Source organism: Dermacoccus barathri, from assembly GCF_015070805.1.
In the GTDB taxonomy this organism is placed as follows: Bacteria; Actinomycetota; Actinomycetes; order Actinomycetales; family Dermatophilaceae; genus Dermacoccus; species Dermacoccus abyssi.
Genome location: NZ_JADCTK010000010.1, coordinates 1 through 57,671 on the forward strand (window position 1 = coordinate 1; position 57,671 = coordinate 57,671).

Consider the following 57,671-nt stretch of genomic DNA (forward strand, 5'->3'; position numbering starts at 1 on the left):
CCGAACGCCTTGGCCATCGCTGCTGGCTCGAAGGAGGAGCGGATGATCCCGAAGACCTGCGGGACCATGAACCCGCCTGCGAGTCCCTGGACTGCCCTGACGGCGATGAGCGCCTCTGCGCTCGGGGCGAGGGCACATGCGGCGGATGCGACGGCGAAGGCTGCCAGGGCTACCAGAAACACTCTGCGTCGTCCGTAGTCGTCACCGATGCGGCCACCGGTGATCAGGCCCGAGCCCAGCGCCAAGGTGTACGCGGCAAGCATCCACTGCAGCTGTGACGGTGACGCGTGCAGATCCGCTGCGATATGCGGGCCCGCGACCGTGACGATGGTGACGTCGAGCAGGTCCATGAACGAGGCGAACAGCACGACCAACAGCGCGAGCGATGCCGCCCGGCCACCGATCCGAGCAGCCGTAGCGGTGTCTTGAGGAGAAGTCATGGCCTCACCGTGCCGCCCGTTCAGGACACCGAATGACCGCAACTCGCGCCATGCTGGGGGCATGGCCGATACATCCGCCCGCATCCTGCGGCTGCTGTCCCTGCTCGACGCACGCGTCGACTGGCCTGGTGGCGAGCTCGCCGAACGGCTCGGGGTGTCGGCGCGGACCGTACGCCGCGACATCGACACGCTGCGCGAGCTCGGCTACCCCGTCGAGTCCGTGACCGGTCCCGGCGGTGGCTATCGGCTCGGCGCCGTCGGCAAGCTCCCGCCCCTGATGCTGGACGACGACCAGGCCATCGCCATCGCGCTGGCCTTGCAGACCGCACCGGCGACCGTGACCGGAATCGACGACGCCGTCGCCAGGGCGCTGACGACCTTGCGCCAGGTCATGCCCGCGCGGCTGCGCGTCGCCAGTGAGGGCTTCGAGATCACCGCATTGCGCAACTACTGGGAGTTCTCGGCGCCACCCATAGACGTCGCCACACTGCAGGCAGTCGGGTCCACGATCCGCACGAGCTCCTGTCTGCGGTTCGACTACGCCGACCCCGACGGGCGGGCCCCTGCGCCGGGTGACGCCGACTTCCGACCGCCCCTCGACGTCGAGCCCCACCACCTCGTCGTGTGGGCCGGCCGCTGGTACCTCGTCGCCCGCGACCGCAACCACGCCACCTGGGGCACCTACCGGGTCGACCGGATCCGACCCAAGAACCCCGCTGGCCGCCCCTTCACCCCCGCCCCTCTCGACCCCGAGGCCCTGAACCGGCTTGTCGTCCAGAACCCCGACCGGGGCGACACCCCCGGCCAGTGGCAGTGCGTCGGCACCGCGACGCTCGCGCTGCCCGCGGACGTCGTCGCCCGCTGGGCCCCCGGCGGGTCCGTTGTCGCACCCATTGACCGGCATTGCTGCCGCCTGACGATCGGAGGGTGGTCCTGGGCTGGAGTCGCTGGCCTCTTCATTACCTTCGACACGGACCTCGCGAATGTCGAGCCGTCCGAACTACGCGACGCCTTCGCGACCATCCGGCGACGCCTGGAACTTGCCTCGCCGGCGGGACTACGCCCACGACGCCAAGAATGACGGGCACATACCCGTCCCGAAGAGCCAGGATTCTCCGTACCCGCCGCCACGATGACGTCGCTGGCTGGCGCACAGCCGGTCAATCAACGTCTCCGGTCAGTACATCTAGACAGCGCAAGACCCGAGCACCACGGGCGTCCGTCCGGGTCTCGGGCCTACTTCCTCAGCCGTAGCGGCTGGGCACTTCGAAGTCTACTGCCCCGACCACCACATGGAAAGAGCGGGGACGAGTCCAGGGACTGCTGCACCACTCGGTGGCAGTGTTAGACGTCTAACGCGAGTGACCACGGCGAGCTTCACACCAGCGGGTGCCTGGGTACCTCACGCGCCCCGCGTGGAGTCCCGCTCCACGATGGCCGCGATCCCGTCGTAACGCCCATCGATGTGCGCCATGAGCGTCTCGAGTGCGACGTGTTCAGTGTCCGCGTAGATCGTGCCACGGTGGAACCAATACCGGATGTTGTTCGCGCTGCACACGAATGCCGGGAAGGGCGCCCGCGGACCGAACCGGCGTTCGAACTCCTGACTCGTGCACCGGCCTGAATCGCCCCGGGTCTGGTGGAGGCTCTGATCCCACGGGAGGATGTGGAGCGTGGCAGCACCGAGGAAGTACCCCGACGAGCTTCGGGAGCGGGCCACGAGGATGGCCGTGGAAGCGCGACTGGATCCCGCGACGAGGTCGGGAACGTTCCGCCGCGTGAGCGAGCAGCTCGGAATCCATCCCGAGACTCTCCGGAACTGGGTCCGGCAGGCCGAGATCGACGTGGGCCACCGGCCTGGGACGACGAGCAGCGATGCCGAGCGGCTCGCTGAGCTGGAGAAGGAAGTGCGCGAGTTGCGCCGGGCGAACTCGATGCTGAAGTCGGCCTCGGCTTTTTTCGCGGCGGAGCTCGACCGCCCACAGCGTTGATCGTTCAGTTCATCGACCGGCACAAGCACGAGCTCGGCGTCGAGCCGATCTGCCGCACGCTCACCGCAGCGGGCACCCAGATCGCGCCGAGCACCTACTACGCCTTCAAGACCCGCCCGCCCTCGAAGCGGGCGATCCGGGACGAGGAGCTGCTGGTCCAGATCCGGCGCGTTCACGCGAAGAACTTCGGGGTCTACGGCGCGAAGAAGCTCCACGCCCAGCTGCGTCGAGAAGGCATCTCGGTCGCGCGCTGCACCGTGGAACGGCTGATGAGAACCGACGGGCTGCGCGGGATAAGCAGGCAGAAAGGCCCGCGGACCACGCGCTCGGGCTACGGTCCGGACACTCGTCCTGACCTGGTCGAGCGCGACTTCACCGCGACTGCCCCGAACCAGCTCTGGGTCGCGGACATCACGTACTGCCGCACGTTCCCAGGCTGGGTCTACGCCGCGTTCGTCATCGATGTGTTCTCCCGCCGCGTGGTCGGCTGGCAGTTGTCGAAGTCACTGCGGACCGACCTCGCGCTGGACGCGCTGGAGATGGGCATCTGGACCCGCGAACACGCAGGCCACGACGTCTCCGGGCTCACGCACCACAGCGACAAGGGCGTCCAATACGTCGCCGTCCGCTACACCCAGCGCCTCGCGAAGCCGGCGCAGTCGCATCCGTCGGCTCGACCGGCGACTCCTATGACAACGCCCTGGCCGAGGCCTCAACTCGCTGTTCAAGGCCGAACTGGTGCGCAACCTCGGCCCGTGGACGGGCATCGACGAGCTCGAGATCGCGACCGCGGAATACATCAACTGGTTCAACCACCGACGGCTCCATGGCGAGATCGGCATGGTCCCGCCCGTCGAGCTCGAGAACATCTACCATCACGAACAGACCGTGCCGGCGACCGCCGACGCGGCACTTGCGAGCCTCTAACAAACCCGGGCCGATTCACGGTTTAGGCGAAGCCATGGTTGGCGTCGGCGAGCCCCTCCCCCAAGCGGGAGGTACCAACTCAGGAGGTCCAGATGCCTGTAGCCACACGACTGACAGCAGCATGTGCCCTTACCTTGGCGTTGGCCACCGGCTGCTCGTCTCAATCCGGCGACGAGCGCATAGTCAGCCAGCGGTTGCTCAAAGACTTGACAGGCCAGGGCGGCGGCGTTCCTTGGTGGGCTGCGGCCGACTTGAACAAGCTCGCAACGCCGAGCCAGCAAGTCCGCGAGGCGCTGAAGAACATGAACAGTGTCTATCGGGTGATCGAGGTCGACCAGGAGGGGGCATTGCTCGCCTTTTGGCGCGTTAACGCACCCGGGCCAGAGCCCTTCAATCGTAATAGGGTCGCGCTCGGCAGCACCTGTGTGCGCCTCCAGAAGACAAAGGGCGAACCGGCCGTCGTCGCAGCGGACTGCCCAGGCGAGCTGGCCGACAAAATGCCGTCGGCTGATATCGACGGATGGGGGCGGGACGCCGAGGCTGTAGGAGTCTGCGCGATGGTCGCCGCTCAAATATCGGACGAAGTGCGGTGGACACTTTTCTACAATGACGATGCAACAGCACCTCGCACACAAGTCCGCAACACAGACTCGATCATCGCCGCCATCAAGAAGGCAAATCAACTCTTTCTCGATGGTCCGACGTCAGCAAAGATCACTGTTGAGCGCGCTCAGAGGATCGGGTCGGCAGTCACGATCCACGTCCGGGTTGACGGTACGGCTATCGATGCCACCGACAATGCTCGAAACGTCACGGCGACCCGCCGATATCTCGTTCGCGCTGACGTCTCTATTCACTCGGCCAACGGTTATCAAAATTGGGTCAGCGAAGAGTAACTGCCACCCGAACGCGCCACTGGCACTCCACTCTTAACTTACTCGGAGAGTTGTTCATGAAATCCCTCGCCCAACGATTTATAGGAATTTCTCTGTGCTCAACTTCCGGAATATTCACCCTGGGCGCGTGTCACACTGCGCCACCCGGTTCTCCGCCAACCACTGCTCCCATGGCCACGTCCCATATCACCGCGTCCGCCTCTCCCTTACCCCGTGACAAGTCAACCCCGGCACGCACGCCAGCGTCCGCTACGCCCGGCTTCACACCCGAACTACGCTCGGCGTGGGCGAGAGCCTCACAGGATGCGCAGGCCGAGGGGATCACCCTGCGGATCACTTCCGGCTATCGCACTTTCAATCAGCAGCAGAGCCTGTGGCAGGAGGCCATCAAGAAATACGGGGATCCCGAGCGGGCTGCGGCTTGGGTTTTACCGCCTTCAAGATCACAGCATGTGCAAGGGATCGCCGTCGACGTCGATCACGCCACAGCTCAGTGGCTCAACATCCACGGGGCGCGTTACAAACTGTGCCAGTCCTACCTAAACGAGTGGTGGCACTTTGCCTACCGGAGCGACGCTGGAAGGACATGCCCCGTCCCGCAATCCAGCGCGCTAACCTCGTCAAACTCCAATTCCGCGCAAAGTCCTGAGCCTGCGAGCTCAGGCACGAAAAGTCGCCGCGAGTGACACGCTTCTACCCGGCTTCCCGCGCGGTCGTCTCGCCTGCCTGAGACGAGAGCTTTTTAGGTACCAGAATCCGGCTGCTACAGGCTGCGGGAGAACCCCACCTACAGACCTGCCCAATGCGACACAGACAGATCAGGCTATTCGCACGCCGGGCGCCGTAGGTGAGACACGGCCAGATGCGCAAGTTCTCCGATGGCTCGGTCAATGCGTGGTTGATGCACTTCGGGTCGCCATGCGCGCGTCATGATCGCCACTGCGACAGGGTGCTCGAACGGGTACTCAACCACCGCCATTTCGTGCCTCAAGTGCCCGAGGCTGCCTGTCTTCCCTGCCACCGAAACGTCGTCGTGTGGGAACCCTGAGCCGATGCGGTGACGCCAGGCCTGCTGCGCCATGGCTTCACGCATCAAGTGATAGGACGGAAGAGTCCACACGTGCGCCAGCAAAGCCGTGAGTGACCGCGCCGTGGCGGAGCCCGCAAGTGCCGGGTCGTACTCACTCGTTGCGACGTCACGATCAAAGGCGGCTAACTCGCTGAGGGCTGCGTCTGGCGAATCTGCACCGAATTCGTTCATGATCCGGGTCCAGCTGGCCATGCTGCCACGGCGCACGACAACCGCGCCCAAGGACCGCTCGCGCAGCCACTCATTCACCTGCTCAATGCCAACCACGTCCAAGAGCGCGTCCGCGCAAGTGTTATCAGAGACGTTGATGGCTAGTCTCGCGGCGTCACGCTGGGAAAGGACCACATCGTCGACCAGCGTGGCCACCCCTGTGGGCCCCGCGAATCGGTCGCGACCTGCGAGGTGGAGGCATTCACGTGGATCAACTGCTCCACTCGCAACGAGATCGCACCAGGCCGCGACCAAGGGGACCTTGTACAACGAGGCCATGGGCGTCGCCGCGTCGCTGGACAGACCTACACTCACGGGCTCAACTCCCCCGTCAAGCACTCGGGCGTGTAGGCGTAAGTCGATCCCCGCGTCGTCGGCGATGGCCTGCAGTCTGGCCGTGATGCCGTGCTCACTCATCGTTCCAACGATCCAACGCGGCGACGAGCGGTTTACAGTCCACGCCGACTCGCCTTCTCGCATCAAGCGGGATCAACACCCTGTACGTCACTGGGATCGCGAAGTCACTGCCAGGCGCTGTTGTTTGGGGACGGAGGTGCAATTCCGGAGTTACCGCTCGCCCCGTCGCAAGCCAGGCTCGTCGCGAGGCTTCGTCGTCCACCGCTAGGACCTCGCCGCAGAATCCTCGTCGGTGCAGGGCATCAATGAGTTGGTCGTGCGCCGGGGGGTGGTCATTGCGCGGGGGGAGAACGATGAGCGCCTCAGGGTCACGCAGGACTGAAGCCGGGAAGATCCAGTGTCCCAGTAGCAGGCGGGGATCAGCGTTGAGACCGTCCGTTGACCCCGGATGGCGCACGATTGCCATGTCGATTTCGCCTGTTCGAAGGCGATCGACCAAATCGACGCTATTGGCAAGAATCGGGTGAATCGGCATTTCTTCACTCAGCAGTGAGACCCACCCTTGGATGTGCGAGCCAAGGTCACGAGCAAAGCCGACTCGCGCAACGAGACGCGATTCCCAGGTTCGTCCAGCCAGCTCGAAATCAGCGGCGTCCTTGAGTAGCTGGCGCGCGTCTGGGAGGAGGTCCCTCCCCGCCTCGGTCAGGTTCACACTCCGAGCATTCCGGTCGAATAGGCGCACACCCAAGTGGCGTTCGAGCCGCTTGATCCCAGCCGACAAGGGTGGCTGAGCAATGCCGAGGCTGTCAGCGGCATGGCCAAAGTGTCGATGCTCGGCGACGGCCACGTAGAAGGCCACATGCCGCAGAATGTCCACGCCCCCAGGATACCAAAAGAGTATCAATAGAGCGCTTTGAGACTCTTTGACGAATCGTTCAGCCGTTCGCGAGGCTGTCTCTGAGAGGTCATCCTCCTCTTCCCACTGGCACGAAGGAGCACTGATGATCACGCGGCGCACTGTCTTGACAGCCTTGGCGGCTGGAGTCACAGCCACAGCCGCAACCGGTTGCCGCGGCGACTCCGCGGACTCCCCGGAGGGAGCAGGACGTCTCATCGCACGCAACCTGCAGGCGGGAACGCCAAGCAAGGGTCCCGTCACGGGGGCTGCCAGTGACAAAGCCTTCGCCCAGATCACCAAGGGCCTAGGGAAGCGCCCTTCCATTTCCCTCGTATCGATCAGCCGCTCTGCTAACCAGGGGGCGGAGATCGCACACCTTCGGTACACCTGGGACCTGGGCTCAGATGAGAAGTGGGAGTACGAAGTTGAGGCCCCGCTAGTCAAAGCAGGTGAGCGCTGGACGACCCAGTGGGCGCCGACTCTCGTCCACCCTGACCTGGCAGCTGACGATGAGCTTCGCCTCTCCACAGGTACCGGCAACCGAGGGGAAATTCTTGACCGTGACGGCCAAGCGTTGGTGACCGGTCGCCCTGTCGCCGTCATCGGGATTGATAAGGGAACTCTCGACGAAGCCCGCTTCGACTCTTCGGCGCGCGCACTCGCCAGCGCCCTCGGCTTGGCCCCGAATGCATACGCCAAGACCGTCGCCGCGTACGGCCCCAAGGCCTTCGTCGAGGCCATCACCCTTCGCAGTGACGACCTGACGGACGACAAGAAGCGGAAGGTGATGGCCGTTCCCGGAGCCCGTGTACTTGACGAACAACGCGACCTGGCACCCACGAAGGAATTTGCCCGCGCAGTTCTTGGCACCGTCGCCCCAGTAACCGCCGAACAGATCAAGGCCAGCAAGGGCCGCCTGAAAGCTGGAGACACGTCCGGCACCGGAGGACTCCAGGAGCAGTACGATACCCAGCTCCGAGGCCGCAGGGTCACAGCGATCCGCGCGATTCCGAACGGTAGCGACACGGGCAGCACGACACGTCTCTTGTACAAGACACGCGAGGTTGATGGCCGCGCCCTGCGCACCACTTTGAGCCTGAACCTGCAAACACGCGCCGAAGAGCTGCTCGCAGGACACAAGGACAAGCCCAGCGCTCTCGTCGCGATCCAACCTTCGACGGGGGAACTTCTGGCTGTCGCTTCTGGCCCAGGATCAAAGGGGTACGACACGGCGAGGATGGGGCGATACGCGCCTGGCTCCACGTTCAAGATCGTGAGTTCGCTCGCGTTGCTTCGTGCAGGCCAGACTGTCGATGGGATGGTCAACTGCACTCCCACGATTCAGGCGAACGGGCGCAGCTACCACAACTTCCCTGACTACCCCACCGACAAGCTCGGCGAGGTGCCATTCAAGACAGCACTGGCCAATTCGTGCAATACGGTCATGATTCGAGGAGCCGCGCAAGCCTCCGCCTCTGATCTTGCTGCCGCGGCGGAGAGTCTGGGGATGACACAACCTCTCGGCGGCTTGGGCTACTCAGGTGCAGTCCCGGCCGAGGACTCCGGGGCCGAGCATGACGCCAGCATGATCGGACAAGGACGACTCCTCGCATCGCCGCTGGGCATGGCTACGGTCATGGCATCAGTCGCTGCGAGCCATCGAGTAACCCCAGTGCTTGTGTCCCAAGACAAACCCAAGCCCCCAGCCCCCGCGAAACCGCTCACCGGCAGTGAGGCTCAAGCCCTACGCACGCTCACGGGCGCCGTGGTCACCGAAGGCGGCGGCCGTACACTTAAGGACATTGGCGGCCCGCCGGTGCTGGCCAAGACAGGCACGGCTGAATACGGCACCGCGAACCCACCCAGCGTTCACTCATGGATGGTCGCCGCCCAAGGCGACCTTGCGGTGGCCGTTCTTATTGAAGACGGCGGCTACGGAGCTGTCGCCTGCGGCCCTATTGTCCGAGACTTCCTACTCAGCGCTCGCTAAAAAGTACCTTCGCAACGGCAGAAACAGATTACGGCTTGCCTAAGCCGTGGACGCAGCCCTCGACACTCCCCGAAAGGGACCGCGGCGATCCTACACTTCTGTCCTGAAACCCAACTACTAGGTGTAACTGGGCATGACGTTGGTGACGGTGGTCTCCAGGCGTGAGGCTGGTGGTGGCCGTCTGCGGCGCTGTGGGGGCGATGGTAGTTGTAGTGGATCAGCCAGGTCGTGATCCGGTCGCGGCGTTGTTGCTCGGAGTCGTAGGCGGCGGCGTAGAGGACCTCGCGGGCGAGGGTCTGCTGGTATCGCTCTACCTTGCCGTTGTGCTTGGGTGTGTAGGGCTTGATCCGCTGATGCCTGGCCGCGAACGATTCGACCGCTCGGGTGAAACGGTTGCGCGGTAACACGATCCGTTGTCGGTCACGATCCTGGTGTACCGGGTGATGCCGTGGGCGGTGAAGAACGCGCGAGCCCGGAACAGGAACCCGATCGCGGTGAGCGCGGTCTCGTCATCGTGGGCCTCGGTATAGCTCAGCCGGGAGAACCCATCAACCGCGGAGTGCAGGTAGGTGTACCCCATCCGCGCTAATCCGAGGAGGGAGGCCAGCCGCTTCGCGGAGGTGACCCGTCGCCCCATGGCCCAGTAGGCCATCCCTTGTTGAACTCCGCGTCGAAGAAGTCGACCCAGCAACCCTCGTTGAACTCCGCGTCGAAGAAGTCGACCCGGCAACCCTCGTTGAACTCCGCGTCGGGGAAGCTGACCCGGCAACCCTCGTTGAACTTCGCGCGGGGGAAGCTGACCTGGCAATCCTTGTTGAACTTCGCGTCGAAGAAGTTGACCCGGCAATCCTTGTTGAACTTCGCGTCGAAGAAGCCGACCTGGCAACCCTTGTTGAACTCCGCGATGGGGAAGTTGACCTGGCAACCCTCGTTGAACTTCGCGTCGAAGAAGTTGACCCGGCAACCCTCGTTGAACTCCGCGCCCAAGAAGCCGACCTGGCAACCCTTCTTGAACTCCGCGCCGAAGAAGTTGACCTGGCAACCCTCGTTGAACTTCGCGTCGAAGAAGTTGACCCAGCAACCCTCGTTGAACTCCGCGCCGGAGAAGTCGACCAGGCAACCCTCGTTGAACTCCGCACTGTCGAACGAGTGAGATCCTGTGAAGTCCGCCTCGGTGAAGTCGAAGACCTTGTCCGACCATGAGGTGGCGGCATCAGCTTGCAGGTGTTGGGTGATGACCCGGGTGATTGTTTCGCGCACTCGGGTGTCGGCAACGGCGTCCTCGCTCGTGCTGGTGTGCCGCGGAGTGCGGATGTATGCGCAGAGCACGTCAATGCAGACTTGCGCCTCGCGGTGGTTGCCCATGGTGATCCAGTCGTCGGCTAGGGCGGCCATGGCGTAAACGCCGGCGAGACGGACGGGTGCCGCGTCGTCACCGAGCTGGGCGGCGATCGCGGTGTAACGGTCGCGCAGCCGGTCGATTTCTTCTCGCCCGGCTCGCTTTTGGTCCAGTGCGTAGGCGTCGGCCGTGATCTGCGCGGTTCGTGCGGTGAGCTCGACAGTCTTCTCGGTGGAGCGTTGGCGTCGGATGCCGACCACGATCGCGGCGGCTCCACCGACGAGCGCGGCGACGGGGACGGCGGTGCGGCTGAGTTCGTACAGTCCTGGATGGGTCTTCGCTGACCAAGGCCACAGTCGTGCCGGGTGGGTGTCGATCATTGCGAAGCCGTAGAAGGCCACGGCGAACACTGCCAGGACCAAGAGGATCGCCCCCGCGATTTGGGCCCAGAGACGATCTCGCAGCCGAACCTTCGCGCCGCTGGGCTCGGTGGCATCAGACATGACGGTCAGTCTGCCGGGTGAGTCGCGACTGTGAACCGCTGTTGCTGATCTTGGTGATGCGGGTCTCGGCAGGCGCGGAGAACAGGAACCACAAGCGACTCGCGGTGTAGCTCAGACGAAAGGCTTTGCACCATCGCAACGGTCCGGTAGCTCAACCCGCCGTTCATGCGCCCGCGAGAGGCAGCTGCGCCGACAGTCGCAAGTCATCCACCCCCGGGCGATCTTCAAATGCGTCGGCGAACCGAGCCACCTCGGCGAACCCGAGCCGAGGATCTGTGGTCCAATGGCCGTGGGCACACGCGGAACCACCTTCCCTTCTCGGAAAGTGAGTTCCTGTCATGAACGGTATTTCGTCTTCCTCGATCACGCCTCGTAGCGACGGGAGCGAGAATCGGCACTGGCGCCATGCTGCGAAGAAGGTCGTCGCGACTGGCGCGCTGGCTGCCAGCGCGCTCGGGGGGCTCGCAGTTGCGGGGACGTCGGTTGCAAGCAGCGCCGCCGCCTACCCGTCCTGCACTCCCTCGAGCCCGAATGCCTCGACGTATCCCTCGCTCTATCAGGGCCAGCGGCCTCGCAAGATGACCGCGGCCGAGGTCCGGCTCAATGGGCCGAACTGCGAGCACAAGGAACTGCGCGCCTCGGTGGCGAACTTGCAGCGCCACCTCGGCATTCGCGCTGACGGCGTCTTCGGCCCGCAGACCCGCGCGGCCGTCGTGCGCTTCCAGCGCGCGCACCACCTCGGCGTCGACGGTGTCGCCGGCCGGGCCACCTTCCGCGCGCTCCACATGTACTACGTGGACGCCTGAGCGAACGCGAAGGAGGGGTGGAGCCTCGTCGATGGTTCTGTCACTGCCCTCTCCTTCAGTCTCCGCGCGATCAACCGCGTCGGTTCGGCAGTCGTGCGGGTGCGGGCGGAAGGGTGCCGCGCCCTGTCGACGGCCGCGCCGAGGGCTTCGGCGATCCAGGTGCTATAGAACACGCTCGGATCGGTGGCTGGAGGCCCATCGCCACGCGCACGAACACCCTTCTCGTGAGCCGGGAGACAGCCGTCTACGGAAAAGGTGATCTGCGTCACAGTCACATTGCGCTGTGAGAGCCTGCGGACTATCGTCGTGCGTGTTGAGAGGGTCCGCCGAGCAGGAACTCGACAACCCGACGGACCCTCGACTAGGAAGTCGTCAGATTCCTAGGTGTTGACGCAGAAGGTCGCCCACAAGTGAGCCTTCTGCTAGCGCTACACCCTGCAGGAACTTCCAGACAAGAGCCTGGAGATGCCGCCGCATCTCTGGGCTCTTGCCCTGCTTGCAGGACTTCGCACCGACTGGTTGCTTCGATTTGATGTCCACATCCAGTCCTCCTTCCTCCTCGGGGGGATTCGCGCCCGCAGGCACCTATCCGAGGTTCTGGCTGTAGGCCAGGAGGAAGTCGTGAGCCAAATCTATTTTTTGCGGAACCCCCTTCGCAACCATGTCGGCAACGGGATGGCACTGCGGCCAGTGATGACGCGGAAAACTTGATGCAACACGTCCATCGGCGACACGCCGCAAGAAGCTGAGATTACAGGGTCTGCCAGCCCGGCTAGGGCCTAGCGCCGTGGGGCTATGAGAGCCGGTTAGGCAGGCGCGCCGGCGCTGACGGCAACTGTCCATGTCGTTCTCTTGCGCGTCTGACGGCGGCGTGAATGGCTTCGGCGATCCAGGTGCTCTCGGCGAGGAAGCGGTCTAGGTGTTCGTCGTCGCGTCGTGCGGCAGTGATGAAGTCGTGAGTTCCGTCTGCGACGGTCCAGTTGCGCATCTGGCCTCGCGTGGAGTGGATGACGCGCTCTCGCGCGAGAGCCGCGCGCTCCTGCGGCGAGCGGGCGGCGTGGCGGGCAATGGCGGCATGGACCCAGGCCGGGAACACCCCGTGCTCGTGGTCAGCTCGCCAGTCTGCGAGGTACGCCGACTTCGCGTCAGCAAACTCCTCGTCGTAGAAGTAAGCATTGACTCGCTCCCCCACGGACACCTCCCTCTGCCAGCCGATTGGTCCAGTTCGAGGGTATCGGAATTTGCCTTGTATCACCCTATTGACTTAACTCACTGCATCCACTTAACTAGCCGTACGCGGTCCTGATCGGCAGGGCCGACGACCTGAGGAAGTGGCCTCGATGAGCAAGCCCACGAGTGAGTTTTCCCAGTTCTGCGCTGACGAAGTGACGGCCCTGCGCCGCGCACAGCCGACCACCGCTGAGGGCGTCGTCGCCCTCGTGCGCGTCTTCGATCCGGCCGACGCCGGCTCTCGAGCCGACGCCGTCTATTCCGGCCCGGACCTGTTCGAGCAGATCAGCCCGGCCGGGTGGCAGATCGAGTGGCGCGAGGACGCGTGCTGGTTGGCCGTCCATCCCGAGACCGGTTCACGCCTGGGCCACTACGAAGGCCTGCTGTACGCCGAGCCCTCACTGGCCGCGACCGCGTGAGCCGCGTGCCATGCGAGACCTCTCCAGCGAAGGCCCCGTGACGGGGCAGCTGACCATGCTTGCCACCCCTCCCGAGAACGATCGAAAGAAGGACACCATGACCACGATCACCCGCACCCTCGACGGCCTGCACGCCCTGCGCGTGACTCGTGACCTGCTCGTCGACCGCGAAGCGCAACGCGCCGACGTCCTGGCCCGCGAGATGGCCGAGACGGAGACGACGAAGCGTTTCGTCGAGGTCGATGACATGCGCGCCACGATCAATGAGGACCGCGCCGAGGACCTCAATACCCTGCTCGACCTGATCAGCCCGTGCCCGGAGTGTGGCGCCGAGCTCGGGCAGCTGTGCGAGGCCTCCTGCCAAGAGCGCACGCACGAAGGCGCTCCGGTGTTGTCCGACCTCGACCTCGGGTGATTCCAGTGGAATCAACGGCGTGTGATCCCCGATTGTCGGCCCCTAATACATACATTTATTCGCAGTAGACGAAAGGTCAGATGATGGCTGAGAAGAAGACGGGTTTGGGCGGTGCGCCCCTGCAGCGCCGTGGGCCGAAGGCGCGCAAGAGCGCGTCGCTGGTGAGCGCGGTACGCACGCAGGACGAGTCGAGCGTGCTGTACCTGGCGTTGTCCGAGATCGCGGACAACCCGGAGAACCCCGAGGCGCGTGTCCAGGACGTGGCGGAGTTGGCCGACTCGATGCGCGAGGTGGGGCAGCTACAGCCTGGCCTCGTCGTCGACGCTGGCGAGTTCGTCGCGGAGTACCCGCAGCACGCCGAGGCCGTCGCCGGGCGGGCGTGGGTACTGCTGGCGGGGCACCGCCGTCGCGCGGCCGCGCAGGCCGCAGGCCTCGACACGTTCCAGGCCCTGCGACGTGGCGTTGCACGTCTCGACGAGACGGTGCTGCACGAGAACGTGCATCGCAAGGCGCTGACCGCAATTGAGGAAGCGCAGGCGTTCGGGCGGGTCATGGAGCGGCGCGGTCTGAGCCAGCGGGACATGGCGCGGCACGCGGGCGTCTCGCAGTCGCACGTCGCCAAGCGCCTCAAGCTGCTCAAGCTGCCCGAGAGCTTGCAGCAGGCCGTCAGTGAAGACGTGCTCGCCCCAGCGAAGGCTGTCGAGATGATGACCGACGAGAGTGAGGAGACACTCGCGGAGATCGGCGCGCAATGGGCCGATGTCGAGGCTCGGCCTGGGTGGGCGCACTCACCCGCCGACATCGTTCATGACGCACGGCAGACGGTTGCGCGTGCCCGACGCGTCGAGGCCGCACGGGCGAAGGCCGATGCTGAGGGTGTGGAGTTCCTCGAGGACCCGTCCGCGACGTTCGGACAGTTCAAGGTGTATGACCACCGGCTGCTCACAAAGAAGGATGTCGAGGCAGCCCGCGAGCGGGGCGACCTCGTGTACGCGCCCTCGACGTCGTGGGGCGAGAACGTCGAGCCGCTGGCATACCGTCGCAGCGTGCCCACCTCGCCGGACACGCCGGCGAGCGACGGGCAGGCGGAGCAGAGGGAGCGAGTGAAGGCGGACAAGGCCGCGACGAAGGCGCGGCGGGCGTTCCTCGCGGAGACCGTCACGCGCAAGCCGACGACGGCGGAGGTGACGCGGTTGCTGACGATGACCGCGTTGGCAGGGCAGTCGATGATGTCGCACGTGACGGGCCTGGCGCGGCAGTTAGCGCAGGGTGCGGGCATCGGCCCGGCGCCCGAGGAGAACTGGAAGTGGCGCGACGCGTTGGCCAACGTCGAGAAGGCTTCGACGCGTGAGCACCTCGCGTGGATCATCACCCTCGCGATCTGGGAAGACCGGATCAAGAACTCCCACAGCCTCTACCTGTCGACGGAAGACATCGCGTACCTCGAGCACCTCACCGAGCGCGGGTACGTGCTGAGCGATTTCGAGCAAGAAAAAGTGAATGATGCCCGCGCCCGCCTCCAGGAGGACGCGGCCAAGGACCAGGACAGCGAAGGGGAGCAGGCATGAAGGTCATCACCGTGGCGAACGCGGCAGGGTCGGCGGGTAAGACGACGACCGTGGTGAGCCTCGCGGCGCACCTGGCCGAGCGTGGGCGCCGGGTCGTGGTCGTCGACCTCGATGGGCAGGCGAACTCGACGCGCTGGCTTGGGGTGGACCCTGAGGAGATCGACGTGACGAGCGCGTCCGTGATGTTGCGCGACGCGAGCCTCGAGCAGGCCCTCGCCGAGACGAACACGCCGGGTGTGCGCCTCGTGCCGGCGACCGAGGGTGTGCACGCTCAGGCGATCCGGTTGCAGCAGGTCACCGGGCGCGAACTGCGTCTGGCCTCGGCGCTGCGCAAACTCGAAGACGCCGATGTCGTGCTCATCGACTGCCCCGGCACGATCGGGCTCATGACCGTCGCCGCGCTCGTCGCGTCGGATGCGGTCGTCACCGTGACCCAGCCGACGTCGAAGGAACTCGAGGGCATCAGCGCCCTCGAGGGGACGATCGCCGAGGTCGCGGAGGACTTCGACAAGGACCTCGAGCTAGGCGCGATCGTGCCGTGCATCGTGCCACCCGCCAGTTCAGGTGCCCTCTACGCCGACGCGATCGCGCAGCTGCGCGAGGCCTACGGCGATCTCGTCACCCCGAACGTGCGGCGCTCCGTTAAGGCTGCGGGTGCATACAGCCACCGCGAGCCGCTGCCGGTGTTCGCGCCGCGTGAGGGCGTCACCCGTGACTACGCCGCGGTGCTCGACGCACTCGTGGAGCGGGGGGTGATCCCCGCGTGAAGGAACCGTTCAGCACCCAGATACCCGGGTCGCTGCGTGCGCGTGCCCGGGCGACGGTCAAAGGCATGAAGACCGTTGACCCGTCCTACAGCCTGTCGCAACTCGTCACGGACGCCGTGCGCGCGCATGTCGCGCACTTGGAACAGCAGCACCACCAGGGGCACCCGTGGCCCACGGTGGCGCACCTCGACGTCGGGCGTCGACCGCTCGATGACGACGAGTGATTCCACTGGAATCACCCACTTACACCCGCGTGAAACCGCGAATCGTCGCGGTCGCGCACAGTCACCAGTCCAAGGAAGGGGATGACAAGCATGAATGACGCTCGTAGGCCGATGTGGGGTCGATGCCGTTGGCATGGTGGTCGCAACCTGCTTTTCTCTGGGAAGGACGACTCATGGCTGCGCGACGGCGGGGGACCCCCGACCAGCAGATGGCTTTCGACATCTTCGGAATGGGAGAGAACGAGCGCGATGAACAACTACGGGCAGACAGTGCAGCAGCACTGGAAGACGTGGCTACCGAGCCGGTACGCGCAGATCGAGGACCCGACGACATTCTTCGCGAGCGTGGGGGAGCAGATCGAGGACCAGGTGACGCAGAGCGCGGCGGCGATGGAGTCCGAGCAGGCGGCGAGCTTGGCGCAGATGGACTACCTGGCGCGGGTGGGGCGGTTGAACGCGATCGACAAGAGCGCGCGGGAGATCGCGCTATCGGAGTGGCTCCTGGAGCCGGAGAGCGACCCGAGCGAGGTGGAGATGTCCCCGGAGGACGCGATGCCGTTCATGGACGAGATGGGGATGCCCGTCGACCGGACGCACCCGTTGTGGGAGATGTCGGCCGAGGATCACCCCTCGACGGTCGAGGAGTTCAAAGCGGCCCGCAAGGCGTGGATCGCGCAGGAGCTGAGCAAGCAGCAGCCCCGGTAGAGCCCGCTGATTATGCGGGGGAGCAGGACGACCTTGCCAGCCTCCTGAGGGACTCGGTTGATGTCCCCGATTCCAGTGGAATCACCCCGGTGCGTGCGGCCGTGCCTGCGGGGGCCCGTCGACGCGTGGAGACCAACCTCGCGGCGCTGCGGCTCGCTCTGGAATTGCAGGCTGACGAGCGCGATGCCACCGCTGACGAACGTCAGGTGCTCGCGGGGTGGACCTCGTGGGGTGCTGTGCCTCAGGTTTTTGACGCGCGCGATGAGCGCTTCCAGTCCGAGCGGGAGCAGCTGCGCGAGCTGCTGACGCAGCAGGAGTACAACGCGGCTCGACGGACCATCCTCAACGCTCACTACACGGCGAACGACTACGTCGACCCCATGTGGGAAGCGATGCTGCAGATGGGCTTCACTGGCGGGCAGGTCCTCGAGCCGGGGTGCGGTTCGGGGCAGTTCCTCCAGGCCGCACCGGTGGGCGACTCCCGGCTGAGTGACGAGATCCGCCTTACCGGCGTCGAGCTCGATCCCGTCACAGCCCTGATCGCCCAACAGTTGAACCCCCAGGCCCGCGTACGCGCGGAGAGTTTCGCGGATAGCCCCTTCGCGGATGGGACGTTCGACGCGGTGATCGGCAACGTGCCTTTCGGGAAAACGGCCTTGCACGACCCGAAGCACAACGCCGACAAGCACTCCCTGCACAACCACTTCATCTTGAAGTCCCTCGCGCTGACCCGCCCTGGTGGCGTCGTCGCCGTGCTGACTTCACGCTGGACGCTGGACGCGCAGAGCGACGCGGCGCGGCGAGCCATGTTCGAGCAGGCTGACCTGATCGGCGCGGTGAGGTTGCCGACCGGCGCCCATCGCCAGCTGGCGGGCACGGAGGCTGTGACCGACCTCGTCATGCTGCGACGTCGCGGCCCGGACGAGACTCCCGGGGACGATTCGTGGGTTCACACCACGACCATCGACCTCCCCGACCGTGATGGCCTCACCGTGCCCACCGTGGTCAATCAGTGGTGGGAAGACCACCCGAACGCCGTGCTGGGGCAGATGCGGCTGGATCATGGCATGTTCAACGCGCACACCCTCGAGGTGCGCTCTGACGGGGACGTGGAGGTCGACTTCGGGCGCGCCGTGATGACGGCGGTCCAAGCGGGCCGTGAGGCTGGCCTGACGTGGACGCCGGCCACCTCGGACGAGGCACAGCCTGACGCGGAGATGGTCGTCGAAGCGGTCGCTCGCACGGGCGACATCTCGACGTTCCACGGTCACATCGCGATCGACGGCGACGGGTTCACGCGCGTCGTTGATGGGATCCGTGAACCGCTGGAGGTTCCCGATGCTCAACGTCGTGAACTGCGCGAACTGGTGGGTCTGCGCGACGTCGCTGTCAGGCTGCTCGACGCTGAGGCCGCAAGTCTCGAAGACACCGAGAGCATCGCCGCGCTGCGCACCCAGCTGAACCGGCGTTACGACGCCTACGTCGATCGCTTCGGGCCGCTCAACCGCGTCAAGGTCACCGAGACGTCCCGGTTGGACAAGCGGGGCAACCCGATCGTGACGCGACGTGTCCCGGCGGCGGTCAAGACGTTCCGCGCGGACCCGCACCGCACCGTCGTGTCGGCGCTGGAGGCTCACGACGAGAAGACGGGAACGGCCGTCAAGGCAGCGATCTTCGACGGGCGTGTCATCGCGCCCCGCGTCGTTCCCACGCGCGCGGACTCACCGGCTGACGCGTTGGCGATGGTGTGGGACGCCGAGCGCAGCGTGGACCTGGCGCGCATCGGCGAGTTGCTCGGAGTCAATGCTGAGGACGCCCGAGAGCAGCTCGGAGACATGGTGTTCCTCGACCCGCGCGACGACACGCTGGTCCCGGCCGCTGAGTACCTTTCGGGCAACGTGCGCGAGAAGCTCGCGGCGGCGCGCTCCGAGGTCGCAGCGCGCCCCGAGTTGAGCAGCAACATCGACGCCCTCAGCGCGGTGATACCTCGAGACCTGGGCCCCGATGAGATCACCGCTCGCATGGGCGCGATCTGGATTCCGCGCAAGGACGTGGAGCAATTCTTGCAGGAAACGCTCGATGACCCCCGGGTGAGTGTTGCGCACGGTGGCGGCTCGATGTGGAGCATCGAGGGCGGCTCGAAGACATCGCAGAAGGCGGTGTCCGAGTGGGGCACCGAGCGGATGAACGCGCTGGATCTCGCACAGCGCTTGATGACGCAGAAGGCTGTCATCGTCAAGGACACCGAGAGCTTGCCCGGTGGCGGCGAACGACGCGTCGTCAACGCCACCGAGACCGAAGCCGCCAAAGCCAAGGCCGAAGCGATGCAGGAAGCCTTCGGGGAGTGGGTCTGGGGGGACCCTGAGCGATCGCTGCGGTTGGCGAAGCGGTACAACGAACTGTTCAACGCGCACGTCCTGCGCGATTACACACCCGACGGGGAACGCCTTCAACTTCCCGGCCTCGTGTCCTCGTTCAACCCGCACCCGCACCAGCGAACGGCCGTTGCGCGGATGATCTCCGAACCGTCGGTCGGCTTGTACCACGGCGTCGGTGCGGGCAAAACGGCCGAGATGGTGATGGGCGCGACCGAGCTTCGCCGGCTCGGGCTGGTGAACAAGCCCGCCGTCGTCGTCCCCAACCACATGCTCGAGCAGGTGAGCCGCGAGTGGCTGGAGTTGTACCCGCAAGCGAACGTGCTCGCTGCTGGGAGCGAGGATCTGAAGGGCGACGGTCGCCGAGAGTTCATCGCGAAGGCCGCGACCGGGCAGTGGGACGGCATCATCGTGACCCAGGAGGCATTCGGGTCACTCGACGTCTCCCACGCCGTGCGTTCGGACTACCGCGACCGGGTGGTCGCTGACTACCGCGCACAACTGGAACGGCTGCAGGACAGCGGCGGGCGCAGCATGACGACCAAGCGCATGGAAGCCGCCATCGAGCGGCTCGAAGAGCGCATGGACGCCAAACTCGACATGAAGAAGGACCCCGGCCTGACCTTCGAGCAGACCGGCATCGACTACCTCCTCGTCGACGAACTGCACCTGTACAAGAACCTCACCATCGTCTCGAACATCGAGGGCGTCGGCAGTGAGGGAGCGTTGCGGGCTACAGACTTGGATATGAAGGTCGACTACCTGCGCCAACGTGCCGAAGAGGCCGGACGTAATCCGCGCGTGTTGACCGGTGCCACAGCGACCCCGATCGCGAACACGATGTCCGAGGCCTACGTCATGCAGCGCTACCTGCGCCCTGACCTGCTCGAGGCAGCCGGCATCAGCGACTTCGACTCCTGGGCGGCCACATTCGGTGAGTCGACGACCGAACTGGAGATGGCACCTGAAGGCGGAGGTTTCCGCCCCAAGACGCGGTTCGCGAAGTTCAACAACTTGCCCGAGCTGCTGCGCATGTGGCATGTCTCGGCCGACGTGAAGACGTCCGCAGAACTGCAGCTGAACGTGCCCGACCTCGTCGCTCGCGAGGACGGGGAACGGCTCGCGGAGACAGTGCTGGTCGAGCCCTCCCCACAGATGGGCGAGTTCATGCAGCAGCTGGCCGATCGGGCGGAGGACGTACGCGCGCGCGCAGTTACGCTCAAGCAGGACAACATGCTCAAGATCAGCGGCGACGGTCGTAAAGCAGCGCTCGATTTGCGGATGTTGCCCGAAGCCATTCGGCCCGCAGCAGATGAGTCGCTGTTCCCGGTGATGACCAAACTCGATGTCGCGGCCGCGCGCATTCACCAAATTCACCGCACCACGCAGGACAACGTCTATCTGGGCGCTGATGGACAGGAGCACCCACGTCGCGGTGGCCTGCAGATCGTGTTCTCTGACCTGGGCACGCCAGGGGAGGGGTGGAACGCGTACGAGCAGCTGCGCGACAACCTCGTCGATCTTGGCATGGAACGGGACCGTATCCGGTTCGTGCACGACGCGAACACCGATCAGAAGAAGGAACGGTTGTTCGCGGAGTGCCGCACGGGCGGTGTCGATGTCCTCATCGGTTCGACGGCGAAGATGGGCGTCGGCACGAATATCCAGACCCGCGCGACAGCCCTGCACCACCTCGACTGCCCTTGGCGGCCGGCCGACGTCGAGCAGCGGGAAGGGCGCATCATCCGGCAGGGCAACCAGAACCCCGAAGTGCAGATCCTGCGCTACGCCACCGAGGGCAGCTTCGATGCGTACATGTGGCAGACCGTCGAGCGGAAGGCCCGCTTCATCGACCAGGTCATGCACGGCGACTTGACGACCCGTGAAGCCGAGGACATCAGCTCTGATCAGGCACTCAGCTTCAACGAGGTCAAAGCGTTGGCCTCCGGCAACCCGCTCCTGCTGGAAAAGGCACAAGCCGACCAGGAGTTCGCGAAGCTGCAGAACCTCGAGAAGGCGCACCGGCGCAGCCAGACCGCCGCTCGCGGAACCGTCGAGTCCGTGCAACGCGAGTTGGACAGCCTGCAGGTGCGTATCCCGCGCCTCGAGGCCGCCGCCTCGCAGATCACGTCGACGAAAGGCGACGCGTTCCGACTGACCGGCGATGACGGGCGCGTGTACGACGATCGCGTCGAGGCTGCAACGGCACTACGCGGGAAACTCCTCAACACCGCCGCGATCGCTCGGGCCAACCCCGGTGAGCCGGTGAAGGTCTCCGGGATCGCCCAGGTGGGCGGCCTGACCTTCGACGCGACCGTCGAATCGCGTCTCGGCTCAACGAAGGCCGTGCTGAGCCTCCAAGGCCTCAGCGTCGACGTGTTCCTGCGCGACGACCTCAACTCCATCGTCGGTAAGGATGACTCACACGGCTTGACCACTCGCCTGGAGAACATGGTCACCTCCGTGCCCGGCGCCCTCGAAAGGGCCCAGCAGCGACAAGAGGCAGCCACGAAGGACCTCGAGACCGCCCGCGCTGCGGTCGGGAAGCCGTTCGCACGCGGCGAGGATCTGCAAGCCGCCCGCGAACGCGTCGAGCGCCTCGAGCGTGAACTGAGCGGGGAGAAGGAGACCCGTGAGGAGGCGTCTGACGCTGGGACAGCCTCCGACACCACAGAGGTGGAGGCTCAGCAAGGTTCACTCCTTCGGCCGCGGTACACCGTGGAAGATGAGGAACCCGTGCAAATCACCGGCCAGGGCCGCCAGGGGTTCACCGAAGCCTTGGAGAAGCTTCGAAGCCTCAACGCTCCCACTGCGGAGCATGAACAGCGTGGCTCTCGCTTCCAGCGTCGCTATGACGCGCCCGAGCGCGATGACCGCTCGGGGCCTGGGATGAGTTGGTGATCGGTGGGGTGATTCCAGTGGAATCACCCCACCCCGCCGCGTCGCCGCGCCGCAGATTCCGGCGGTGCTCACTCCAGGCGCGAGCGTGCGCGACCTGCTCGGGATGACTCAACGCTTGCCACCGCCTCAACCGTGCGTCGACACGCTCCTGCCGCTGTTGAGGTGAGTGCGCCTGCCACCACGCCTCTCGGCGAGCGACAGGGTCGATACCTCGACGCGCGTCACGGTGCATCAACTGGTGCTTGAGGGCTGACTGCTCCGCCACGCTAGAGGCGTCAAACCGGCCTGAGAGTTCACGAAGACGTGCTCGGCGTTGCTCTGGAGCGAGGGCAGCCCACCAGCGCCTGTGACGCTCTCTCAGTTCCTTGTGGGCGATCTGACGCTCCGCGTCCCACCTGCTGCGGTGGCCAGTACGCCATGCCGCGCGTTCCGCCGCCACCTGCGCGGACGCCTCTGCGTGATCGTCATGACGAGTGCTGCGCACAGGGAGCTCTTTGGGGCGAGTCCAGCCGCCATCGGCATCGCAGTGGGCGACGCCGGCATCCTGGAGCTCGGCGAGAGCCTGGCGCTGAGAGCGTAGAGCGTGGGTGGGCGCGGGGGCCTCGGGTGAGGGGACGCGCTGGAGGTGGAGGACGAGGGATTCGGGTGTGAGGGGGGAGGAAGGGTGGAGGCTGCGCAGGGTGAGCCAGTGGTGGAGGCTGAGGTGCTGGGGTAGCGCGTTCGGCAAGGGGGTGTGAAAACTAGGTGGGGGGATTTCACACACCCCACCTAGGGCAGGGGCTATCTCAAATTCGAAGCTCGTGGCACTCTTCCTCGAGTAGTCGAGGCCGTCTCGGTGAAGAGTGCCGACGTCTCGGCCGAGGAGGCGCAGACAGCGCCGGATCGTGGTGCGGTCCCGGATCGTGGTGTCGAGCACCAGGTCACGCTCGGGTACGGGCACACGAAGGCTGCCCGTCGTCTCCATGCGCCGCAGCACGACCTCAGCGACCACGAGCAGGCTCGTGCGTTGACGCACCGGCAGACGCCAAGCGCACGCACGCAGTCGGGCCCGCGCTTCCTGCGTCGCCGCCCACACGGCCGTGTCGATCGTTGGCGTCGGCGTGAAGGTGTCATCGCTGGCCACGGCATCGCGCCACACCAGGCGCGTCCACCGCTGGCGACTCTCTCGTGCGTGGCTCATCGCGTCCGGGTGAGCGGCCTTGATGGCCTGCCACGCCTGCTCGTGTGTCCAGCCAGCACGCACCATCGAGGCCGTGCACATGAGTTCGAACGTCGAGTTGCTCGCGTCCACGCCCGGTTCATCGGCGCGCTTCCACGCCGGGCGTCGGCCGGTCGCAAGATAGGTAGCCCACTTATCCTCAAGGGGACGGTGCGGTCGCTTCCGGCGTGGCACACGCGCCTCATGCTCGCGCCCGCTGATTTCGCCGGCGAAATCCTCGCGCGCCAGGCGACGAGGCTGAGACGTCCGGGCTATTCGGCGGCGCGGTGACGGCAAGGGCGCGGGCATTGTCTCGGCCAGCTGCCACAAGGAAGCCAACGCCGCTCGCACGTCGCCCGCGACGGCAGGGGTCTGCCCGCTACGGCGGTGGGGGCAACTCAACGGCCTCACGTCACGGCGCAAGTCGACCTTCGTGCGCCCCACACGCCACGCGGTGCGCGTATGCGCCACGAGTGCGTCCAGATCGTCTTCAACGCTGCGCGTGCTCACGAACACGTGATGCCGACCGGAGCTACCACCCGAAGGGCGGACCACGTGCCACACCTCGTGATCCCGGCACCAGGCGGCGAGGTGCTCCGTGATGGCCTCACCCATGACGCCCTCGACGTCCACGTCGAACACCGCAAACCCGGCCCGTAGTCGCCCAACGAGCGTCGCGACACGCCCAGAACCAATGAGGGTCTTCCCCTGCTCCAGCGAAGCGACGGAAACCCCGGGGACACGCCGGTTTTCGGCGTCAATCGCGAACCACGCGCCCGCCTCGAACAACACCTGATCGAGGCGAGCTGCGATCGAGACGTGACGCGGCGCGTCGGGTACTGCTAATCTGGGTAGCACAAAGCCACCTCTCCTCCTTGCACGGTTCGGAGACGAATAAGAGAGTCACCAGCGCCAACTGGCCTCTCACTTGCTTCACCACGAGCCGCCCCTGCCAGGGCGGCTCTCGTGGTATCCGGGGCATTGCCCCGACACATCAACCTGTCATTGGGAGTTCCATCTGCTCCTCAGGGAGCGCAAGCTCATCACCCCAGAGGGCCCTTTCAATCAGTGCCTGCACCGTCGTGTCCTGGGCTGCTGCTCGCTCCTTGAGCTCGATCCGCCGCGCCTTGGACATTCGAAACGGGATCATGACCTCACGATTCTCACTGCGCTCCAGATCAGCCATGGGGCAAATCCTTCCACTTCAGACCGCGGAGGTCAGGGAGGCTGGATATCCAGCGTGTCGCGACTCGACTCTAGCAAACATTACGAGGATCTTGTTTGCGCGTGTCGCGAGCGTTCAAGGCTTCTCGATCTGAGAGAGGTCGTAGCCCCGCGTGTAAGGCCCTGCGGGCTGTCCGGGGACGAAGGCTGGCTTCGTGGGTGCCGGGAGGTGTGGAAGGACGAGCCTTCGCGCCCCACTGATGGCGCGAGCGAGCAGCCGGGTCGGTACGTTCACACCGGGAAGGCCCACCGCGTGCGCCACCGCTGAATCATTGATCTGGCTAGCAAAGATCTGCCCTGAGGCGTTGGATACCGGCCACGGGAGACGATCACGCAGCACACGAAGCAAGTGGTCGCCCAACTCCAGAGTGTCAGCGTTTGGGCGGAGGTTAGTCGCTTCGTAGTCGTCGACGATCTGGCAAGCGTGTTCGTAGCTGGTGTGGCGGTCACGGATGCCCATCAGTTCCCCGAGACGATCGTAAAAACGGCTAGCAGCCTGCCGCTCTACGTCGAGCATCGGGCGCCAACCCTCACGCTCGACGTACCGCCCGGGCGCCGCAACGAAAGCGGCTAGGACATAGGTCATCTGCTCGGGCGTGATAGCTGGGTAGTGGTGGTGCTGGCGGTTCATGTGGGCGATCATCTGCCGAGCGCGCGCACCATCCGTTCCATCCGCGATGATCTCGTGGATGACGATTCCAGTGTCATAGGCGCGTCGTTGAGCACTGTGCGCAATCCTGCCCGCCGCCACTAGGACGTGCGCCATCTCTGGGTCGCAGAAGGGGCGAAGAAAGGCGAGCTGGAAACCCATCCGCATTTCGTGGGGGAACTCGAACAGAACATGCTGGCGATAGACGTCCTCCCAGCGGCCAGCAGCCGCCAGGGCGTGCAATGCCTCGATCCGCTTTTGCCGGGTCACATGCATGAGATCTCCTCTGTCGCGGCGTTGTAGGCCATAGCAAGGTCAGCTTCGGTGAGGTGCCCCACCGTGACGAGGTGAGCCGCCGGAACGGCGGAGTCCGGCCCTAGGGGTCGCTCAGGCCCCGCGATGATGCCTCGGACGATCGCCTCCGGCGTCGCCGGCGTCGTCCGCGGGAGATAGCAAAGGGAGAGTGCGTCATGCACCTCCATCCTCATTCGGGTTAGGCCACGCTGAGACCCCTCGAGATGGACCTCCGGATGCCGTCGAACAAGAAACTCCCAGAATGGGCGTACCAGAGCGGCCTGCCTCCGCTGGCCGCGCACGGCGAGGGTGGGGCCCGCGAGAAGAAGGAAAAGACCGATTGCCAGACCGCACAGGCTGATCGCGTTGATGATCGGGGTAGCGATCGTCAACGGGTTGTGGGGGGAGCGAGCTGCTCCGGTGGGGAGTCTCACGATGGCATCAAGTGAAGAGGTGGCGAAGCTGAGCATTCCCGTGCCGCAAAAGAGGCCGATAAGAGCGAGGCCGCTGCGCTCACCGGGAGCCGGGAGCCGTGATACATCCCGAATTTGGCGGAGGCAGTACCGACTGATGCGACCGAGCGTCACCGCCAGGGGAGCGTCTGCGGTGAGGATAAACACCGCGAGTGGGAGAGACATCGGGGCAACCGCCAGACCTGCAGAATCCATCTTGTCTGGAATGTAGAGCCAGGAAACAACAACGAGGAGCGCTAGGCACACCCCGGTCACGATGTGTCGTCGTGACCGCCTCCACGACGGAGCGGCCTGCTCAAGGGAGTCCACGTAGACGTTCACCATGCCCACTCCCAGCAAGAGCCAGAAGTAGGACGCAGCCTCGGCAAACCCAGGGATGTTGAGAAGCAACCAAGGCTCGTAGCGGACTGTGGCTCCAAGGGTGACGAAGGTCAGAGAGAGCGTCAGAGAGACACGCCAAATCGGCCTTGGTCCTCGCACGAAGGTCAGCCACAAGCGTGCGGCGCAGGCGGCCCAGCACGCCAGGACAGCGAAATGTCTCACCGGAAGCGGTTGTAGGCGTGCGAGATGGCAGTGTTACGTGAATCGATGAGGGCGCTTAGCAACTCGGTAGCAAAGCGCTCGGCCTCCAGCTCCTGCCGATCCTCATAGGTGCAGCGGAACATCATGGCCTGACCACCGGATCTGTCCTCGGCTGAGTCACCCAGAAGGGTGGCGACGAGAGCAGGGTCGAGATCGGGGAAGAGAGCTGCAGTGTCTCCCTCGCTTGGAGAGTGGCCCAGCACGATATGCCCAAGTTCGTGGCACAACGCTGCGTCACGTCTCATCAAGGTTCCCTGCGTGTCAAGCACCACAAGGTCCTTGTCTGGGAGGCAAACCCACACCCCAGAAGGCCCGCCACTCGGAAGATGCTTTTCAATCACTGTGATCGGCCTCCCGGTCACAGCGGCGGCCTTCTGCAGGAGCTTGGCGGTGGACCCGTCAGCGGGACAAAGGTCTGCAGGGCGCACCCCACGGGGCTTACGGAGCTTCCCGAGCATCACTATCCCTATTGGCCTCATCAATCGCCTCGAGGAGCGCACTGATGAGCGCCTGCCGATCCGTCTCCGTGGAGCCACGGGCCATCATCCGCTGAAAGCGTCGATCTTGAGCGAGCAACAGCGTGTCTAGCTGTTGGAGCACGGCGCGCGGCGTCTCGTGGTCATCCAGATCGAAGTATGCGAGCGAGACCCCGTAAAAGTTGGCCAGAGCACGGACAGTCGCGAAGCTCGGCTGCCTCCGATTTCCGGTGAAGAGTTGAGACAGGTAGGACGCGCTGACGTCGGCGCCGCGCTCATGAAGAACGTGCGCCATCGAGCGGTAGGTGTAGGGCTTGCCGGTCGAGGGGTCCAGGACACGCTCATGAAGCGCCCGGAGACGATCAGCAAAGGTGTCCATGGCCCGCCAGTGTAGCGGGTGGTCACCCATCACTACCTCCGCAAGACGCGGCCTCGAAGGGGTTGCGCACAGCCAACGAAAGCACTATTTTGTTTGCTAGGTTGCTACAGCAAACAAAGGGCGGACGGTTTCCACTATGAGCGAACGTGATCAGGCACTTGAAGTGATCCAGATCAAGCTGTGGTCCCAGGCCTCCCCGCAGATCGCAGCCTCTGTCATGGGCATGGGATTGGCCGAGGTGCTGGCTCGAACCGGCACTGTCACATGGTGCGCGTCACCGTCGCGCATCGTTTTGACCGGGGGGAATCGCGAGACCCTGCTCAGTGCCATTTCGGGTGTTGCTACCCAAATGCGCGGCCTCTCGAAGGAGCTGAGCGCAGGGCGTATCACCCTCGACTCTTTGGCCGCGCGATTCTCGCTTTACGCCTCTCACGCGGGCAGCATCGCCGCCCAGATCGAGTGCCAAGAGACCGTCACGTGGCAGGCGTCTTTGCAGGCACGGCGAGCTGGAGGTTGGGCATGAGTCTCATACCTGCTCCCACAGGTGTTCGGCGAGCCATTCCCGCCCGGGGAGTGGCTCGTGAGACGCCTTCAAATTCTCCCGCTTCCAGTCACTTCATCGGTTCCGCGTGTGCCCATACGTGTGAGCGCCGACTGGTGAGCGGGGTGGGTCGGGCATGGCGCGTGTGTTCGACCCACATCTTTTCCAGCACCTGGAGTGCTGGTGCTTGCTTGGCCCTGGTCGGCGAAGAAGTTCGCCTTTCCCGTGTGCCGTCGTTTCCCGCGTACGCAGCGGTCCAGGCCAAGAACGGTGGTGGTCAGGCGTACCGCTTGGCCACCACCCCCCATCACGTTTCTGGAGGTTGTTGTGAGTGAGTCGCCGTTCCGCGAGAAGAAGGCGCGCCCTGCCAAGGAATCCGTGCGCAGTGAGTCCAATGGACTCACCCCGTCATTGGCACCGGCTGAGACAGAGGTTCAGCGTCACCCGTTGCCGGGTCGCGTCTCCGAGCCGGCGGCACGAGACGCCGGAGAGGTTCAGTTCTTCGAGGACGAGTACAGGGACGTCGTGGAGTCCCTCGGGGGAGAGGTGTTGCGCGCTGAGGTCAACCCGTTCGTCGAGGTGGGAGAGCGCACGCCTTCAGGGAACGTGTCCGGTCCCCAGTTGCTGCGGGCACGGCCTCTTGAGCCGACGTCGGGTCCGCGGCGGTGGGTTTACGCGATGACCGGTGGGTTGGTGAACCTTGGCCCCTCGAGGGCGCAAGTGCGGGAGCAGGAGCGGATGGCGCGAATCCAGCGTCCGCTGAGGGGTGCGCACGTCACGACGTACTTGTGCCTCAAGGGCGGGATCACGAAGACGACAACGTGCATCGGCACCGCGCTGACGGCGGCGCAGTACCGCCCGGAGGCGGTCGTTGCAGGCGACTTCAACCCGGACGCGGGTGACCTCGCTGAGCGCGTGACGGGGCGTGAGGGACTGTCGGGTGTGAACGCGTTGGCCGAGCAGGTCGAACACGTGCACAGCATCGGGCAGTTGTCGGCGTTCCTGGAGTCCGAAGGCCGGTTGACGGTGCTTCCGGGAGAGCCTGACCCGAAGCTGGGTGAGTCGTTGACGTCGGCTCAGTTCAACGCGGTCATCGAGATCCTGTCGAGCTACTACTCCTCGATCCACGTCGATGCGGGCACGGGCATCACGCACCCGATCATGCCGGGCATCCTGGCGCGCACCGACACTCTCGTCGTGCCAGCGGCGTACTCCATCACGGGGGCGAAGCGGGCGTACGAGACGTTGGTGTGGCTGCGTAGCAACGGTTTCGATCGTCTCGCGGATAGCGCGATTGTGGCGTTGACCGAGCGTGATCTTGTCTCCCGCGAGGTCGATAAGAAGGCTGTCCTCGCCATGTTCGAGGGTCAGCCTGTGGTGAAGGTGCCTGCTGATCAGCACCTGGCCGATGGCGCGAAGGTGCACCTGGAGCGGATGAATCCCCGCACGCGTGAGGCGTTCGCGGAGATCGCCGCGCTCATCGCGGATCGGTACTCGGCATGAAGGCGGGCTTTCGTGCGACGCAGCGGACACGAAGGATGGTGGTCGCTGCGGCACTCACCCTCGCTGCTAGCGCCTGCGAAAGCCCGAGCAACTTCGACGGCGGCACCGGTATGGGTGGCTCCCTGAAGGACGGTTCGGTCCCGGCGCAGTACGTGTCGTGGATCAACAAGGCCGGTTCGATCTGCCCCCAGGTCAAGCCACCCCTGCTCGCCGCGCAGCTGTATCACGAGTCAAAGTTCAATGAGAAGGCTCGTAGCGGTGTCGGCGCGATGGGTATTGGGCAGTTCATGCCTGATTCGTGGCCCGCCTACGCGGTGGACGCGAACGGTAACGGCAAGGCCTCCCCGTGGGAGGCCCCGGACGCGATCATGGCGCAGGGCAAGTTCATGTGTGAGCTGGCTGGACAGGCAAGTGCGGCATTGGCCTCACACAAGGTCAGCGGTGACATCACACAGTTGATGCTCGCCGGGTACAACGCCGGGTGGGGTGCCGTCCTGAAAGCGCGCGGTGTGCCTGCTTTCCCCGAGACGCAAAAGTACGTCCAGATCATTCCGAAGACGGCGATCGCCGCGTACGGCGGCGTCAACGCTTCGAGCGTGTCGGCCGGGGGCGCGCCGGCGGGCGTCAGCGGCAAAGCGAAGCCGATCCTCGCTGCGGCGAACAGCGTCGTGGGTCTGCCCTACGTGTGGGGCGGCGGCACGCCGACTAGCCCTTCGGGTAGGGACCGCGTCGATGGGCGCGGCCCGGGCTATGACTGCTCGGGGTTGACGCGGATGGCGACGTACGTCGGCAGCGGCGGGAAGGTCATGCTTCCGCGCACCGCAGCGCAGCAGCAGAGCTACACCGCCTCCTGGCGGGTGCCTGTGGACGTGAACTCCCTCAAACCGGGTGACCTGCTGTTTTGGGGCAGCCCTGCCACGCACGTCGCGATCTATTGGGGCAACGGGAAGATCGTCGAGGCCCAGCAATCGACAACGAATCTGAAGGTCGGCCCCATCTGGGGCCACCCCGTCAACGCGGCGCGGCCACCGTGGGTCAAGTAGAAGCCCGAGAGGAACGAGGAACAAAGCTATGAAGCTCACAAGGTCAACGACGACAGCACTGGCGTGCGCGTGCCTGGCGCTGAGTGTTTCCGCTTGCTCACAAGGTGACGGCAGGTCGTCGTCGCAGGAACCAGCGGCGTCGAGTTCGGCGACGTCAACGTCCATGTACTCGCCCAGTCCGATTCCAACGGGGACGACGAAGCCGAACCCTCGCGGAGTGGCGACGCCGATCTCGTCCGTGAAGCGCGCGGATGCGGAAGCCGTCGGGAAGGCCTTTCTCGTGGCACTCAACACCAGCGACACGAAGATCGACACGAGCCCCTGGAACGCTGCCGACCGCGCGGCCGTCCTGGCGTCGTCGTCCTACGCGGCGACGCTGCGTCAGCAGTCCGTTGCCGCACCTGGCGCTGCGTGGAACGCGATGGAGGCGGCGAAGGGGTACACGAGCGCGAAGGTCACCCTCGTTCCGTCCAACGACCCGCTCCCGAGCACCCCCACTGACGCCTACCTCACCTACGAGGTGACCGTCACGACACACGGCGCGAAGGCTGACCCGCAGAAGTCGAGCGTGTTCATGCACCTGCACCGCGCTAACGCCTCAAGCGACTGGCAGGTCGTCAGTTCCGACAGCACCTACGAGTGAAGGGAGAGCGTCTGATGTTCTACCGCACCAGTTCCGAAAAGACTCCCGTGACGGCCAAGACGGGCCCAGTGATCGGCGGCATCCAGCGACGCCCTCGAGGTCTGTGGTTCGTGCTGTTCTGCTGGCCCTTCCAGTCACGTTTTGCGCCCGCCCCCGCAGCTGCGACGCGGCTGCAGCGTTTTGCGCACTACGTGGCACTCCCGTTCTCCCTGGGTCGCCGCTGGGGGGTGAGCGGCGTGATGTGGCAGGCACGCTGGGCCGTGACCGCCACCCTGTTGCTCCTGGGCGCCCTCTACCTGTTCTTCACCGCCTGGGCGCTCGTTGCGCTCGTGACCGGGCTTCCGATGCCGCAGGTGAAGGGATGACCACCATGACCGATCGCCCCACATGGGCAGATGCCGGCGAGGTCGAGGGCTCGCCCCTCGAGGAGTTCCTCACCGACCAGCAGGTCGAAGCACCGGGTGGCGATGCCGCCGAAGACGTCGCTGACGGCCAGCGTGATTCCACTGGAATCACTCGCTTCCTCGTTGTCGGTGGCCTTCCGGGTGTGGGGGCCTCCACCGTGGCGTGGTCCATCGCCTCCGCGGCTGCGCGGATGACCGCCGGTCAGGACGACATCACCGTGACGGACGCCGCCGCGCCGCGCCGCTCCGCGCTGCGCATGATCGGCGGCTCGACAGGGCTGGCCGCAGGGATCGACCCGCACACGAGGCTCGTACCGGCCCGTTCCGGGCGGATCGTGACCACCTACGTCGACGGACGAATGGACACTCGCGTCGATGAGGGTGACCTGTGGCCGGCTTCGACAGCGCCGACGCAGATCGTCGATCTCGGGTTGAGTGCCGAAGAAGCCCTGAGCGACGACGCGGCCGCGACGTGGCTCACGGGTGACACCGCGATCGGCTCTCATGTCGTTCTCGTGCTGCCGTCCAACGCGTCCACACAGCTGCGCTGCGAGGCACTGCTGAGCGAATGGGTCTCACGCGAGTGGGCACCGATCGACGACATCGTCCTCGTCGGGCCCGCCACCACGCCAGTAGGTGGCACGCATTTCATGCAGCAGGCGATGAGTTCAGCACGTCAGCTCGATTACCTGCCGGAACTCGCGCAGCGCGGCTTGCCCGCTGCCGACGCGGCCCTCACGGGCCCGGCAGGGATCTGGGCGCGATTAGGTCACGAACTGGTGGCTAGCGCCTGCGGCCTCCCCCTCCCCGAGACGGGGTCGCGCCGCTGGCGCAAGGCCCGCCCCTAGAGCCCCCGCCATCTCACTCGATCCAGAGATGACGGGTATCCATCCCCAAACCCCGCACCACGAAGGAGACACACCATGAGCACCACGATCCAGCTCCTGCAGCACGCCAACGACCTGCTGGCAGCCAACCCCATCCCGAACCCCCCGCCCAAGGCTCCGCCCGGCACCGAGAAGCAGGCCGGCGAGATCATGGCCTACGTCAAGTGGGGAACGCTGTTCCTCATCGTCATCGGCGGCCTCTGCGGCGTGGGCGCCCTCATCGGCGGCAAGGTCCTCGGCCACCACAAGTCGGCCTCCGTCGGCGTGGGCATCCTGATCGTCGCGGTCTTGGCGGCGATCCTGTGGACGGCCTGGTTCGGATTCATCAGCGGATTCACGGGCTGATCTTCGATGCCGCGCCTGCGACGTAAGACCAAAGCTGATCGCGGTCCGCTGCCCGTCTGGGCAGCCTGGGTCGTTATCGCTGGCGTGGCGATCATCCTGCTCGCGGGTATCGGTGTGGGAGTCGCGAAGATGACCGGCAGTGAGCATTCGCCCACCAGTCGTTCGGCTTCGTCGGCTCCCACACCGCCCCCGACGTCCAGCCTCCCTGCTGGAGCGTCTCAGCGAGAGCGAGAGGACGCGATCGCCAACCAGCCCATGCCCGAGGGCGACTCCTCGAACCTCGACCCCAGCAACTTCAAGCCCAAGCCCGAAGTTCAGGCCACGACACCAGGACTCAACCTGCCCTCAGGCAAGAAGACCGACGCGGGAGTCCGCACCGGCTTCACACACACTCCCGAAGGTGCCGTAGCCCAGCTGGCCGCGTTGAACCAAGCCGCCTACACCAACCTCGACGCCCAGGCCGGACGCAACGCCTACACGGCATTCGCGATGCCTGGAGCAGTTCCCCTCGAGGACTGGAACCCGACCAAGACGGTCATGCGCTACTACACGGACAGCCCGGACACCGACCCCACTCGGATGCGAGCCCAATTCGTCCCCGTCCAGGGCCTCATCAAGGGATCCGTCGGAAACAACTTCACCGTGGTGTGCGTCAACGGACAGCTGACCTACACCTACAAGTCGGAGTCCAACCGTGTGGCCGTCTGGGACTGCGCACGAATGAGGTGGGACGACAAAGGCGACCGCTGGATGATCGCCGCTGGCGCCACCCCAGCCCGCGCGCCCTTGACCTGGCCACGCAGCGAACTCAGCTACCGCGCAGGGTTCAGAGACCTCAGCAACGTCCCTGAGTAACGAGCCACCTACCCCGCACGAACGAAAGGAGGACCGACATGGGACTCGGGCTACCGGATATCGGTGACGTCGTCACCGGCGTGCTGAACAAGGTCGCTGAAGCTCTGTGGGGCTTCTTCGGACCGCTACTCAGCGCCGTGTTCGCCTTCATCGACCAGACCACCCGCCCCACGATTGTCTACACGCCTGACGGTCCGCTGGCCAAGGTCTTTCCGATCACGCTGTGGCTGGGGCTGATGCTCGCGATCGGCTTGGGATTCGCCCAGATCGGCCTATCCGTGGTGAACGGCTCTCGCAGCCTGTTCGCGTTACTCAAGGGAGCAGCCCAGTACATGCTGCTCTCGGGCTCGTCACTGGTCATCCTTGCTGGTGTCTCCTCGCTAGCTTCGCTCACCGCGACAGGGATCATCGAAGCGGGCTACGGGACGAAAGGGTGGTCTGGGCTCAGCGAGAAAGCAGACTTCGGGGAGAAGGCCCTCAACGGCCTCACCGGGATCGGCCTGCTCGTCGTCGTCTTGTTCAACGCCATCCCCTTCACCCTCGGATTGCTCACCGAGATGGTCATCCGTCTCTCGGCGATGCAGGTTCTCGCTGCCACATTCCCCATCGTCGCCGCAGGCCTCGTGCACGAGAAGTTCGCTCGCTGGTACTGGACCGCGCTGCGCTGGATGCTGGCACTCATCTTCGTGCCGACACTCATCGCGATCTCCATGGTGATCGGCCACAGCATGGCCCAAGGAGCAGGCAGTGCTGGCGACGGGATGATCGCCAAAGCCTTGCAGGCGTTCGTCAGCGGGCTGGTGGCGCTAGCTTCCCTGCTCTGGCCGTATTTCCTCTTCAAGCTGTTCGCCTTCATCGACCCGAACACGGTGGCTGGAGCGAACTTCCGCGCCGCGATGCCCACGGGCAAGTCGGGCGGCGGTGGTGACGACTCCGAGGGTGCCAAGCAGCAGTCTGAGGGCGAAGGCGACAACGGAGCTGGGGCCGTCGAACGCGCGGGCATGGCCGTCGCTACCGAAGGTGGCAGCGAACTCACCAATGCCAGCTCCGGTGGAAGTGGTGGCGGAGGCGGAGGCGGCTCGAGCACCTCGTCGCTCTCCACTGCATCCGCCGGGGCCTTGGGTGCCATGGGCTCAGCAATCGCCTCCTACGGCTCAACCACCACCGGCGCGAGCCAATCGGGTGCCACGCAAGCGTCCGAGTCTCTCGACGCAGCAGGTGCCGGACACGCTGGCGGACGCGGTCGCGGAGGCGGCGCTTCGGCAGGGGAGGCAGACGCGGACGCAGGTGCCATGACGGGCCCGAACGGCGGAATGTCTGGATCAAGCACGAGCAGCAGCCCTGGCGGCAGCAGCGAAGTCGCTCTCTCCGACGATGCCGACCCGGATGTCGTACCCCCGGGCCACTCCGACTACGGGCCGGCCCCCAGCGACGACGCCGACTTCGATGGCGGATCGCCCGGTTACGAGCACGGCTACGGCCACGCGATGGAACCCGACAGCCCGTCCGACGGCAACAGCCCGGGGTCGAACCCTGGCGGCACCACCATCTGACTCAGAAAAGAGGACTCTCATGACGACGTTGCACACCGGTTGGCACAACGAACGCATCAGCTTTCTGGGCCTGCTCGGCCTGCCCCAACTCGCAATCTTGGGCCTGGCGGCCATACCTGCCCTCGCGTTCCTTCAGGCCCAGTCCTGGCTGTGGTTCCTCGGTGCCCTGATCTTCTGGGGCCTTCTCGTGGTGTGCATGGCCGTACCCATCAAGGAGCGGCCGATGTGGCTGTGGCTGGGGCATTCGGTGATGCACCTCCTCGGCAAAGCCACGAAAGCTGACGAGTGGCAAGCAGGAGCAACGGGAGCTGCCCTGAGCACCCCGGACGCCGACAAGTTCGACCTGCCAGGAGCGCTCCAGCACTTCGAGGTCTTCGACGGCCCCGCGCACGCAGCATCGGACATGCGCCGCCTGTGTGTGATGAAGGACCCAGCCGGTGCGTGGGTGATGGTCGCGAAGGTCACCCATCCCGGCCTGTCACTGACCGACCCCGATGCAGGGGACCGCTACGCCGATGCGCTCGGTGACATGCTCGCGGCCATCTCACGCGGGGTGTCCCTGCCGCACCGGGTCTCCATCTACGTCCGCACGGTGCCCGACGACGGCGCCGAGCGCGCAGCGTGGCGTCGAGAGCACCTTCCCAAGGACGTCCCCGAGCAGGCAGCACGTGACGCAGACGCTATCGAGCAGTCCGTCCTCTCCCAGTCGATTTCCCATGAGGTCTACGTCGCGCTGCGCTTCCAGGAGGACGACATCGCAGCTGAGGCTCGAAACTCGGGTCGCGGAATCGCTGGCCGCATGGCCGTCATGTACCGCGCGTTGCCCGAGATGACGAGCCTCCTGACGGGTATGGGCTGCGACTCCGTCATCTGGCTCGGCAAGGGTGAAGTCGCCGCCGTCATCCGCACAGGATTCAACCCCGCCGCCGTGAGCGCCCTGCAGGTCGCGCGCACAGCCAAGGCTCAGGGGCACGACGCGTTCACCGACGTCCACCCAGCAGCCGCTGGGCCGTCGGCCGCGCCGAGTCCCCATGCGCGCTACTACAGCCACGACGGATTCCACTCGGCGGCATACAGCCTCATTTTGCCCGAGCTAGGCACCCGCGTCGGCTCACTCGGACCGCTCCTGACGCCAGGCGCGATGGGGGAGCGGCGCGCGCTGGCGTTGCACTACGAGCCCTACGACGACAAGAGCGCCACCCGCGCAGCGGAATCACAGTCGACCAACGCGTTCCTTCAGTCGGAGCTGAAGGAGAAGCGCGGGTTCCGGGTGGGAGCGCGCTCACGCAAGCTGCGCCGTCAGACGGCCAACACCGAAGAGGTCCTCGCAGCGGGGCACACCCTGACGCGCGTAACGGGCGTGGCCGTGGTGACGGTCCCCGTCTCCATGTCGATCGAGACGGGCATGGCGCTCATGGAGGCCTCAGCCCGCCGACGCAAGTTCGAACTCATGCGGCTTGATCTCGCGCAGCCGCTCGGATTCATCTCCGGCGTGCTGCCCGTCGCCGTCGGCATGCCCAAACGAAAGGGCAAGTGAGATGACAAAGGAGCGCACCTGGTCGACGGGCGCGAGAGAGGTTCCGGAGCAAGCACCAGACACCACCCCCACCATCGTGAACGTCAGGAGGAACGCATGAGCATTCTGAAGCGGGACAAGCAGGTCAGCGCCGGGCAATCGTTCGCAGAGGCGTTCGCGGAGCAGGGTGTGAGCTTTCCCAGCGTCGAGCCCGAAGCACCCGCACCACCCAAGGACAAAGACGCTGGCTTCCGCCTCACCGCTGGCCAGCACGGGGTCTTTCGCCCCGGCTTCGGCTGGCAGGCAGTCAGCACTCCTCGCGGGCGCGTCTACCGGGCCACGACCGACCAGATCGGCGGTGTCTTTCCGTTCCTGACGTCCACACAACTCCCGAAGTCCGGAGCGGCCTTGGGGTACGTCGCGAGCACGGGAACCGGCTTCTACGTCGATCCGTGGCAGTGGGTCCAGCGAGGCATCGTCACGAACCCCAACCTGCTCCTGCAGGGAGCTCCCGGGCGCGGCAAGTCCGGGACGGGCAAGGCGCTCGTGCGTCGAATGCTGCGTCACGGCGGACGGGCCTTCGTGCCCGGAGACCTGAAGAACGAGTGGGCTGACCTGTGCCGCGAGTGGGGTCAAGAGCCCTGGGAAGTTGGCCCCGGCATGCACGCACGTATCAACCCCCTCGACCCCGGCCCCCTGGGACACGGGTGGGAAAACCTGTCGCAGACCACCCGCGATGAACGGTGGGTCGACATCCGAGCACGGTGGCTCACGTTGCTCGAGGGCCTCGTCGGCGCGCAGAAGGTCAACGTCACGACGACACTGCAAGAAGCGCTGGCGGCGATCGTCGACGAACTGACCGGCGCGGCCGATGGCGGGGGAGATGTCCACACTCTGCCCGACATCATCATCCCCGAGGTGTGGCATCTGGCGCATAACCCGAGCGAGAGCCTCCTGCGTCGCCTCAACTATGAGAAGCGCAGCGACTACTTCGCTGACATGCGGCCCATGAGTTCCGCTCTCAGCGTTCTCGTCAACGGCTCCCTGAAGGGCATGTTCGACGCGCGCACCACGATCCAAATCAACTGGGACGCACACATGCACTCGCTGTCGATGCGTCGCTTGAAGGAGCTCGCCAACGATCAGGTGATCGGTGTCGCGTTGACCTGCGCCAACTCGTGGGTGACAGCTATGACGTCCATCAACACAACAGGACAGCCGACGATCATCCCGCGCGACGAGGTATGGCGCGTCATGCGTCTAGGGGTGAGCGCCATCAAGTCACTCGACTCGAACCTCCGCCTCTCACGAGACGAGAAGAAGGTCGAGATGCTGATCATGCACAAGCCCGGAGACCTCATGGGCATCGGTGGGGCCAACAGTGAAGAGGCCAGCATCGCGCAGGACTTCTGGTCCCTGTGCGACACGAAGATCAGCCTCGGCCACTCGAGTTCTATCGCAGACCAGACCGCCGCGCAGTGGGGCCTGTCGGATCAGGAGTCGCGCGCGATCTCGAACTGGTGCAACCGGAACCAGGGCCGCGCCCTATGGCGCGTGGGAGATCACTCCTACCGCGTTCAGACGGTGCTGACGGAGTACGAGAAGCGCGTCCTGTTCAACACGAACGAGCAAACCGAGTACGGCGACGACGCCGTCGCTTGACCATCACGTCGGTTCACCGGGGTGATTCCACTGGAATCACCCCGAAGGCCTGAGCACATTGGAGGTTCGTCATGGCACGTCAGATCCACAGTCAAGAGCAAGGTGCCGGCGGGCGCGAGCTTGCACTACTCGGCCTGCTCATCGGGTTTTGCTCGCTGATCATGCTCGTCCCGGTCGGCGGCGCGATTGCTGGACTCTGGAATGCCGGGACGTGGGCGTGGCCGAGCGGGCAAGTCATCAAGACGCTGCCGCAGCTCGTTCTTCACGCGAAGGAACCCAGCAGGGCCTACCCGCCATCGGTCGCGGGCGCTGTTCCCGGTCCGGTCGGGTACTGGATGACCGTCGGCGCGCTCGAGTGCCTGGCCCTCATGGTCGTCGTCGTCGTCGTGGTCGCGGTCCTCGCGCGCCGCGAGAACTACGGGATGCTCACGCGCGCCCGGCTGAAGAAAGCGATGAAGCAGGACAAGTCCCCCATGGCGCCCGTCGGCACCTACCTGGGCGTGCGCTTGCGACCGCGACCCAACGACGCCATGGTCGTCGTCGCCCCTCAGCAGTCCGGTAAGACGACCGGCCTCGCCGCGCCGGGTGTCAAAGACGCACCCGGCGCCGTCGTCGCCTCGAGCACCAAGGTCGACCTCATGGGGTTGACCATCTTCACCCGCCACAACCCCGACGACCCGAGCGATGACCGCGAGGTGCACATCTTTGACGTCGACCGCATCAGCGGGTGGCCCCGGTTGTGTCGGTGGAACATGGTCGAAGGCTGTGACGACGCCGACGTCGCGCAGGACCGCGCCCGCGCCGCGATCGCCGCGTCACCCGAGTCCAAGGGTGAGGGCGGCAACTCCGCGTTCTTCCGTGGCCAGGCCGCGATCGTGCTGTCGTGCCTGCTGCACGCCGCAGCGATCAACGGTTCCACCATGCGCGAAGTGCGCGACTGGGCCAATGACTTCAGCAACGACGAGCCACGCGAGATCCTCTCGAACAACGCGCGGGCGCTGCCCGGATGGGCCGAACGCCTGCGACGCGCCACGACGGGGGAAGCCTCCCAGACGACCGCGTCGACGTCGATGACGCTCGCCGGCGCCCTCGAGTGCCTATCCAACCCTGAGGTACTGGAGATGGTGTGCCCGCCCAGCGGTTCGGGACGCTACAGCCACGGCCTCGACCGAGAGTGCTTCGACGTCGCCAGGTTCGTGCGACGCAACAAGGACACGCTCTACCTCGTGACACTCGGAGGGGAGGGCGTCAGCACAGCGCCGCTGGTGACCGCGTTCGTCGCCGCCGTCGTGCGTGAGGGGCGTCTGTTCTCCCAGCGTCAGCCGGGCGGCAAGATCACGCCCCCGCAGTCGTTCATCCTCGACGAGGCCGCGAACGCTGCGCCGATCCCGTCCATGCCAACGCTGCTGTCCGACGGCGGCGGACGAGGCCAGACCACGCGCGCGTTCATCCAGTCGTTCAGCCAGGGCCGCGACAAGTGGGGTAAGGAAGGCTTCGGCAGCATGTGGGGTTCGACGTCGATGAAGATGCTCCTGCCCGGCTGCACCGAGACCTCCGACCTTGAGGACGTCTCGCGCCTCATCGGTGACCGCAAGATCCGCCAGCAGTCCACGAGCAGCTCGGGTTGGCTCGGCTCCGGCAACTTCAGCACGAGTGATCAGCCCGGCATGGAACGCATCATGCCCGTCGACACGATTCAGCAGATGGAGGACTTCACCGCCCTGTGTCTCTATCGCAGCGTCGGCAACGCCGTCATCAAGATCACCCCCTGGTGGAAGCGCCCTGACCACAAGGCGTTCAAGGACAGCTTGAACCGTTTCGAGAAGATGTGCGGCTCAATCGACTATGCGCCCACCCCCACCGCAGTCACTGCGGGAGGCACACGATGAGCAACATCCCCGCCTGGGGTGACGAGTCGCTGCCCGACGACTACGGCACGTCCTCGGCTCCGGCCGGCGTGAGCGACGCCGACGCGAACGAGGTGCACGCGATCGCCCGTGAACTCCTCGATGAGACGCACGCGCTCTTGTCGCGCGTCGGCGGCACCGAGGCCGCCCTCGAAGAGGTCATGACATACCTGGCCGACATGCCTGCCGGCGGGGCTTGGTGCTGGCGCTACCTCGACCCCTACGAGCGGGTTGCGCTGTTCACCGAACTGCGCGAGTGGGTCGACTGGATGAGCGACCGCTACAAGGTGCGGCAGTTGATCCGCCCGTGCTGGTTCAAACATGCTCCCGTGGTTGAGGAATTGACCGGCCTCTACGTGGCCTGGCGCAGCACATTCAAGGAACAACCGCGCGCCTACAACGACGAAATAATCGCCTTCCACGACCGGTGGTTCTGGCCACTCATGCGCCGCATCGAGGAACGCAAGTTCTTCAACACCTGCGACGGTCGCCAACACAAGGAGAGCGAGGTCGCCATGCCTGGTACGAACATGGACGACTTCACCCAGATCCTCGAGGCAGCGATGCAGGACATCACTCCGGGAGAGGACGCCGAAGCTGTGCACGCAGCCATCGACAACGGCGAAGCCCTCGCGCTGCGAGACCCGAAGAAAGACCCCACCACGCCCGTACTGTGGCGCGGCTCATGGTGGGCGATCCTCGCCAACTCACCCGACGGGCTGTGGGTACCCCGCCCCGCCCACGTCGCGGAGAAGCTACAGGCCCTCTACGACGAAACGCACGCGAAGGAGAACGCATGAGCACCACCCTCGACCTGCTGCGCCAGGCCCTGTCCTTGCATCACCAAACCCACCGAGACCAAGCGCGTGCCCGAAGGCAGAAGATCAACCTCGAGGCACGCAACTCCACCGGACGACCCGAGCGCGTCGGCGAGGCCGAGACGATGATCCTCATCAACGGCCAACCCAAGGCACCCTCAGCAATGTAGACGTCGCGCCTGACACAGATGGAGGGGGTGATTCCACTGGAATCACCCCCTCCATCTGTTCAAGGCTGGTTACGAGGCTTCACAGGCTGAATCAGACGATCCGGAGGACGATGGGCCTCCCGCTCAGATCCCGGGGTCGCCTCAGCGCTGAACTCCACCCTGGCTCGGTTCGTTGCCGGTTCGCACATCCTGATCTCGGGGGCGGTCGCGTTCGGTCTGGAGACGGCGGAGGTTGTCGCGGAGCTCGTCCATGTTCGCGCGGGCCTGGTCGATGCCCGCCGAGCGGGTGAGGCGCTGCTCGATCTGTTCGAGCTTGGCTTCGCTCGCCTGGGCCTGCTGCGGGGTGAGCGTCTCGGGGTCGGCGTCGGTGGGCCAGTCAATGCCGGCGGCGAGGGTTTCGGCCCACAGCATGTTGGCTGCGTGCGCGGCGTCCTCACCGTCGCGAGTGAAGCTGGGCGCGGCTTGCGTGATGACTTCGTCCCACTGCTCGACGGGCAGCACGGCGACGGCCTGCGCGGCCTGGCGGGCGGCCAGAACCGTGTTCTCGATCGTCGCCACGTCAGTACCTGCCTCGTAGGTGCGGGCGATGTGGTGGGCGACGTCGACGGCGGTCGAGGGGTGCAGGTTCGGGCTGGTGAGGACCATCCTGAGCAAGGTCGGGTCGTTCTCGTACAACTCTCCGGGGTCCTTCGCGCCGGGGATGGGGATGGAGCGTGCGTCGACGCCCCGCGAGGTGAGTTTCCAGAACGCATCGCGGGTGGCCGCGCGGCCGGCGTTGTCGTTGTCGAGCGCGAGGTAGACCTTCCCATCGCGCGCGAGGGTGGCGAGCATGTCGGCGTGAGTGTCGGTGAACGCCGTTCCGCCCGTGCTGGCACCCATCATCACGCCGTCACCGGCGAGGGTGATGGCGATGGCGTCGAGGGGGCCTTCGACGCGCACGGTGGCGGGTTGGGTCGCGGCTCCCTGAGCGCGGGCGTGCTGGAAGCCTTCGTGCATCCCGATCATGGTCGCGCCCTTGGTGAACGCAGGGGTTTCGGGGGAGTTGAGGTACTTCGCGGGTGAGTCGTCGAGGGCACGGGCGTGGAAACCGATGGGTCGCCCGTCCTTACCGCGTACGGGGATCATGACGCGGTTGCGGAACAGGTCGTAGACGTCCTGACCTCCCTTGTTCCACTTCGCCAGACCGGCTTCGACAAGTTCGGTGTCGGTCGCGTGCTTGGTCTCGCGCAGGTGGGTGACGAGATCTCGTGCGTTCCACGGCTTGTCCGCGCTCATGGGGGCGTGGCCGAGCTTGAACGGGGTCTCGCTCAGATCGCTACCGAAGCGGCGCGCGATGTACGCGGCGGCGGGGGAATCTGTGTAGTGAGCGCGGTAGAACTCGTGTGCGGCGGTCGTCAGCTCGATGACGCGCTCACTCGAGGTGGTGAAGCTCGGTGCCCACTCGTTCTCGTCGCGTCGAGCGTCCTCGCGTGAGGCGACGCGAGCCTCGGCGCGAGCCTGCTCGGGCACCCGGTTCGCGGTGTGGCGGGCGCTGTCGTGTTCGGCGGCGAGACGGGTGAGGTACGCGTCGATGTCTGGGTCGTGAAGATCGCCTTCACCGATGCGCTCAGGCTCGGGCTCAGCGGTGATGCTCGTGTCGGCCAGACGCCACAGCAGGACCGACGCGAGTTCGTGCACGCCCAAGCGGCCGTCTTCGTGATCGGCGCCGGGCACGGGCAGGGAGTGCGCGCCGATCCGGTCGACGGCGTTGGCGATGATCTCTTCGGCGGCGTGACCGCTGGTGGTGGAGCGCTCGGTGACGGTGGCCACGAGGGTCGGCCAGGCGGGGTCGCTGACGACCCACCCGGCCAGTTCGGCGCCGAGGGCGTCCTCGAGAGCGCTCGTCCATGCGGGGCGCAGACGTCCGGTGGCCGCACCGGTCGCGTCGGCGGCGGCGGTGGCTCCCAGGTGGGGCAGAACGCGCGACCACAGCGCGGCGGCGGTGTGCTCGTCGGGCAGAGGCTTGTTGTCTCCGCCGAGGACGTCATCCAAGATCGTGGCCACGTCACGGCCTGCCGTGTGTGCGGCGTCGAGACGCGCGGCGAGGGTCGGCCACCACGGGTCGGTCAGAACGCGTGGTTCGACGGCTTCGATCGCGGGCGCGAAGACTGCGCCGGCGTTCGCGACGGTCGGCGCGTGCCGTTCTGCGCGGTCGCGTAGAACGTCCTGGTAGGTGCGTTGGCGCACGCTCAAGCGGGTACGCCCGACGATGGCAGGGTCGTCATCGTCGGTGTTGGTCGCGGCTCGCCACACGGCCAGGTCGGCGTGCAGCTCGGGGGTGTCGAGGAAGGCCCGCGCCCATTCGGGCGCGGCCTCATGTTCCAGGGCACGCACGTCGTCGCGGAGCGCGGCAGCGTCGGTCTGCACCAACTCGTAGCGCTCACGCACCCACGCGCCGTACGTCGCGTCCGTCGAGACGCTCTCGGGGATACCGGGAACCCACGGCAGTGGCCCGGAGCGCGCGGAGTGACTTCCCGTTGCGTCCAGGCGCCAGTCGAGGACCGCGGCGATGTCGCGCGAGCCGTCGAGTGCGCGGTCATCGGCCGCGTCTCGCAGCGCCGCGAGGGGGTCGACGTCATCGAGGGCGAGGAAGGCCAGGTGTGAGTGCAGGGTGTCCCAGGCGGGCGCGGAGGTCACCCCGGGCACGATGTCCTCGGCCTCTCGGGCGAGTGCGTCCATCGCGTCGCTACCCAGGATGTTCGCGGCCGCGTGAGCCAGTGCGTCCTCGTATCGCGGCAGCGACTTGGCGAGCAGCGTGCGGGGGTCGTGCTCGTCGCGCAGAGTCGTGGTCGCCGAGATGACCGAGCCATCGCGGGTGATGATTGCTTCGAGGGATTCGACCGTGGTGGGCGGCACGAGGACCTCGGGCGCGATCTCGTTGTGCTCGTCGCCGTCGCCACCGGTCGGCATGAAGATGTGGTTGGCGTGGCGTCCGCGCGTGGTGCCGACGTAGAACAGTTGGCGATCCTCGGACCCGTTGAGCAGGGCCAGGCCCTCGTCGACGGTCTGTCCTTGCGCGCCATGGAACGTCGAGGCGTAGCCCAGGTCGACCTGCTCACGCACGTAGTCGGCAGGCAGTGTCACCGAGCGGTGCAGGGTGTTGTGTTCGACGCGCAGTGACCCGTCGACGCGCACGTCGGTGATCGTCCAGCGGTCTCCGTTCTTCACGAAGTCGGTGGCCGACAGCATGAGGCGGCGGTTGTTCTTGCGCGTCACAATCGTGTCGCCGGTGCTGGCTTCGAGTCCGGAACGCAGCGCGACCGAGGGGCCTACCGGGGCGTCTGAGATAGCCAGGCGGGCGTGACGGGCCCGCGCGTTGAGGTCGGTGACAACCTCGTTGACGTGAGCCATCATTAGCGTCTCGCGACCCAGGCGCGTCGCTTCCTGCCATTGCTCGAACACGGCATCCGCGAGGCCCGCTTCGTTGCCCACCCACACCCGGTCGGCGTCGAGGTAGAAGCCAAGCGCTTCGGTCTTTCCGGCACGCACCGCGAGGGACGCTTCGGCCTCGCCTGGGGTCGTGAATCGGACGACTTCGCTGAGGGTGAGGGCACCGACATCGGTCTTGATGTTGCGCAGCGCGCCACCTGCTGCGGGGGAGGCGAGCTGCTGGTCGTCACCGATCAGGCGCACCTGAGCACCGCGAGCGTTGAGGAACTGGATGGCGGTCGCGAGGTTCTCGGTGCCCGCCATGCCGGCCTCGTCGATGATGACCATGGTGTTCTCGTCGATGGTGTCCATCCACGCCGGCGCTTCGCCCGCCCCACCACGGATGTGCCACACAAGCTTGTCGAGGGTGTCGGCGCTGGTCTCGATGCTGGAGCCCAGAACCTTCGCCGCCGCCGCGCTGGGAGCGAGGCCGATGACGGTACCCCCGGAGTCGGTCCACGCCTTCGTGAGCACGCTCATGGCGGTCGTCTTGCCCGTGCCCGCTGGTGCCAACGCCAGTTGCACCATGCGTCCGCTAGTGGTCATTTCGCGAACGAGTTGGGCCTGACCATCGTTCAAGGTCACGCCGTTCGCGGTCTGCTCGAGCAGCGCCAAGTCGACGTTCGCCGCCTCCAGCGTGCGGCCCCCTTCGGTCTGAGCCGCCTGCAGCAGCGCGGCCTCAGCTTCAAGGATCGCGGTCGTCGTGAACTTCTGGCTGAAGGCTCGCCGGTACACGCTCGTGCCGTCCGCACGCCGTAGATCGTCGGGCTCGAGGACGGGGTCTTTCGCGTCGATGCGCGTGCTGTGTGTGGGGTCTTGAACTGCAGCGATAAGCCCCTCGATAAGGGTGTTCTCGCTCGACTCACTCAGTCCGAACGGGCGCACGGTGCGTTCGGCTTCGGCACGCACATGGCCGAGGTCGAACATCGCACGCTTGCTCGTGATGCGCGCGACCATCTGCCCTGCGAGGTCACTCACGGCCTCGGGGGAGGTGGGTTTCGGGGCGGCGTTCTGCCGCTCACGCGCCCGCGCGCTGGCGCGCTGGGCGTGCGCGAACAGCCCCGACGCACCTCCGGGGACTGGGGATGCTTCGTCGGCCAGCGCGGCGTCGATGCGGGGCGTCCAGGTAGCGAGTTGGTCGTTGAGAGAGCGGGGCTCTGCCTTCTCCTTGCGCGTGTGCTCGTGCGCCCACCGGCTGAGTTTGTAGGTCTCTTTCACGGTCGGGGGGCGCCCGTGTTTGGTTTGAAACTCCGTGGCGAGGCGGTTGATCTTGGCGCGAATTTCGGCCCGCCGTGAACTCATGGACTCGATGAGTTCAGGGCTGATTCCGGCGACTTCGCGCACAACCTGCTTGCCCTCTTCACCGCTTCCCGCGCGGGCTTCAAACGCGAGCCCCAGGGCTCGTGACTTCGCCTCCAGCAGCCGGTTGTACCGCTCCGAAACGCTGACCGTGGTCTTGTAGATCGTCTGCCCGTCAAGGGCCAGCCACCGGTCGGGATCGCCCTGCCCTCCGCTTTCTCCGGGGGCCAGCTGCACCTTGGAACTGATCGCGACGTGGGTGTGAAGGTGCGGGTCGCCGTCGCGGCTATCGCGGTGGGTGAAGGCGGTAGCCATCAATCCGCGTGTGCCGACCTGGCGCACACCGGCCTTGCCGGTGCGCGTGAACGTGGCGTTGTCCTCGAGCCACGCGATGGACTCGCGAACCGCTGCGTCGTGGACTGCTTCGAGGTCAGCGCGTTGCTCGGGCGTCGCTGCCGCCCACAGGATCGTGAACGACTTGGGGGCGGAGAAGGTCAGGTCATAACCCGCCACGCTCGCCTTTTCCTGACGTGTCTGGGCGGTGATGAACGACGAGATCTCGCGCGCATCTCGCGCCGCTCGACCGTGCGTTTCCGCGAAGACACGACCCGCGACCTCGGTTTGTAGCTCGGCCTTCGTCTCCTCGGGGACCTCGTCGTCCCGAGTTTTGCCGTTCGCTGCCAGCCACGTGTTGTACGCCCGAGTCAGCTGGATCGTGTACGGACTCGCAGCCTTCGTCGCGTCCTTGAAGGGGTTGCCCAACCGACCCGCCTTCTCGATAGCGGCAGCGTTCGTGCTCGTGCGGGCGACGTCCTCCATGATGCGATCCGCGTTCGGGTGAACACCCTGACCGAACAGGTTCTTCATGTGCTGTTCCGTCACTGTGTCGCCGACCTGCAGGCCGTTCGCTTCACCGAGACCATCGAGACCGCGACCCATCCATTGCCCGGGACGCTCGCCCTTTTCGCTGTAGTAGTCGGCGAGGGCCTGGCCGTTGGTCTTGTCGACATCGCCGCGCGCTACCTGCTTGGTGAGGTAGGTGTAACCGCTGCCAGCAGACAGCTTCATCAGCGTCACACCCATGTCGTCACCCGCCCCGATTGGGCCGAAGTGCAGGGGTTTTCAGTCCATTTCACGCGCGTGGCATCACCATCAACGGTGATGACGAGACGCGGCATGGGACTCCCTTCAACGTATCAAGGAAAGCACACCCAGCACCCGCAGCGCCATGTGCTCAGGAAACATTCAGGCAATGCTCAGCAAATGACCGCAGCACCGAGGGTGCAAGAGGTGCGTACATCCAAGTCTTTTTTTGATCTGGTGTTTCCGACTCGATCAAGACTTGCCGGTTATCGAACATTTCTCCGAGATGACACGTTCGATCTGCATCGATGGGACGTGTGGCACACTTGGAGGTGGGAAACGTCGGCACACACCTCGATTCAAGACGTAGGTGGGTGTTTTGATGAGTGAAGTGAATGCGGGCTATGACACTGGCAGGTACCGCTCGACGCGTGAACAGCTGAGGCGGAGTCTGAGCCAGGACGTCACGGACGACTCTCCGATCGCGCGCCGTGAGCGCGCAGGTCGGGCACGCTTGGCGATCGCCAGACGCGAGGCCGAGCGTGCCGCCGCTCCCTCGGGTTGGACAACGGATCCGAACCGGAATGCGGAACCTCCGTTCTCGCGCTCAGCGATGCCGCCGTCAGACGAGGTCTCAGGGCTCGTCGCTAAGCACGAGGGCGACATGCGCGCCGTCGTTCGCGACACGGCGTTCATCGCTTCGGTGCGTCACATGCTGGGCACCGACAGTGACGTGACGCAGCGAGACGTTCCCGCGACGGATCGCGATGTCGAACTTGAGTCGTGGGTGGCGGACGCGTTGGGGTCTGACACCGCGGCATATGCCGCGGAGCGTGACCCCATGTTGCGCCAGCGCGAGCGTGAGGACACGCTGGCGGTGATCAACGAGCTGCGTGAGGAGGTTGGCGAACCTGCGTTGAGCGAGGAGGGCCTGCTCACACTCGCAGGGTTGGGCCCACGCCCAGAGGCGTTCACGCAACTGCATGAGGAGAACGTCGCGGCCGTGCGCGCCGCTGGGCTCGCGACCGACGAACTCGTCGATAGCCCGTCGCCGTGGCAGTCGCTGCCGAGCGGCTGGGTGGGGCTGCGGGACGCCGAACGGGCTGAGCCGCCCGCTCGCGTCATGCTGGATGGCGACGAACCGGTGTTCCGGGCATTCCCGAATGACTGGGCCGTGGACGATGTTGAAGTCTCTCTGGCGCAGGTTGCTGTGCATCTCGGAACGTCCGAACAGAACGTAGAGGAGCTCGCGCGCCGTCTTCGCGACAACTACGTGCGCGCCCTCGACGCCATCGACCGGTCGGTGACGATCGACGCGCCCGAACGGATCGACGAGCCTCTCCCTGCTGTGTCTGTGGACGTGGACAGTCCTCGCGTGGCGCGTGATCTCGAAGTGACAGTGAGTGGTCCGGACGATGCCTCTCCACGGTTTGCCGGCATCGATGAGTACGGATCTCGGGCTGAACTTGCCAGCGACCCCGACACACTCGGGTTCTGGCTCGACATCGATCCCCGAAGCGCGGAAGCGCTTGCGCAGGAGATCACCTCCCGCGCAACGCAAGAAGCCGTGTGGGCGCCGCCAGGTGATCGAACCACAGCCCGTCTCAGTGACCTCGAACCCGACGAACGCAGCGAGGTCATCAGCCTCGGTCCAAACCCGCCACCCGAGGTGCTTCCTGACGCGCAGCGTGACGCAGACTCACCTCTCGTGCGTCGCGGCACCAGTGGGCAGATCGTGGACTTGAGTCAAGCTCAGGCGCGACTGCAGGCCAAGAGCGTCGAACACGCGGCCAACAGTCTCGATTCCCTTGGTGTGGGCCACCCCTCGTACGGCATGAACAGGCGGCCCGATCATCCGCAGCCCGGCACCGACCCGACGCAGCAACGCATCTGACTGACAGACCACCCCCCTGCGAACGAAAGGATCCACCCATGGCTCGCAAGAACGTCGGACCCGTCACAGCACGCAACCGCGCCCGCGAAGCAGTGGCTGCGCTGGCCGCCGAACGCGCAGAACGCGACGCGCGCATTGCGCAGCACGCGGAAGCGTGGTTCAAAGCCGGCGACACCATCGACTCCATCCAGCAGCAGCTCGAAGAAGCTCGCGAGCAGCAGGCGCGGGCGGTCGGCGCACTGGCTGACGAGGCGGTGAGTGTCGACGAGACGAGCCGGATGCTCGGCATCGAAGCCTCGGAAGTGCGCGCTCTGCGTAAGCAGAACAAGCAGCTGGTTCAAGCAGACGCAAACACCGGCGACGAAACCGTGTCGACCGAAACGGATACCTCGGTCGAATCCGAGGGGGTCGCATCGTCGGGTGGCGAAGCACAAACGACCCCTGAAGACTCGTGATGCCGACTCTGGCGTTAGGTGCGCTCGAGTGAGTGGGCCCGCCTCGCTGAGCCCGGCCGCGCACCGACTCATCACCTCGGCGGTGCGCGACGAGCGCGTGCAGCAGCGGTACTGGGCGAAGGTGGCGAAGCCGCAGGTGCCCGGGTACACGTGCTGGCCCTACGTTGGCAGCCTCCACCCCAAGGGGCATGGCCGGTTCTGGGTCGGCAATGTGCGCACTCGTCGCGGACCGGTTGACGTGTGCGTGATCGCGCACCGGTTCGGATTCGCGCTTGCGCACGGCATGGAGACGCTCGATGCCGTGCCCGTTCTCGCTCACGCGTGTGACGAACCGTCGTGCCAGAACCCAGAGCACCTCATCGCCTCGACGTGGGGTGAGAACCTCGAGCAATGGCACCGACGCCGATGGAGTCCAGGCTCACCACTTCGTGACACGCGAGGCCCAGGCGGACGCGCAAGAGCCATCCGAGCGGCGCTGCAGAACGGCGAGGACCTCCAGAGCGTGCTGAGCGCGGGCCGTGGCGTCCTCGACACCAACCAACTCGACCTTTTCTGAGAGAGAGCATCGTGCAATATCACCTGCGCGTCGACGCTGACGGAGCGACGATCAACGGGGTCGCCGTGCCCGTCCCGGAGGGCAGCGATCCGCACAGCGCTGCGAGCCGAGCCGTCATCGCTGCGGCACGCCGCGAGCACCCACACGATCGGCTCGTGCCCGTGCTGGCGGAAACACCTCAGGGCGCGTGGCGGATGGCCGTCGTCGACGGCCACCTCCTCCCCCTCGAGGACGCGCAACGACAGCAGGAGACAGCGTCCGTGACGCGGGTGAGTCCAATGGACTCACCCGCACCGGGCACGGCACGCGCCCAACCCACGCCGACGCGCGGTGGACCGCTGCTCGGCTACGACCCGCCAGATCGTGCTAGCGTCAGCCGCCGCCAGGTTCTTCTCGGGGCGGGTGGAATCGGAGTGCTGGCGCTCGGTGGCATCGGCACATCGGCACTCACGAAAAGATCAGCGCCCTCCTCATCCGCGAGCGGGGCTCCCACACCCACGACGCGGAAGCAGATACCTGCCCTCCCTGACGGTCAGGACGCGCCAGGCGGTTGGTCGACCGACGCGGCTTGGGCGTTGGAGGACATCGCAGATCCGCGCCCCAGCCTCGCCATGCATGACGGGCTCGTCATCACGCTCACGCAACCGGCGGGCACGGGGATACTCACCCTCACCGCCGTGCACGCCGAGACCGGTGAACGGGCGTGGAGCTCGCCGCTGCCACAGGGAACCACTGTCACTGCCGGCCCCTCCCTCATCACCCTCGAGGGAGCAGCGCGTGTCGTCGTCGCGACCCAAGACGCCGTTCTCGCCTGGGACGCGGTCACCGGCAAGCAGCACGTCAAGGTCGCCGTGCCGAGCGACGCTGCCTCGGTGACGACCAGCGCCTTCGGTGTCTGGAGCAACCACAGCGGCCAACGACGTCGCGCTCTCATCGGCGGCACGTTTCAACCCTTCACCCTCCCCAAGGGCACCTCGCCCCTGGGGGTGCTCGGGCGACAACTCGTCGTTGCCGACACCAAGGGGCAGGTGTGGAAGTTGAGCGCCGGCAAGGCGGCCGGGAAGCCCACGAAGTTGCAGGGTCCGAAGGGATGGTCACCCGGAACCGTCGTCCTGGCGACGGACGCTCTACTCGTGACCGGTTGGAACCGGGATCAACAACTCGCCCTGCGCGCCTTCGACCTGACCACTCTCAAGCCACGCTGGACAACTCGACCGCAGCGGGGGTGGCAAGGCTTCCTGCCCGTCATTGGCGTCTCGCCGGATCGCAGCTGGGCGATCGTCGCGAATCGCACTGTCGATCTGCGAACGGGAGCCATCCAGACCATCGCGGCGAAGTGGTCGACGGTCGGGATCAGCGACACGCACGCCTGGGGTGACGACGGCAGAGTCATCCTCACCTGCACCAAGACCGGTCACCTCGTACACGCTTCACACGCCCCCACGAAGGTCGACACCGCGCTCATCAGCGGCGGCACCGCCGACCATGTCCTCGTCACAGGCTCTATCGCCAACAACTCGACGCTGTACTGCCTTCCTCGAGCAACTCGCCCATAGGGACGCCTTGATCATCGGTGACCCGGTCTCGCGCTTGAGGCGGCGGTGTGGACCGTGTTCGTGTGGCGCCGCTGACGCCCAGCTCGGAGAGTGATTCCATTGGAATCACTCCGCTTACCGATGCGGAGAGGCCCCGCCCAGGTCAACACCTGGGCGGGGCCCTCGTCGTGCACGAATGGTCCGTGTCAAGCGTCCGTCTTGCGGAATGCGGCCCAGACGTCGAGGACGGGCACCGACGTGGCCACGATGTCGTGGTCGAGGCCGTCCGCGCGGCTCCACACGCTCCGCCGCAGTGTGCCGTCGACGTCCGTGAGTGTCACGGTCTCGCGCTCCACGTCGTAGGCGAGCACGCCGCGCACGATGGCGCCTTCGTCGCTCCTGGGGGCGTCTTCCATGCCGCAGTCCTCGCAGGGGAAGCCTCGACCATCCGCACTGACCCACGCAGTGAGGGGCGTGACGTGCTCGCGTGCGGTGGGCTGTGCTTCGACGGCGTACTGCAGGTATCCGCCACCATGCGTGAGGCACGCGACGCGCCCGCCCAGGTCCATCCACAGGCGAGGCTGAGCGGCGCGCGTGTAGATCGTCGCGCACGCGTTGTTGAGACGTGTGTCGAGCACGAGGGCGTGCACCTGCTCGCTCATGCTTCGGTCGAAGATCCTGGGAGTGTTCACGGTCGTGCCTTTCGGTTGGGGAAGGTGGTTAGCCTCCCGACTTGCTGACACCTACAGACTATCGCAATCAGTCGGCGGGGGCAAGCGGTCGAGCCATAAGTGAGCGAGGAATATCGGCCCGAAATAGTTTCTCGCGCTTCTCATCGCTGGCGACCTTCTGAGATAGTCTGTAGGTGTCAGCAAGTCGGGAGCCACCACTCCCACCAACCGAAGGGACACCGATCATGTCGGAGCACAGCACGCGCACCATCGAAGACCTCGCCGGCGTTGTCGTTACGGCGATCGAGCCCGACAACGCCACGTCGGCAGTTCTGACCTGCAGCGTCGCCAGCACGCCGCGCGTGCGGGTGGAGGCCAACTTCTGCTACGCCTCCTTCGACGGTCGCAGCCCGTTCCACAACAGCATGTGCGGCGTGGACCTCACTCTCGACCCGGCGGGCCTCGGGGGTGCCTACGCCTTCGAGTCGCCCATCTACCTGAGCACCCTCCAGTTCCCTGGCTGCGAGGAAGACTTCGCGACCTCCCAGCAGGCCGACCAGCTCTTGCGACGTGCCGGTTTCAAGCGGGTCGGGCCGTGGGAATACATCGACCCGCGGTGCGCGATGGCACCCGTCGCGCGTGATGAGGACATCTTGGACGAGGGGTGCCCGCAGTGTGGCGCAGAGGCAGGCGAGCCGTGCCGTGAGCACTGCACCGCACCTGAGGGCGTGTCACTGTGAGCGGCGTCGCGGTCGTCCAGCCCGACCTGTTCGGCGACTACGACCGGCGGGAACGGTCGCGTCAGTGGGGCGCCGAGCCTGCGACGTGCCCGGCCTGCGGCGCGCAGGAGCCGAGTGGCTTCCTCCTGCGGAACAACCACGGAGTCGACGAGGACGGCACCATCTGCGGGTGGCCGCTGGGCGAGCATCCGATCTACGGCGCCCGCTGCGTCGCGCAGGACCTGACCGTCAGCCACATCGTCTTCGGCATCCGGCACGACGGCGCCGGCCTCGAGCGTGATCTCGAACGCGGCCGTGAGCTCGGCCTCGACGTCGACGCCATCGTTCGCCAGGAGCAGGAGCGGCAGGACTGACGGCCACACACAGCACGGGGGTGAGTCCACTGGACTCGCCCCCGCTCTCATGCGGCCACTACCATGACTGACGTGCCGGTGTGGTTCCCGGCGCGTAGGACATCCTTTCGGGATCGTCTTGCTGACACGGCGAGGCCCCGCTCTCTGGGAGCGGGGCCTCGCTCTGTCTGTGAGGCTAGGCGCGCGGCGGTTCAAGCCTCAGCGCGAGTGTCTTCCTCGAGTTCAGATCCGCGAGTAGGCGTGGTCGCAAATTCCCTTGTGGTTCATCTCGCCACGCGCGCAGCCCCCTTCCTACACTGGAGGCGGGCCGGGCAAGCCCGCTCGGCCTGTAGCGCAGCGCGAGCTCGCTGCGTCCTGGTTAGGTGAAGGGGAGACCGATGAAGAAACCCTGGACAACCGTATCGGCCGTAAGTGGCGCTCTGATCGTGGCCGGCACGATGGCGCCCGCCGCACAGGCCAACAGTTTCAACGGCCGCTTCGGGCCCGTGCAGACGTACGGGTACAACGACGCAGCCGACAGCTTTTGCGTCGATTCACGCATCGACCCGCACTGGATCAGCGCGACCCTGACGCCCGTCAGCCGCTCGGGACCGACCCGTACCGTGACGGCACAAGGCGGCAGCTGGAACTGCACCAGCCTCTCGCGGGCATACGAAGACACCCGCTACCGCGCCGTCATCACAGGCGACGGTGGGGGAACGCGAACGGTGTACTTCTACAGCTGAGCCCACCGCGCGGCAACCAGCGCGAAGGCCCCCACCCTTCTCGGGTGGGGGCCTTCGGACGTCCTAGACGCCGCTCAGTCAGAGGCGGGCTCAGCCTCTCCACGGGCGAGGGCCAGGGCCTCATCGAACGTGAGAGCCGGCGCGCCGGCCTCGATCGTCTCGACGCCTTCGGGGGAGATAGCTCGGTGCGACATTGCGTGCTTCCTTTCGGCTGGTGGGAGCCGGTTGGCCCCTGACTTGCTGACACCTACAGACTATCGCAATCCGTGAGTGACCTCAAGTCTCCATGAGAGTTTCTTCCGGATGGTCGCGACGGGGTGATTCCAGTGGAATCACCCCGTCGACGTATCCGAGCTACTTGCTTGCCGCGATCAGTCCGGTGTGTGCGCGTCGGGGTAGCGACGCAAGCTCTCGGTCACCTCGTCGAGCTGGCCAGCCCGCGCTCGTGTGCGCTCGATCGCCACTCGCAGTGCGGCAGTGCAGAACGAGGTGCGATTCCAGTTGGTTCCCTGGGCGATGTCGGCCCCTCGAGCGCGGTCCATTGCCGCGACGGCCTCGTCTCGCAGGCGGTAGGGCCGTGCCCGCTTGTCACTGGTGTCATAGGTGGGCGCGGCGTCTGCTTCGGCCTGGCGGCCTTGCGGTGACAACTCCGAGAACATGATGAGCGCTTCAGAGACCCACGCGGCCATGCTGCGCGGCGAGGTCGGGGTCGAGCGGCGCTCGGTGAGGTAGGCCGCCCGCGCCTGCTGCACCAGCGCCTCGGGCAGGTGGAACGAGATCTCCGTGCTCTTGGTCGTCGCCCTCGCGACGTCCGCCCTCACGCGCACCTGATCGATACCTTCATTGCGCTGCTCACTCATGGTCCTCACACTTCCCATTCCCGGTCTCTTGCTGACACATACAGACTATCGCACTAACGGCATCAAACACCCCTAGACATGTCACCAATGGTGACATTAGACTAGGCGTATCGGTCAGGGCAGGAGGCCCAGACCAGACCCTGGAGGGGAAGCATCATGAGCACTGTCACCGCGAGCGACATTCGCACTCACGTCATCGAACCGACGTGCGGTGAGCACTTCACCGCCGAGGAACTGGACGCCATCGAGGATGCCGTCCTCGACGCCGCGCCGCTTTCAACGTGGCACCTGGCCGGAACGCAGTACACGTCGTCGGTGCTGAGTGTCGACGAGTTCTGGGGCGTCGTGGAGAAGACCACGGTATGAGTCGCAACACTCTTGAGAACTCCGCAGTCATGACGGCTGCGGAGTTCCGCGTTTCCCGTGAACGTCTCAACGTCAGCGGCGAATGGCTCGCCCAGCGCCTCGACGTCGCATTGCGGACCGTGCGTCGCTGGGAAGCGGGCACAAGTCCTGTCAGCAATGGAGTCGCCCTCGAGATGTTCGGCTTGCTCGACGAGACAGAGGCGTTCGTTGCGGCTGTCGTGGAGCAGCTACTCGCAGAGGGCCCTGATGCGACCAGCGGCGGCTGGCACCTGCTCACGTTCGCAGATGATGCAACCTTCGAGGCACACCACCCTGACAGCGAATGGTGCGCCTCGTGGCATCGAGCAGCAATGGGGCGCGTCACCCTCGAGCTACCTAGCGTGCGGCTCGTGTGGGCACCTGCGCGCGAGCAAGAGGGCGGGCGATGAACGAGAACGCCGTGATGCTGCTGCGCCTGGCCGGAGCGCCAACGCAAGCGTGGAACAGCGCCCGACACGCATACGTCCCGGCAGGCCCCCACGGGCGGCACCTGCCCGCATTGGAAGACGTGACTCCTCGCAAGTCAAACCTCGTCGGCCTGCTCGGCGCTGCGCTGGGTCGTCGGCGTGGCCCGGTGACCCGACCTGGGCATCGTCCCGAAGCCGACCTCGAGGACCTGGAAGCCCTGCGCTACCTGGTGCGCGTCGACCTCGAGGGCCACCTCCGATCCGACTTCGCCACCTCACGGGGCCACACATCGACGGGCAAGACCGTCACGCGCCCCATGAGCGAGGTCGTCGTCGATGACCCCGCCTACCTCGTCGGCGTGTATGGCGATCACACGCTCCTCACGGCAGCGTGGGACGCGCTGGTGCGTCCTGCTTTCTCGCTGTCGTACGGGCGGCGCGAATACCCCATCGTCCTCCCCCTGCGGCTGCATTTCGACACAGGCAGCAGCAGCGACCTCACGCGCCTCATGCGCGAGTGGCCGTGGCTCGCGCCCCCATGGGCGCGGCCCTCTCTCGGACGCGACGTCACGCTGCGGTTGTACGAAACGCGCCACCCTCGCGTGGCGCGGTCAGGACTGCGCGCCTACGCGCCAACACCGGGGCAACACTCCGATGCGACGGGCTCGATCGAGCACCCTCCCGTCGAGGTGACGAACCCCGATGGGAACCCTGGCCTCGATCCGATCGACTGGTTCCTCTCAGTTGTGGAGTGAGGCTAACGTGACGCACATGTCCAACAGTTCTCTCGAACTCGTTGATGGCTCACGCCTCAGCGTCGAGGTTGACGGCGCAACCGTGAACCTCGCGCGACGCGACCCCGCCGGCCATCTCCTGCTCGGTACGACATTGGCCCCTGTCGAAGCTCACCGACTCAGTCGCGCCCTAGCAACCGCTGCGTTCGCGGCAGAGCGACCCCACTGATTCCTGCGGAACCCGCCCATTCGGCCGCGTGAAGTGAAGACCCACCTGCCGGGTGATTCCAGTGGAATCACCCGGCGTACTCCTTGGCCCACGAGCGTTCGACGCGGCGAATGGTCGCCAGGCTCACACCGAAGATCTTGGCCACCTCAGCTCGCGTGATGCCAGCCTCGCGCATCGTCACAGCGTTCGCGCGTTGCTGCGCGTCGAGCATGGGTGGCCGGCCAACCGTCTTGCCCTGCTTGCGCGCCTGCGCCAGTCCTTCCCCCGTGCGCTCGATGAGCACATCGCGCTCCCACTCCGCCAGGTCGGCGAGTACCGCCATGACGAGACGACCAGCGGGGTCCGAGGTGTCGAGGCGCGGGTGGTGGCACTCAACGATGACACCGCGCTTGCGCAGCTCCTCCATCGTTGTGAGCGTGTCCACACGGGGTACGCCCGAGACGGTCAAGCCTCGTCACAACGAGCCGATCACCGGACCTGAGATAGTCGATCGCAGCGTCCAAACCTGGGCGCTGCGACTTCGCACCCGAGACCGTGTCCGTGAAGATTCGCTCGCACCCGTCCGCTTCGCGTTGCGTGGCAAGCGTCGTTGGCTGCTCCCTCGTCGATCGTCGGGCGTAGCCGATTCTCACGCTCCGGCGGGAGATCCGAAGATCAGTTGGTTAGCTGTCGAGAAGACGGATGCCAGTACGTAAGTGACTTCGTTTCCGCCGTCCCACTCAGTCCCGTGCGCCGTGGCGTAGGAGTTGATCATGCCGGGCACGCTGCTCATGCCTTGCGTAGTGGCCTTGATCAGCAGGTCCACGGCGAAGACCTGGGCGCCTGCACTCGCCTTCAAGCCATCCGCTAGTTGTACGCGCATACCTGGCCTAAGGGTTGCTTCCTTGCCCATTGCGACAAGAGCCTCAGCTGCACCCTCGACCGCGGCTTCAACGATCACCAGTGCACCTACCGGGTTGTGGACCACGAGCGTAGCGAAGTCCTCTTCACTGAGGGGGTCGGCGATGCCGAACGATGCCGCCTTTCCCGTGAGAGCGGCACGCCATGCATCGCGCACACGTTCGTGCACGGCCGTCATGTCAAA

Annotated in this window: 52 protein-coding genes, 2 pseudogenes and 1 other annotated feature (1 of these 55 running past the window's edge); of the genes and pseudogenes, 37 read left to right on the top strand and 17 right to left on the bottom strand. The window is 65.8% G+C overall.

Annotation, left to right across the window (positions count from 1 at the left end; genetic code table 11):
• Window positions 1-440, bottom strand: a 440-nt coding sequence (locus tag IM689_RS14150) for an MFS transporter (RefSeq protein ID WP_193644503.1), incomplete at its 3' end; no start/stop codon positions are given.
• 61 nt (window positions 441-501) lie between these two features.
• Between IM689_RS14150 and IM689_RS14155 the strand changes: the two genes are divergently transcribed.
• Complete coding sequence (locus IM689_RS14155) at window positions 502-1,521, top strand: helix-turn-helix transcriptional regulator (RefSeq protein WP_193644504.1); 1,020 nt, start codon at window positions 502-504, stop codon at window positions 1,519-1,521.
• 321 nt (window positions 1,522-1,842) lie between these two features.
• On the opposite strand, the gene IM689_RS14160 is transcribed toward IM689_RS14155, so the two are convergent.
• Entirely contained in the window at window positions 1,843-2,160 is a 318-nt protein-coding gene (locus IM689_RS14160) for a hypothetical protein (protein WP_193644556.1), read from the bottom strand.
• Between IM689_RS14160 and IM689_RS14165 the strand changes: the two are divergent.
• From IM689_RS14165 to IM689_RS15175, 3 genes and pseudogenes are all read left to right on the top strand, one after another.
• Window positions 2,105-3,358: pseudogene (locus IM689_RS14165) on the top strand (IS3 family transposase). The gene IM689_RS14160 and the pseudogene IM689_RS14165 sit on opposite strands and share 56 nt — an antisense overlap.
• Window positions 2,392-2,520 (top strand) — a sequence feature (AL1L pseudoknot). (Overlaps the previous pseudogene by 129 nt.)
• Before the next feature lie 92 nt (window positions 3,359-3,450).
• Window positions 3,451-4,254 (top strand): hypothetical protein, encoded by an 804-nt coding sequence (locus IM689_RS14170; RefSeq protein WP_193644505.1) that lies wholly within the window; start codon window positions 3,451-3,453, stop codon window positions 4,252-4,254.
• A 170-nt stretch (window positions 4,255-4,424) separates the two neighbouring features.
• Window positions 4,425-4,940 carry a M15 family metallopeptidase gene (locus IM689_RS15175; protein ID WP_193644506.1) on the top strand — a complete coding sequence of 172 codons (516 nt, stop codon included), beginning with the start codon at window positions 4,425-4,427 and terminating at the stop codon, window positions 4,938-4,940.
• 137 nt (window positions 4,941-5,077) lie between these two features.
• Here IM689_RS15175 and IM689_RS14180 read toward each other — a convergent pair whose 3' ends face one another.
• Window positions 5,078-6,034: a serine hydrolase gene (locus IM689_RS14180; RefSeq protein WP_319803902.1), complete on the bottom strand. Its 957-nt coding sequence runs from the start codon at window positions 6,032-6,034 to the stop codon at window positions 5,078-5,080.
• Window positions 5,964-6,788 carry a LysR family transcriptional regulator gene (locus tag IM689_RS14185; RefSeq protein ID WP_193644508.1) on the bottom strand — a complete coding sequence of 275 codons (825 nt, stop codon included), beginning with the start codon at window positions 6,786-6,788 and terminating at the stop codon, window positions 5,964-5,966. The genes IM689_RS14180 and IM689_RS14185 overlap by 71 nt, the downstream gene beginning before the upstream one ends.
• Window positions 6,789-6,912: 124 nt before the next feature.
• Here IM689_RS14185 and IM689_RS14190 point away from each other — a divergent pair, with 124 nt between their 5' ends.
• Window positions 6,913-8,799, top strand: a complete 1,887-nt coding sequence (locus IM689_RS14190; RefSeq protein WP_193644509.1) for a penicillin-binding transpeptidase domain-containing protein — start codon at window positions 6,913-6,915, stop codon at window positions 8,797-8,799.
• A 117-nt stretch (window positions 8,800-8,916) separates the two neighbouring features.
• Here the strand turns inward: IM689_RS14190 and IM689_RS14820 are convergent.
• A pseudogene (locus tag IM689_RS14820) lies at window positions 8,917-9,523 on the bottom strand (integrase core domain-containing protein); the annotation flags it as partial.
• Between the two features lie 1,456 nt (window positions 9,524-10,979).
• On the opposite strand from IM689_RS14820, the gene IM689_RS14210 reads away from it, so the two are divergent.
• Window positions 10,980-11,447, top strand: a complete 468-nt coding sequence (locus IM689_RS14210; RefSeq protein ID WP_193644513.1) for a peptidoglycan-binding domain-containing protein — start codon at window positions 10,980-10,982, stop codon at window positions 11,445-11,447.
• A 793-nt stretch (window positions 11,448-12,240) separates the two neighbouring features.
• Here the strand turns inward: IM689_RS14210 and IM689_RS14215 are convergent.
• Complete coding sequence (locus IM689_RS14215) at window positions 12,241-12,639, bottom strand: hypothetical protein (protein ID WP_193644514.1); 399 nt, start codon at window positions 12,637-12,639, stop codon at window positions 12,241-12,243.
• Window positions 12,640-12,787: 148 nt separating this feature from the next.
• Here IM689_RS14215 and IM689_RS14220 point away from each other — a divergent pair, with 148 nt between their 5' ends.
• The 7 genes from IM689_RS14220 (at window position 12,788) to IM689_RS14250 (ending at window position 22,051) form a co-directional block, all read left to right on the top strand.
• Complete coding sequence (locus tag IM689_RS14220; protein WP_193644515.1) at window positions 12,788-13,096, top strand: hypothetical protein; 309 nt, start codon at window positions 12,788-12,790, stop codon at window positions 13,094-13,096.
• A 97-nt stretch (window positions 13,097-13,193) separates the two neighbouring features.
• Window positions 13,194-13,511: a hypothetical protein gene (locus IM689_RS14225; protein ID WP_147362723.1), complete on the top strand. Its 318-nt coding sequence runs from the start codon at window positions 13,194-13,196 to the stop codon at window positions 13,509-13,511.
• Window positions 13,512-13,594: 83 nt separating this feature from the next.
• A complete protein-coding gene (locus tag IM689_RS14230) occupies window positions 13,595-15,079 on the top strand; it encodes a ParB/RepB/Spo0J family partition protein (protein WP_193644516.1) in 1,485 nt (494 codons plus the stop codon).
• Window positions 15,076-15,846 (top strand): ParA family protein, encoded by a 771-nt coding sequence (locus IM689_RS14235; protein WP_118914852.1) that lies wholly within the window; start codon window positions 15,076-15,078, stop codon window positions 15,844-15,846. The genes IM689_RS14230 and IM689_RS14235 overlap by 4 nt, the downstream gene beginning before the upstream one ends.
• Before the next feature lie 65 nt (window positions 15,847-15,911).
• A complete protein-coding gene (locus tag IM689_RS14240; protein WP_156170456.1) occupies window positions 15,912-16,070 on the top strand; it encodes a hypothetical protein in 159 nt (52 codons plus the stop codon).
• 249 nt (window positions 16,071-16,319) lie between these two features.
• Entirely contained in the window at window positions 16,320-16,775 is a 456-nt protein-coding gene (locus tag IM689_RS14245; RefSeq protein WP_193644517.1) for a hypothetical protein, read from the top strand.
• A 125-nt stretch (window positions 16,776-16,900) separates the two neighbouring features.
• On the top strand, window positions 16,901-22,051 hold the full coding sequence (locus IM689_RS14250; RefSeq protein WP_193644518.1) for a methyltransferase domain-containing protein: 5,151 nt from the start codon (window positions 16,901-16,903) through the stop codon (window positions 22,049-22,051).
• Between the two features lie 2,192 nt (window positions 22,052-24,243).
• Here IM689_RS14250 and IM689_RS14255 read toward each other — a convergent pair.
• The 5 genes from IM689_RS14255 to IM689_RS14275 form a co-directional block, all read right to left on the bottom strand.
• Window positions 24,244-24,435, bottom strand: a complete 192-nt coding sequence (locus IM689_RS14255; protein ID WP_047312928.1) for a hypothetical protein — start codon at window positions 24,433-24,435, stop codon at window positions 24,244-24,246.
• 114 nt (window positions 24,436-24,549) lie between these two features.
• The gene (locus IM689_RS14260; RefSeq protein ID WP_193644519.1) at window positions 24,550-25,398 is read right to left on the bottom strand and encodes an oxygenase MpaB family protein; all 849 of its coding nucleotides are present in this window, start codon (window positions 25,396-25,398) and stop codon (window positions 24,550-24,552) included.
• Window positions 25,389-26,279: a hypothetical protein gene (locus tag IM689_RS14265; RefSeq protein ID WP_193644520.1), complete on the bottom strand. Its 891-nt coding sequence runs from the start codon at window positions 26,277-26,279 to the stop codon at window positions 25,389-25,391. Before IM689_RS14265 ends, IM689_RS14260 begins: the two co-directional genes overlap by 10 nt.
• Window positions 26,280-26,428: 149 nt before the next feature.
• Window positions 26,429-26,740: a hypothetical protein gene (locus IM689_RS14270; protein WP_193644521.1), complete on the bottom strand. Its 312-nt coding sequence runs from the start codon at window positions 26,738-26,740 to the stop codon at window positions 26,429-26,431.
• Between the two features lie 169 nt (window positions 26,741-26,909).
• Window positions 26,910-27,326, bottom strand: a complete 417-nt coding sequence (locus tag IM689_RS14275; protein WP_193644522.1) for a helix-turn-helix domain-containing protein — start codon at window positions 27,324-27,326, stop codon at window positions 26,910-26,912.
• 136 nt (window positions 27,327-27,462) lie between these two features.
• On the opposite strand from IM689_RS14275, the gene IM689_RS14280 reads away from it, so the two are divergent.
• From IM689_RS14280 to IM689_RS14345, 14 genes are all read left to right on the top strand, one after another.
• Complete coding sequence (locus IM689_RS14280) at window positions 27,463-27,849, top strand: hypothetical protein (RefSeq protein ID WP_193644523.1); 387 nt, start codon at window positions 27,463-27,465, stop codon at window positions 27,847-27,849.
• A gap of 345 nt (window positions 27,850-28,194) precedes the next feature.
• Window positions 28,195-29,370 (top strand): MinD/ParA family ATP-binding protein, encoded by a 1,176-nt coding sequence (locus IM689_RS14285; protein WP_193644524.1) that lies wholly within the window; start codon window positions 28,195-28,197, stop codon window positions 29,368-29,370.
• Between the two features lie 35 nt (window positions 29,371-29,405).
• A complete protein-coding gene (locus tag IM689_RS14290; protein WP_193644525.1) occupies window positions 29,406-30,413 on the top strand; it encodes a C40 family peptidase in 1,008 nt (335 codons plus the stop codon).
• Between the two features lie 217 nt (window positions 30,414-30,630).
• Window positions 30,631-31,056, top strand: coding sequence for a hypothetical protein (locus tag IM689_RS14295; RefSeq protein WP_047312923.1), 426 nt, complete (start codon window positions 30,631-30,633; stop codon window positions 31,054-31,056).
• Between the two features lie 14 nt (window positions 31,057-31,070).
• The gene (locus tag IM689_RS14300) at window positions 31,071-31,421 is read left to right on the top strand and encodes a hypothetical protein (RefSeq protein WP_193644526.1); all 351 of its coding nucleotides are present in this window, start codon (window positions 31,071-31,073) and stop codon (window positions 31,419-31,421) included.
• Window positions 31,422-31,426: 5 nt separating this feature from the next.
• Window positions 31,427-32,308: a hypothetical protein gene (locus tag IM689_RS14305; protein WP_193644527.1), complete on the top strand. Its 882-nt coding sequence runs from the start codon at window positions 31,427-31,429 to the stop codon at window positions 32,306-32,308.
• 75 nt (window positions 32,309-32,383) lie between these two features.
• On the top strand, window positions 32,384-32,692 hold the full coding sequence (locus tag IM689_RS14310) for a hypothetical protein (RefSeq protein ID WP_193644528.1): 309 nt from the start codon (window positions 32,384-32,386) through the stop codon (window positions 32,690-32,692).
• Between the two features lie 255 nt (window positions 32,693-32,947).
• On the top strand, window positions 32,948-33,547 hold the full coding sequence (locus IM689_RS14315; protein WP_193644529.1) for a hypothetical protein: 600 nt from the start codon (window positions 32,948-32,950) through the stop codon (window positions 33,545-33,547).
• Between the two features lie 38 nt (window positions 33,548-33,585).
• On the top strand, window positions 33,586-35,100 hold the full coding sequence (locus IM689_RS14320) for a hypothetical protein (protein ID WP_193644530.1): 1,515 nt from the start codon (window positions 33,586-33,588) through the stop codon (window positions 35,098-35,100).
• Between the two features lie 19 nt (window positions 35,101-35,119).
• On the top strand, window positions 35,120-36,637 hold the full coding sequence (locus IM689_RS14325) for an SCO6880 family protein (RefSeq protein ID WP_193644531.1): 1,518 nt from the start codon (window positions 35,120-35,122) through the stop codon (window positions 36,635-36,637).
• A 96-nt stretch (window positions 36,638-36,733) separates the two neighbouring features.
• Complete coding sequence (locus IM689_RS14330; RefSeq protein WP_193644532.1) at window positions 36,734-38,278, top strand: ATP-binding protein; 1,545 nt, start codon at window positions 36,734-36,736, stop codon at window positions 38,276-38,278.
• A 71-nt stretch (window positions 38,279-38,349) separates the two neighbouring features.
• Window positions 38,350-40,167: a type IV secretory system conjugative DNA transfer family protein gene (locus IM689_RS14335; protein WP_193644533.1), complete on the top strand. Its 1,818-nt coding sequence runs from the start codon at window positions 38,350-38,352 to the stop codon at window positions 40,165-40,167.
• Complete coding sequence (locus IM689_RS14340) at window positions 40,164-40,985, top strand: hypothetical protein (protein WP_193644534.1); 822 nt, start codon at window positions 40,164-40,166, stop codon at window positions 40,983-40,985. The genes IM689_RS14335 and IM689_RS14340 overlap by 4 nt, the downstream gene beginning before the upstream one ends.
• The gene (locus IM689_RS14345) at window positions 40,982-41,173 is read left to right on the top strand and encodes a hypothetical protein (RefSeq protein ID WP_193644535.1); all 192 of its coding nucleotides are present in this window, start codon (window positions 40,982-40,984) and stop codon (window positions 41,171-41,173) included. Before IM689_RS14340 ends, IM689_RS14345 begins: the two co-directional genes overlap by 4 nt.
• 141 nt (window positions 41,174-41,314) lie before the next feature.
• Here the strand turns inward: IM689_RS14345 and mobF are convergent, their stop codons facing one another.
• Window positions 41,315-47,008 (bottom strand): MobF family relaxase, encoded by a 5,694-nt coding sequence (gene mobF, locus IM689_RS14350; RefSeq protein WP_193644536.1) that lies wholly within the window; start codon window positions 47,006-47,008, stop codon window positions 41,315-41,317.
• A 679-nt stretch (window positions 47,009-47,687) separates the two neighbouring features.
• On the opposite strand from mobF, the gene IM689_RS14355 reads away from it, so the two are divergent.
• Genes IM689_RS14355 through IM689_RS14370 form a run of 4 tightly spaced genes read left to right on the top strand, consistent with a single transcriptional unit; the run spans window position 47,688 to window position 51,484 of the window.
• Complete coding sequence (locus tag IM689_RS14355; protein ID WP_193644537.1) at window positions 47,688-48,917, top strand: hypothetical protein; 1,230 nt, start codon at window positions 47,688-47,690, stop codon at window positions 48,915-48,917.
• A gap of 38 nt (window positions 48,918-48,955) precedes the next feature.
• Window positions 48,956-49,372, top strand: a complete 417-nt coding sequence (locus tag IM689_RS14360; RefSeq protein WP_193644538.1) for a hypothetical protein — start codon at window positions 48,956-48,958, stop codon at window positions 49,370-49,372.
• Window positions 49,373-49,400: 28 nt separating this feature from the next.
• A complete protein-coding gene (locus IM689_RS14365) occupies window positions 49,401-49,928 on the top strand; it encodes a hypothetical protein (protein WP_193644539.1) in 528 nt (175 codons plus the stop codon).
• An 11-nt stretch (window positions 49,929-49,939) separates the two neighbouring features.
• The gene (locus IM689_RS14370) at window positions 49,940-51,484 is read left to right on the top strand and encodes a hypothetical protein (protein WP_193644540.1); all 1,545 of its coding nucleotides are present in this window, start codon (window positions 49,940-49,942) and stop codon (window positions 51,482-51,484) included.
• 185 nt (window positions 51,485-51,669) lie between these two features.
• On the opposite strand, the gene IM689_RS14375 is transcribed toward IM689_RS14370, so the two are convergent.
• Window positions 51,670-52,155 carry a hypothetical protein gene (locus IM689_RS14375; RefSeq protein WP_193644541.1) on the bottom strand — a complete coding sequence of 162 codons (486 nt, stop codon included), beginning with the start codon at window positions 52,153-52,155 and terminating at the stop codon, window positions 51,670-51,672.
• Window positions 52,156-52,379: 224 nt separating this feature from the next.
• On the opposite strand from IM689_RS14375, the gene IM689_RS14380 reads away from it, so the two are divergent.
• The 3 genes from IM689_RS14380 (at window position 52,380) to IM689_RS14390 (ending at window position 53,952) form a co-directional block, all read left to right on the top strand.
• Window positions 52,380-52,874 carry a hypothetical protein gene (locus IM689_RS14380; protein ID WP_193644542.1) on the top strand — a complete coding sequence of 165 codons (495 nt, stop codon included), beginning with the start codon at window positions 52,380-52,382 and terminating at the stop codon, window positions 52,872-52,874.
• Window positions 52,871-53,227 carry a hypothetical protein gene (locus IM689_RS14385; RefSeq protein WP_193644543.1) on the top strand — a complete coding sequence of 119 codons (357 nt, stop codon included), beginning with the start codon at window positions 52,871-52,873 and terminating at the stop codon, window positions 53,225-53,227. The genes IM689_RS14380 and IM689_RS14385 overlap by 4 nt, the downstream gene beginning before the upstream one ends.
• 377 nt (window positions 53,228-53,604) lie before the next feature.
• Window positions 53,605-53,952, top strand: a complete 348-nt coding sequence (locus IM689_RS14390; protein WP_193644544.1) for a hypothetical protein — start codon at window positions 53,605-53,607, stop codon at window positions 53,950-53,952.
• 371 nt (window positions 53,953-54,323) lie between these two features.
• Here the strand turns inward: IM689_RS14390 and IM689_RS14395 are convergent, their stop codons facing one another.
• Window positions 54,324-54,812 (bottom strand): hypothetical protein, encoded by a 489-nt coding sequence (locus tag IM689_RS14395; protein WP_193644545.1) that lies wholly within the window; start codon window positions 54,810-54,812, stop codon window positions 54,324-54,326.
• A 156-nt stretch (window positions 54,813-54,968) separates the two neighbouring features.
• Here IM689_RS14395 and IM689_RS14400 point away from each other — a divergent pair, with 156 nt between their 5' ends.
• From IM689_RS14400 to IM689_RS14410, 3 genes are read left to right on the top strand one after another with little or no spacing between them, the layout of a single operon-like run.
• A complete protein-coding gene (locus IM689_RS14400) occupies window positions 54,969-55,178 on the top strand; it encodes a hypothetical protein (RefSeq protein ID WP_193644546.1) in 210 nt (69 codons plus the stop codon).
• On the top strand, window positions 55,175-55,606 hold the full coding sequence (locus IM689_RS14405) for a helix-turn-helix domain-containing protein (RefSeq protein ID WP_193644547.1): 432 nt from the start codon (window positions 55,175-55,177) through the stop codon (window positions 55,604-55,606). The genes IM689_RS14400 and IM689_RS14405 overlap by 4 nt, the downstream gene beginning before the upstream one ends.
• The gene (locus IM689_RS14410) at window positions 55,603-56,379 is read left to right on the top strand and encodes a type I-E CRISPR-associated protein Cas5/CasD (RefSeq protein ID WP_193644548.1); all 777 of its coding nucleotides are present in this window, start codon (window positions 55,603-55,605) and stop codon (window positions 56,377-56,379) included. Before IM689_RS14405 ends, IM689_RS14410 begins: the two co-directional genes overlap by 4 nt.
• Window positions 56,380-56,654: 275 nt before the next feature.
• On the opposite strand, the gene IM689_RS14915 is transcribed toward IM689_RS14410, so the two are convergent.
• The 3 genes in view from IM689_RS14915 to IM689_RS14420 are tightly spaced (each overlapping or abutting the next) and all read right to left on the bottom strand, a layout consistent with a single transcriptional unit that may run on beyond the window.
• Window positions 56,655-56,993 (bottom strand): recombinase family protein, encoded by a 339-nt coding sequence (locus IM689_RS14915; protein ID WP_264674295.1) that lies wholly within the window; start codon window positions 56,991-56,993, stop codon window positions 56,655-56,657.
• On the bottom strand, window positions 56,959-57,219 hold the full coding sequence (locus IM689_RS15105) for a recombinase family protein (protein ID WP_319803904.1): 261 nt from the start codon (window positions 57,217-57,219) through the stop codon (window positions 56,959-56,961). The genes IM689_RS14915 and IM689_RS15105 overlap by 35 nt, the downstream gene beginning before the upstream one ends.
• A protein-coding gene (locus tag IM689_RS14420; RefSeq protein ID WP_193644549.1) for a hypothetical protein crosses the window boundary here: on the bottom strand, window positions 57,216-57,671 show its 3' portion. It continues 24 nt past the right edge of the window; only the last 456 of its 480 coding nucleotides appear in the window; the start codon falls outside the window, past its right edge — the gene reads right to left on this strand; the stop codon is at window positions 57,216-57,218. The genes IM689_RS15105 and IM689_RS14420 overlap by 4 nt, the downstream gene beginning before the upstream one ends.

Coding starts and splice junctions, on each gene's coding strand:
- IM689_RS14155 (WP_193644504.1), top strand. CDS start 502: ATGGCCGATACATCCGCCCGCATCCTGCGGCTGCTGTCCCTGCTCGAC.
- IM689_RS14170 (WP_193644505.1), top strand. CDS start 3,451: ATGCCTGTAGCCACACGACTGACAGCAGCATGTGCCCTTACCTTGGCG.
- IM689_RS15175 (WP_193644506.1), top strand. CDS start 4,425: ATGGCCACGTCCCATATCACCGCGTCCGCCTCTCCCTTACCCCGTGAC.
- IM689_RS14180 (WP_319803902.1), bottom strand. CDS start 6,034: ATGCGAGAAGGCGAGTCGGCGTGGACTGTAAACCGCTCGTCGCCGCGT.
- IM689_RS14190 (WP_193644509.1), top strand. CDS start 6,913: ATGATCACGCGGCGCACTGTCTTGACAGCCTTGGCGGCTGGAGTCACA.
- IM689_RS14210 (WP_193644513.1), top strand. CDS start 10,980: ATGAACGGTATTTCGTCTTCCTCGATCACGCCTCGTAGCGACGGGAGC.
- IM689_RS14220 (WP_193644515.1), top strand. CDS start 12,788: ATGAGCAAGCCCACGAGTGAGTTTTCCCAGTTCTGCGCTGACGAAGTG.
- IM689_RS14225 (WP_147362723.1), top strand. CDS start 13,194: ATGACCACGATCACCCGCACCCTCGACGGCCTGCACGCCCTGCGCGTG.
- IM689_RS14230 (WP_193644516.1), top strand. CDS start 13,595: ATGGCTGAGAAGAAGACGGGTTTGGGCGGTGCGCCCCTGCAGCGCCGT.
- IM689_RS14235 (WP_118914852.1), top strand. CDS start 15,076: ATGAAGGTCATCACCGTGGCGAACGCGGCAGGGTCGGCGGGTAAGACG.
- IM689_RS14240 (WP_156170456.1), top strand. CDS start 15,912: ATGAAGACCGTTGACCCGTCCTACAGCCTGTCGCAACTCGTCACGGAC.
- IM689_RS14245 (WP_193644517.1), top strand. CDS start 16,320: ATGAACAACTACGGGCAGACAGTGCAGCAGCACTGGAAGACGTGGCTA.
- IM689_RS14255 (WP_047312928.1), bottom strand. CDS start 24,435: ATGGCTGATCTGGAGCGCAGTGAGAATCGTGAGGTCATGATCCCGTTT.
- IM689_RS14260 (WP_193644519.1), bottom strand. CDS start 25,398: ATGCATGTGACCCGGCAAAAGCGGATCGAGGCATTGCACGCCCTGGCG.
- IM689_RS14275 (WP_193644522.1), bottom strand. CDS start 27,326: ATGGACACCTTTGCTGATCGTCTCCGGGCGCTTCATGAGCGTGTCCTG.
- IM689_RS14280 (WP_193644523.1), top strand. CDS start 27,463: ATGAGCGAACGTGATCAGGCACTTGAAGTGATCCAGATCAAGCTGTGG.
- IM689_RS14290 (WP_193644525.1), top strand. CDS start 29,406: ATGGTGGTCGCTGCGGCACTCACCCTCGCTGCTAGCGCCTGCGAAAGC.
- IM689_RS14300 (WP_193644526.1), top strand. CDS start 31,071: ATGTTCTACCGCACCAGTTCCGAAAAGACTCCCGTGACGGCCAAGACG.
- IM689_RS14305 (WP_193644527.1), top strand. CDS start 31,427: ATGACCGATCGCCCCACATGGGCAGATGCCGGCGAGGTCGAGGGCTCG.
- IM689_RS14310 (WP_193644528.1), top strand. CDS start 32,384: ATGAGCACCACGATCCAGCTCCTGCAGCACGCCAACGACCTGCTGGCA.
- IM689_RS14315 (WP_193644529.1), top strand. CDS start 32,948: ATGCCCGAGGGCGACTCCTCGAACCTCGACCCCAGCAACTTCAAGCCC.
- IM689_RS14320 (WP_193644530.1), top strand. CDS start 33,586: ATGGGACTCGGGCTACCGGATATCGGTGACGTCGTCACCGGCGTGCTG.
- IM689_RS14325 (WP_193644531.1), top strand. CDS start 35,120: ATGACGACGTTGCACACCGGTTGGCACAACGAACGCATCAGCTTTCTG.
- IM689_RS14330 (WP_193644532.1), top strand. CDS start 36,734: ATGAGCATTCTGAAGCGGGACAAGCAGGTCAGCGCCGGGCAATCGTTC.
- IM689_RS14335 (WP_193644533.1), top strand. CDS start 38,350: ATGGCACGTCAGATCCACAGTCAAGAGCAAGGTGCCGGCGGGCGCGAG.
- IM689_RS14340 (WP_193644534.1), top strand. CDS start 40,164: ATGAGCAACATCCCCGCCTGGGGTGACGAGTCGCTGCCCGACGACTAC.
- IM689_RS14345 (WP_193644535.1), top strand. CDS start 40,982: ATGAGCACCACCCTCGACCTGCTGCGCCAGGCCCTGTCCTTGCATCAC.
- mobF (WP_193644536.1), bottom strand. CDS start 47,008: ATGAAGCTGTCTGCTGGCAGCGGTTACACCTACCTCACCAAGCAGGTA.
- IM689_RS14355 (WP_193644537.1), top strand. CDS start 47,688: ATGCGCGCCGTCGTTCGCGACACGGCGTTCATCGCTTCGGTGCGTCAC.
- IM689_RS14360 (WP_193644538.1), top strand. CDS start 48,956: ATGGCTCGCAAGAACGTCGGACCCGTCACAGCACGCAACCGCGCCCGC.
- IM689_RS14380 (WP_193644542.1), top strand. CDS start 52,380: ATGTCGGAGCACAGCACGCGCACCATCGAAGACCTCGCCGGCGTTGTC.
- IM689_RS14390 (WP_193644544.1), top strand. CDS start 53,605: ATGAAGAAACCCTGGACAACCGTATCGGCCGTAAGTGGCGCTCTGATC.
- IM689_RS14395 (WP_193644545.1), bottom strand. CDS start 54,812: ATGAGTGAGCAGCGCAATGAAGGTATCGATCAGGTGCGCGTGAGGGCG.
- IM689_RS14400 (WP_193644546.1), top strand. CDS start 54,969: ATGAGCACTGTCACCGCGAGCGACATTCGCACTCACGTCATCGAACCG.
- IM689_RS14405 (WP_193644547.1), top strand. CDS start 55,175: ATGAGTCGCAACACTCTTGAGAACTCCGCAGTCATGACGGCTGCGGAG.
- IM689_RS14410 (WP_193644548.1), top strand. CDS start 55,603: ATGAACGAGAACGCCGTGATGCTGCTGCGCCTGGCCGGAGCGCCAACG.
- IM689_RS14915 (WP_264674295.1), bottom strand. CDS start 56,993: ATGGAGGAGCTGCGCAAGCGCGGTGTCATCGTTGAGTGCCACCACCCG.